A 55,516-nucleotide genomic window follows, 5' to 3' on the forward strand; every position below is an offset into this window, starting at 1 on the left:
GATCTGGGTCGTCGTCAGGCCCTTCACGACCGTCGTCGTCAAGGCCCCGAACTGGGTCGTCGTCAGCTCGGACAGCGTCGTCGTCGTCAGCGCCGCGATCTGGGTCGAGGTGAACCCGCCGAGCTGGGTCGAGGTCAACTCGCCCACGTCGGTCGTCGTCAGGGCCGCGACCTGCGTGGTCGTCAGGCCCTTCAGCTGCGTCGTCGTCAGCGCCTGCGCCTGCGTCGTGTCGAGCTCGGACAGATTCGTGGTGGTCAACGCGCCGAGCTGCGTCGAGCTCAGCCCGCCGAGCTGCGTCGTCGTCAGCTCGCCGACCTGCGTGCTCGTGAGATTGGCGATCTGCGAGGTCTTCATCCCCGAGATCTGGGTCGACGACATCCCGCTGATCTGCGTCGTCGTCAGCTCCGCCGTCGCCGTCGTCGTCAGCGCGCCGACCTGGGTCGAGGTCAGGCCGCCGACCTGCGTCGACGTCAGCTCGCCCACGTCGGTCGACGTCAGCGCCGCGACCTGCGTCGTCGTCAGCCCCTTGAGCTGCGTCGTCGTCAGCGCCTGCGCCTGCGTCGTGTCGAGCTCGGAGATGTTCGTCGTCGTCAGCGCGCCGAGCTGGGTCGAGCTCAGCCCGCCGAGCTGCGTCGTCGTCAGCTCGCCGACCTGCGTCGAGGTCAGCACGGCGACCTGCGTCGTGGTCAGGCCGCCCAGCTGCGTCGAGGTCAGCTCGCCGATGTCGGTCGTCGTCAGCGCCGCGACCTGCGTCGTGGTCAGGCCCTTGAGCTGCGTCGTCGTCAGCGCCTGCGCCTGCGTCGTGTCGAGCTCGGACAGATTCGTGGTGCTCAGCGAGCCGAGCTGGGTCGAGCTCAGGCCGCCGAGCTGCGTCGTCGTCAGCTCGCCGACCTGTGTCGAGGTCAGGTTGGCGACCTGCGACGTCTTCAGACCCGAGATCTGGGTCGACGACATCGCGCTGATCTGCGTCGTCGTCAGCTCCGCCGTCGCGGTGGTCGTCAGCGCGCCGACCTGCGTCGAGGTCAGCCCACCGACCTGGGTCGAGGTCAGCTCGCCGACGTCCGTCGATGTCAGGGCCGCGACCTGCGTCGTCGTCAGGCCCTTGATCTGCGTCGTCGTCAGCGCCTGCGCCTGGGTCGTATCCAGCTCGGAGATGTTGGTCGTGCTGAACGCTCCGACCTGCGTCGAGGTCAGGCCGCCGAGCTGCGTCGTCGTGAGTTCCGCGACCTGGGTCGAGGTCAGCGCCGCGATCTGCTGCGTCGTGAAGGCGCCGAGCTGGGTCGACGTGAACTCGCCGATGTCCGTCGTGGTCAGCGCCGCGACTTGCGTCGTCGTCAGGCCCTTGACCTGGGTCGTGCTCATCGCGCCGACCTGCGTGGTATCCAGGGCCGAGAGCGCCGTCGTCGTGAGCGCGCCGACCTGGGCCGAAGTCAGGCCGCCGATCTGGGTCGAGGTCAGCTCGCCGATGTCGGTCGAGGTCAGCGACGCGGCCTGGGTCGTCGTCAGGCCCTTGAGCTGCGTCGTCGTCAGCGCACTCGCCTGGGTCGTGTCGAGTTCGGACAGATTGGTCGTGCTCAGCGATCCGAGCTGCGTCGAGGTCAGGCCGCCAAGCTGCGTCGTGGTCAGCTCGCCGACCTGGGTCGAGGTCAGGTTGGCGATCTGCGAGGTCTTCATGCCCGAGACCTGGGTGGAGCTCAGCGCGCTGATCTGCGTCGTCGTGAGCTCGGCCGTGGCCGAGGTCGTCAGGGCGGAAATCTGGGTGGAGGTGAAGCCGCCGATCTGCGTCGAGGTCAACTCGCCGACGTCCGTCGTCGTCAGCGCCGCGACCTGCGTCGTCGTCAGGCCCTTCAGCTGCGTCGTGGTCAGCGACGCGGCCTGCGTCGTGTCGAGCGAGGAGATGTTCGTGGTGGTCAGCGAGGCGAGCTGCGTGGAGCTCATGCCGCCGAGCTGGGTCGTCGTGAGCGCGCCGACCTGCGTCGAGGTCAGAACCGCTACCTGCGTCGTCAGCAGGGCGCCGAGCTGGGTCGAGGTCAGCTCGCCGATATCAGTCGTCGTCAGCGCCGAGACCTGCGTGGTCTTCAGGCCCTTCACCTGCGTCGTCGTCAGCGCTTGCGCCTGCGTCGTGTCGAGTTCGGACAGATTCGTGGTGCTGAGCGCCCCGAGCTGCGTCGAGGTCAGGCCGCCCAGCTGCGTGGTGGTGAGCTCGGCCACCTGCGTCGAGGTGAGGGCGGCGATCTGCGAGGTCTTCAGGCCGGAGATCTGCGTCGAGGACAGAGCGCCGATCTGCGTCGTGGTCAGCTCGGCCGTCGCCGTCGTCGACAGCGCGCCCAACTGCGTCGAAGTCAGGCCGCCGATCTGCGTCGAGGTCAGCTCGCCGACATCCGTCGAGGTGAGGGCCCCGACCTGCGTCGTCGTCAGGCCCTTGAGCTGCGTCGTGGTCAGGGACGACGCTTGCGTCGTGTCGAGCTCGGAGAGGCTGGTGGTTGTGAGCGCACCGACCTGCGTCGAGCTGAGGCCGCCGAGCTGCGTGGTGGTGAGCTCCGCCACCTGCGTCGAGGTCAGCGCCGCGACCTGCGTCGTCGTGAAGGCGCCGAGCTGCGTCGAGCTGAATTCGCCGATGTCCGTGGTCGTCAGCGCCGCGACCTGGGTCGTGGTCAGGCCCTTCACCTGGGTCGTCGTCAGCGCACCGACCTGGGTCGACGTGAGCGTCGAGAGGTTCGTCGTCGTGAGCGAGCCGAGCTGCGACGACGTCAGCGACCCGAGCTGCGTCGTCTCGAGGGTGCCCACCTGGGTCGACGTCAGCGATTGGATCTGCTGGCCGTTCAGCACCGACAATGCGGCACCGCTGAACGACGAGACGGGCGTGAGGCTCGGGATCTGGGTGGTCGTGAGCCCCCGCACCTGCGTGCCGGAGAGGACGCTCACCTGCGTCGAACTCAGGACCCCGATGTTGGTGGTGGTCAGCGCGCCGATCTGGCTCGACGTCAGCGCCGAGACCTGCGTCGTGGTCAGGTCGGCGACCGCGGTCGAGGTCAACGCAGCGATCTGCGCCAGCGAAAGGTAGGAAATCGGGGAGACCATGGCACTTCCTCTTCTTCACGCCGGACGCTGCGGCTTTCCGCGGGGCACCCCTCGCGATCGCCTGCCGGGACCCGGCATGTGTCGCAAGCGGTTCGCTCCGGCGCCGCGCATCGGTCACGCGTCGTCGAAACGGTCCGGCCACCCCAGAGGGAGGGCCTGACGGTAAAAGTGTCGTCGTGATCCATAAAAATCGGATTAATTCCCCAGAGATAATCCGTCGAATTCCGGCCACCGGCGGGAAACCAATGAACGGAAATCATGGGGGAAACGGCCGCAGGCCGGCGGCAGCGGCGGGCGAGCGCGGATCGGCCGGAGCCGGGACGCCGGTCGCCCGGCTCAGGCGAGCGCGGGTCTACGAATGTCGGGTGTCGAGCGGGAAAGTGGTGCCCAGGGCCGGAATTGAACCAGCGACACTGCGATTTTCAGTCGCATGCTCTACCAACTGAGCTACCTGGGCACACGGGCTCGGTCGAGCGGAGGGCGGCTTATAGACAATGCGCCCGAGGCTGTCCAGGCGCGGCGACCGCTCACAACACGGCCAACGGGGTCGGTCCGGTCGGCGGCGGAAAGGCGGCATCGAGATCGCGAAGGTCCTCCGGCGACAGCTCGAGATCGGCGGCCTTGCGATTTTCGCGCACATGGCTCGGATTGCCGGCCTTCGGGATCGCGATCACCCCGTCCCGCTGGAGCAACCACGCCAGCGCCGCCTGAGCCGGCGTGATTCCGTGCCGGGCGGCGACCCGGGCGAGCCCGCGATTCCCGAGGATCTCGCCCTGCCCGAGCGGCGTATACGCCATCAGCGGAAGGGAATGCTTGCGGCACCAGGGAAGCAGGTCCCATTCGATGCCGCGCTCCGACAGATTGTAGAGGACCTGGTTGGTCACCAGGCCGGCGCCGCCCGGCCGCGACCACACCCGCTGCAGCCCGCGGGCATCGAAATTGCTGATCCCGTAGTCGAGGATCTTCCCCTCGTCCTTCAGCCGCATGAAGGTCTCGAGCGTTTCGTCGATCGGCACCGACCCCGGCCAGTGCAGAAGGTACAGGTCCACGCGATCGGTGCGCAGGCGCTTCAGGCTCCGGGCGCAAGCGGCGACCATGCGCTCGCGCGAGGCGTTGTGCGGATAGACCTTGCTGACCAGGAAGACCTGGTCGCGCCGTCCCACGATCGCCTCGCCGACGAGTTCCTCGACCGCACCTTCGCCGTACATCTCGGCGGTGTCGACCAGGGTCATGCCGAGGTCGACGCCGAGTTGCAGCGCCGTGATCGCCTGCTGGCGCCCGGCGCCGTTCTCGGCCATCTGCCAGGTCCCCTGCCCCAGCGCGGGAACCTGCTTGTGCGACGGCAAAACGACCGACTTCATCCTTGGTCCTCCTCGCGGGCGCGATCCTCGTCCTCGGGCGGCTCTCCCGGCGACGCCGGAATGCGATAGGCGCCGACCAGCCAGCGTCGCAGATCCTCGTCCTTGCAGCGCACCGAGCAGAAGGGCCGGAACGCCGCCTGGGCGGGCTTCGCGCAGATCGGGCAGACCGCCCGGGTCGAACGGCGGCTCATTCCGCCACCTCTTCGCTGCGGCGCAACTCGAACAGCCCGCCGCGCGTCCACCCCAGCAGGTCGACATGGCGCCGGTCCAGTGCCACCGCGGCCTCGATCTCGCGCTCGAGACGGCGCTGCTGGGCCGCCGGCCCGCGCAGGAAATCCACGAGCACCGTGCCCAGCGCATCACGCAACCGCAACTGGCGCGCGATCACCGGCACCGCGCGGAGATTGACGCTGGCCGCGTCGCCACCGCTGCTGTCGATGTCGACCGCGAGCAGCGCGCGGGTCCGCTCGAGGGCGATCGACCCGCCGAGGGGCAGATCGACGACCACGGCTTCCGCGGCGGACAGTGCCTCGCCGACGCCCGCCTGGTCGAACAGGTCGCCGCCTTCGGCCAGGGTCGCGACGACGCCGAAGGCGGCGAACTCGCGCACGAGGTGCCGCTCCGCCACCAGCAGCCGTGCCGGCTCGGCGCGCAGCAGCGGCAAGGCCGCCCGCCAGGCCGGTGGATCCGCGTAGAGGAAGCTCGGCACGGCCGCGCCGGCGACGCGCGCGTCGACCGCCCGCCAGAGTCGCGACAGGCGGTCGAGCTCGGCCACCACCGCGTCCTCCGGCGCACGCGCCGCCGCCGATCGGATCGTGAGGCCGCAGCCCGCCGGGGCGCGCTCGTGGAGGGCCGTCGCCATCGCACGGGAAGCGAGCGCGCGCTGGGCGCGGCGCGCGACGCGCAGAGCGCGGCCGCCCGGGTTCAGCACGACGAGCTGGCCGGGAAGCGAGAGCCGGCGGCGCACGCGGACGGGCTTGCCGTCGCGCGCCGGCGCCGCGACCTGGACCAGCAGCCGCTCGCCTGGGGTCGGAACCTCGCGGCCGGTCTCCAGCGACGCCGGCACATCGCCCTCGAGCATCACGAAGGTCAGGCCGAGATCGGCGCGGCTCTGGTCGACGCGGGCCACGTGCAGCGCGCCGGCGGCGGTCGCGCCGAGTGCCGGCGCCAGCACGACGTCCTCCACCTCGCCGTCCTCGACGAGGGCCGCGGCGTAGCCGTCGGCCCAGCGCTGGACGAGCAGCTCGCGCGTCACGCGCAGAGGCCGCGCAGCATCTGGGCGACCACATGGAGATCGAGGCCGACGACGTTGCTGTACGAGCCGCCGATGAACGGGATGAACGCGGCCGCCCGACCTTGGATCGCGTAGCCGCCGGCCTTGCCGCGCCACTCGCCGCTCGCGAGATAGGCGTCGAGCTCGACGGCGTCGAGGCGCTTGAAGGTCACGATCGTCGTCGACACGCGGGCCACCTGCCGGCCGCCCGGCGCCCGGATGCAGATCGCGCCGAGCACGCGGTGGCGACGGCCCGACAGCAGCTCGAGGCAGCGCCGCGCCGTCGCCGGATCCTCGGCCTTCGGCAGGATGCGCCGGCCGCAGGCGACGACGGTGTCGGCGGCGAGCACGAGCGCGGCAGGATGTCGGACGGCCACGACCGCCGCCTTGGCGGCCGCGAGGCGCTGGGCGTGGGGACGCGGGAGCTCGCGCGGCAGCGGCGTCTCGTCGATCTCGGCGGGATCCACGGCGGCGGGAACGATCCCCACCTGCGCCAGGAGATCCAACCGCCGCGGCGATGCCGAGGCGAGAACCAGCTGCGGTGCCGACATCGACGCCGACGCGTCGACCGCGCGGTCCGTCACCGGATGCCGCCGATGGCGCGAGCGCCGCTCATCGCCGAACCAGACGCGGCGTTGCGGCGACGCGGGCGGACGCGTGGCGCGAGCCGGTCGTCACTTGAACCGGAATGTGATGCGGCCCTTGGACAGGTCGTAGGGCGTCATCTCGACATTGACGCGATCACCGGCCAGTACGCGGATCCGGTTCTTGCGCATCTTGCCCGAGGTGATGGCGAGGAGCTCATGGCCGTTGTCGAGTTTCACACGGAACATCGCATTGGGAAGCAGCTCGGTGACGACGCCAGCGAACTCGATCAAGTCTTCCTTCGGCATTGGCTCTCCATCGACGCACGGCAGGGCCGGACCAACGCCGCGACGTTGGGTCAGCGCGCCGCACGCGGTCAAGAGGGAAGCGCCGCTGAAGGCGGCTGCGCGACGTTGGCGGCCGTCAAAGCTCCGGCACAGGTGGCACCGGAAAGCGCTGTCGGATGCGGCGCAGCAATTGATCGCGCACCTCGCGATAGGCCGCGAGCGTCGCTTCGCGGCTGCCCTCGACCCAGGTCGGGTCGAGCGTCGCCCAGTACTCGACCTCGCAGGCCATGGTGCGCGTCATCTCGACGGCCTTGTGTTGCGCCTCCGGCGACAGCGTGACGACCACGTCGAACGACGTGTCCGCGAGGTCGTCGAAGGTCTTGCCGCGATGGCGCGACAGGTCGATTCCGAGCTCCTGCATCACCGTGGCCACGAAGGGATCTGGATCGCCGGCCCGCACGCCGACCGAGGCGACGTAGATCCGCCGGCCGTGGACATGGCGGAACAACGCCTCGGCCATCGGCGACCGGATCGCATTGTAGGTGCAGGCGAACAGCACGCTGCCCGGGAGCGAGGCCGGCATCGTCCCTCCCCGGTCAGGTGCCGTCGCCCCGGGTCGGGCGAATATGAAGTACGCAGATCAACGTGAACAGCCGCCGGGCCGTCTCGAAATCGACCTCCACCCGGTCCGCCAGCCGCGCCTGCAGCGCGTTCGACCCCTCGTTGTGGAGCGCACGGCGGCCCATGTCGATCGCCTCGATGCGGCTCGGGCTCGCGTGCTTGATGGCGTCGTAATAGGTCTCGCAGACCATGAAGTAGTCGCGGACGATCCGGCGGAACGGCAGCAGGGGCAGCTGCAGCCGGTCGACCTCGCTGCCGTCCGCTCGTGCGATGTCCAGCACGAGCCGGTTGTCCGCGATCGACAGCAGAAGCTTGTAGGGACCGCCGCGGTCGCCGACCGGGACGAAGCGGTTGTCGTCGAGCAGGTCGACGATCGCGACCGCGCGCTCCTGCTCGATGTCCGGGCTGCGGCGGACGACCGTCCGCTCGTCGAGCTCGATATGGACGATGCGGAAGTCGCCGTCCGTCATCGCCGCGCGGCGCGACGCACCGCGATCGAACGCGCATGCGCGTCGAGCCCCTCGGCACGCGCCAGGGCGACGGCCGCGGGCGCGAGGGCATCGAGGCCCGCGGAATCGGCGCCGATCAGGGTCGTGCGCTTCATGAAGTCGAGGACGCCCAGGCCGGAGGCGAAGCGCGCCGTTCGCGACGTCGGCAGGACGTGGCTCGGCCCCGCGACGTAGTCGCCCAGCGCCTCCGGCGTGTGCCGGCCGAGGAAGATCGCCCCGGCGTGCCGGATCCTGCCTGCCAGCCTGTCCGGCTCGGCCACCGCCAGTTGCAGATGCTCCGGGGCGAGCCGATCGACGAGCGCGGGCGCATCGGCGAGGCGCCGCACGACGATGACGGCACCGTGGTCGCGCCACGACGCGGCGGCGATCGCCTTGCGCTTGAGCTTCCCGATCAGCGCATCGACCGCCGCCCCGACCCGTGCGGCGAAGCGCGCGTCGTCCGTGATCAGGATCGATTGGGCGACCGGATCATGCTCGGCCTGCGCCATCAGGTCGGCGGCGATCCAGTCGGGATCGTTCGCGGCATCGGCGACGACGACGACCTCCGAGGGGCCGGCGATCGAATCGATGCCCACGGTGCCGAAGACCAGCCGTTTGGCCGCGGCGACATAGGCGTTGCCCGGGCCGACGATCTTGTCGACGGCCTTGATCGTCGCCGTGCCGAAGGCGAGCGCGGCCACCGCCTGGGCGCCGCCGACGCGATAGATCTCGGTGACGCCGGCGATCCGCGCGGCCGCCAGGACCAGCGGATTGAGCACCCCGGACGGCGTCGGCACGACCATGACCAGGCGCTCGACGCCGGCCACCCGCGCCGGGACGGCGTTCATCAGCACCGACGAGGGATAGGCCGCGCGTCCGCCGGGCACGTAGAGGCCGACGGAATCGACGGCGGTCCAGCGCCAGCCCAGGCGCAAACCGAGCCCGTCGGTCCATCCGACATCGCCGGGCAGCTGGCGGCGGTGGAACGCGTCAATGCGCTGCGCCGCCGTCTGGAGCGCCCGCCGGGCGGCAGCCGGAGTCTTGCGCCACGCGGCATCGATCTCCCGCGATCCGATCGCCAGCCGGTCGGCCGTGACCTCGAGCTTGTCGAAACGCGCCGTGTAGTCGAGCAGCGCCTGGTCGCGACGGCGACGCACGTCCTCCACGATCGCCGCGGCGACGGAATCGACCTGCTCGACCGTCTCGCGCGCCGAGGCGACGAGGCGGTTGAACCCAGCGGCGAAGCCCGGCGTGCCGGCGATCAGCTCAAGCGGCACGGGCCACCTCCTCCAGTCGTCCGATCCAGGGCGCGATCCGCGCGTGACGTGTCTTGAAGGCGGCCCGGTTGACGATCAGCCGCGACGTGATGTCGGCGATGCGCTCGATCTCGACCAGTCCGTTGGCGCGCATCGTGGCGCCGGTCGAGACGAGGTCGACGATGCGCGGGCACAGCCCGAGCGCCGGGGCCAGCTCGATGCCGCCGGACAGCTTGATGCACTCCGCCTGCACGCCGCGCGCGGCGAAATGGCGCCGCGTGATCCGCGGGTACTTCGTCGCCACGACGACGTGGCTCCAGCGCGACGGATCGTCGCGCCCGACGAGCTCGGCCGGCGCGGCGACGGCGATGTGGCACTTGCCGATGCCGAGATCGAGCGGGGCGTAGATCTCGTCGTAGTCGAACTCCATCAGCACGTCGTTGCCCGCGATGCCGATATGCGCCGCACCGAAGGCGACATAGGTCGCGACGTCGAAGCTGCGGGTGCGCACGATGTCGAGATCGGGGACGTTCGTCGCGAAGCGCAGCTGGCGTGCGGCGGGATCGCCGAAAGCGGGCTCGGGCTCGATCCCGGTGCGGGCCAGCAGCGGCAGCACCTCTTTCAGGATGCGGCCCTGCGGCAGGGCGAGAACGAGCTTGTCGTTCGCGGGCGTGGCGGTCGCTGGCACGGATCGAACTCGGGCGGGCTGGACGGGACGACGCGCCGACTGACCGGCGCGGGCGGCGGGCTTATAGCGTGTCGCCCGCCGGATGTCGCGGCCGCCACTGGGTCTGCCAGGGCTCGCCGATGTCGCTCAGATGGCACCAGATCCGCGCCCCTTCGAGGCGGATCGCCGCCTCGCCGGAGAAGGCGAGGACGACCGCCCCCTCCTCGAACCGCAGTGCCAGCAGCTCGAGCACCCGGCCGCGGTCCCGGAGGTCGATGCCGCGCCGGCGCACATGCTCCACGCCCTCGAAGCAGACCCCGCAATTGACCCGCTCGTAGGTGGCGCAGCCCGCCGCGAACGCGACATCGGCGACCGGCTCGACCGGCGGATCGACGACCGGCATGTCCGCGCTCTCGCGGCAGTTCTCCCAGCGGAAACGGTTCGCGACGAAGACGAAGCGCTTCTCCTCCGGCAGGAACTGGATCTCGGCCATCGGCACGATCGCATCCTGAAGGCAAGCCGAGACGACGCCGAGATCGTCGGCGTCGTTCGCTCGCAGCTTCAGGGGTCCGCTCATGCCGCTTCCTTCAGCCTCTCGATGTCCGCCCCGCAGGCGGCCAGCTTGGCCTCGACCCGCTCGTAGCCGCGATCGAGGTGATAGACGCGATTGACCACGGTCTCGCCCTCGGCCGCAAGCCCGGCGATGACGAGGCTGACGGAGGCGCGCAGGTCCGTGGCCATGACCGGGGCGCCGGTCAGGCGGCGCACGCCGCGGACCATGGCCGAAGCGCCATGGAGATTGATGTTGGCACCCATCCGACGCAGCTCCGGCACGTGCATGAACCGGTTCTCGAAAATCGTCTCCGTGACCATCGAGGCGCCTTCGGCGGTCGTGAGCAGCGACATCATCTGGGCCTGGAGGTCGGTCGGGAAGCCCGGATAGGGCTCGGTCATGACGTCCACGCCGACGAGTGGCGCATTGGTCCGCTGGACCCGGATCCCGCGCGCCGTCGGCTCGATCGAAACCCCCGCACCGCGCAGCGACACCACCGCAGCGTCGAGCAGGTCGAGGCGCGTCCCGGTCAGCTCGATGTCGCCGCCGGTGATCGCGGCGGCCATCGCATAGGTCCCGGTCTCGATGCGGTCCGGCAGGATCGAATGCGTCGCGGGCGCGAGGCGGTCGACGCCGCGGACGACCAGCCGGTCCGTGCCGATGCCCTCGATCTGGGCCCCCATGGCGACGAGGCAGTTGGCAAGGTCCTGGACCTCGGGCTCGCGCGCCGCGTTCTTCAGCACCGTCTCGCCGCGGGCCAGCGAGGCCGCCATCAGCAGGTTCTCGGTGGCGCCGACCGAGACGAACGGGAAGATGATCTCGGCGCCTCGCAGCCCCTCGGGCGCCCGCGCCTCGACGTAACCCTCGCTGAGCTCGATCTCGGCCCCCATGGCCTGGAGGCCCTTGAGATGGAGGTCGATCGGGCGGGCGCCGATCGCGCAGCCGCCCGGCAGCGACACGCGGGCGCGGCGCTCGCGCGCCACCAGCGGTCCGAGCACCAGCACCGAGGCGCGCATCTTGCGCACCAGGTCGTACGGAGCGGTGGTGCTGACGATACGGCTCGCCGTCAGCCGCGCCACGCGGCCGTCCACCGAGACATGGACGCCGAGCTGCTCGAGCAGCGTGCCCAGGGTCTGGATATCCGCGAGATGCGGGAGATTGGTGAGGGTCAGCGTCCCGTCGATGAGGATGCTTGCCGCCATCAGCGGCAACGCCGCGTTCTTGGCGCCGCCCACGGCGATCGTGCCGTTGAGCGCGCGGCCGCCGCGGATTCTGATCTTGTCCATGCCCGTCCAGTGGTTCGGGTTGCGAGGAACGCCAGCAGAGCGCAGGACTGCGGCAGCCATGAGGCCGAATCGCGAGGGGCTCCGCGCCGGCCTCCTTCTAGCGCCACGGCCCGCTTCGGCTCAATCGATGGTCGAAGGCATCGCGTTGCGACGGGCCGCGCCGCGGCCGAGGCGCGCTCAGAACGACGACATCGGCTCGCGCAGGAAGGCCGCTTCCTCGGGGGTCGTCGCCCGTCCCAGCGCGGCATTGCGGTGGGGAAAGCGGCCGAAGCGCGCGACGATCTCGTGGTGGCGTCGCGCATAGGCCACGATCATGTCCCGCAATCCCCGGGGCATCGCCGGCGGCGCCTCGATCATCGCCTCGAACAGCGCCACGGACCGCTCCTGGTCGGCCAGGTCCTCGCTGTGCTCCAGCGGCAGCAGCATGAAGACGCGCTCTACCGGACCCAGGAGCCGGTCGTCGCCGCGCGCGAGCATCCTGCCGGTGACTGCGCGGGCCGCCGGATCGCTCGCGAACGCCGTGGCCTGGCCGCGACAGAGATTGCGCGGCAGCTGGTCGAGGAGCAGCAGCAGCGCGATCGCCCCGGCCGGGGTGGCCGCCCAGTCGTCGAGCGCGCCGGTACGTGCCAGCGCCACGTCCGCGGCGAAGCGCGACCGCAACTCCGCATCGAAGGCGGCGGAGCGGCGGAACCACAAGCCGCGGAAGCGCGTCGGCACGTCCCCGGCGAACCAGAACCGCCGCAGGGCCCGCGCGCGCGCCGGCAGCGCGGCATCGATCGCACCGCTCACGACGGCACCGCCTCCTGGCCCTCGCGCCGCGGCAACGCGCGGGCCAGGACCCGGCTCGCCGGCAGGACGACGGTCGCCGTCGTCCCCTCGTCGAGCTTGCTCGCGATGTCGAGCCGGCCGCCGTGAAGCTCGATCAGGTGGCGCACGATCGCCAGCCCAAGGCCGGAGCCGTCGCCGCGCGTCCGCCCCGCCTGGAGCTGGACGAAGGGCGCAGTGAGCCTCGGGATGTCCGGTGCCGCGATGCCGATGCCGAAGTCGCGAACGCCGATGCGAAGGGCGCCGCCCTCCTCCGGCACGAAGGCGGTGTCGATCACCACCCGCCCCGCCGGACGCGAGAACTTGATGGCGTTGCCGAGCAGATTGACCAGGATCTGCCGGATGGCGCGCGGATCGGCGCGCAGCCGCGGCCACGCCTCGAGCTTGAGCTCGATGCCGTGCTGACCGGCCTCCGCCTGGAGCCGCACCAGCGCGACCGCCTCGGCGATGGTCGTCTCGAGGTCGAACTCGCTCTCCTCCAGGATCTGCTGGCCGGATTCCAGCCGCGCCATGCCGAGGATGTCGCCGACCAGCGCCAGCATGTGCTGCCCCGCCGTGCTGATGTCGCGCGCATAGGTCAGGTAGCGCTGCGAGCCCATCGGACCGAGCACCTCGCGGCTCATGACCTCCGCGAAGCCGACGACGGCATTGAGCGGCGAGCGCAGCTCGTGGCTCATGGTCGCGATGTAGGCGGTCTTCGCGGCGCTCGCCTCCTCGGCCTCGCGGCGGGCCTTTCGCAGCGACTCCTCGCGCGCGAACACGGCGCTGACGTCGCGCACGACGCCGGCATAGCCGACGAGCTTGCCGCCCGGCTTCGTGCGCGGCGCGCCCGAGATCGCGAAATAGCGCATGCCCTCGACGCCGTCGTCGCGCGCGACGATCACGTCGCGAAAGACCTCGTGGCGCGCGCAGCGCGAGGCGATGTCGTCGAGCCCCGATTGCGAGGCGGTCCCGAGACGCAGTTCGGCCCAGGTCCGGCCGCGGTCGCCGTCGACGATCAGTGGGCGGCCGCCGGTTGCCCCGGGCGGCGCAACGACGAGGCGCGAGAAGCGCAGCTTGTGGTCCAGCTCCCACGCCGTCTCGGCCCCGACCACATGCGGGTCCGGCACCGGGCCCGCGGCCACGGTGCCCGAGCGCAGGCCGCGCAGGGCGAAACCGATCACCGAGCCGCCCACCGCCGCAAGCCCGAGGGCTGCGAAGAGGATCGTGGGCGCATCGCGCTTGAAGTCGCCGACGACGGCGAGCGCAGGCGTCGTGGCCGTCGCCGACCCGACAAGCGCGGCGATCGCGGCGACGACCTCGCCGATGGCCGGCCGGCGGCCCCGGTACCGATCGAGGGCGACGCGCCACCGGCTCGCCGACCTCGTCATGTACCGTCCTCGTCGGTCGGCGGCTCGGCCGCCCGCGCGCGTGCCTGATCCTTGCGACGATGCAGATTGGCGCGCAGCGCGGCGGCGAGGCGCTCGCGTCGGCGTTGCGCGGCCGCCGCGCCGGCGTCGTTCGTCTCGGGTTGCTCGGGCTCGCGACGCGGCCGCTCGGTCATGGTTATTTTTATCGCAGCTACCTCGACCGTGTCGTGGCCGTCCTTGGCATCTTGAGGTAGCGCTGAGGTCATCGCCGCAAGCCCAAGGCCGCCATGCGTTCGCGCCCGCTCCGTCGTCCGTCGCTCGTGCCCGCCGTCGCGCTGCTGCTCGTCGCGCTGGCCGGCCTCGTGCCCGCCGCCGCCGAGCAGACCATCCGCTTCGCCGGTCATCCGCTCGACGCCGAAACGCTGGACCAAGGTGCTTTGACCGCGGCCCTGTGGCTCCCGGCCGGCGCCGGGCCGCATCCGGCGATCGTGATGATGCATGGCTGCGGCGGCCTGCGGCGGCGCGACGGCGCGCTGACCGCCCGGCATCGCGACTGGGCCGAGCGCTTCGTCGGCCTCGGCCATGTCGTGCTCCATGTCGACAGCTTCACGCCGCGCGGCCTGTCGTCGATCTGCGAACAGACGCGGCGCAGCATCGAGCCGGAGCGCGAGCGCGCACGCGACGCCTACGCGGCGCTCGCCTATCTCCAGTCGCGGCCCGACGTGCGGCCCGACGCGGTGAGCCTGCTGGGCTGGTCGCATGGCGGCGCGTCGGCGCTCAACGCGGTCGGCACCGACGCTCCGGCGCGGCCAACGGGGCTGGCGCGGGACTTCGCCGCCGCGATCGCCTTCTATCCGGGCTGCCGTGCGGTCGCCGAGCGGCGGCAGGGCTGGACCACCGGCATTCCGCTCCTGATCCTGGTCGGCGATGCGGACGACTGGACGCCCGTCGCGCCCTGCCGGACGCTGGTGGACCGCGCGGCGTCGTACGGCGCGCCGGTCGCGCTGGTCGTCTATCCCGGCGCCGTCCATGACTTCGACGCGCCCGACATGGCGTTGCACGTGCGCCGGAATGTCGGCTCGACGCGCTCGGGCACGGCCACGCTCGGCACCGATCCGGCTGCGCGCGACGACGCGATCCGGCGCGTCCGGGACTTCGTCACGGCGCGGACCCCGCCGCCCTGACCCGTGTCAGCCCAGCGGCGGGTTGGCGTAGAGATGCCAGAGGAAATGGGCGCCGGCGCCGCGATGCGGCCGCCACGGCTCGACCAGCCGGCGCAGCCGCTCCGACGACGGCCGCTGGCGCAGTCCCTTCAAGCGCTGGTACGCGACCTGCAGCGCCAGGTCGCCGGCCGGAAAGATGTCGGCGCGCCGCATCGCGAACAGCAGATAGACCTCCGCGCTCCAGGTGCCGATACCCTTGAGCGCGACGAGCTCGGCGATCGCCGCCTCGTCGCGCAGCCGCGCGAGCCGATCGAAATCGAAGGCGCCGTCGGCCACGCGTCGCGCGAGATCGAGAGCATAGGCGGCCTTCTGGCGCGAGAACCCGAGGCCGCGAAGCTCCTCGGCCGACAGCACCGCGATCCGGGGCGCGGCGACCGCCCCGTCCAGCGCCGTCTCCAACCGCGCCCACATCGACGCCGCCGCTTTGGTCGACACCTGCTGGCCCACGATGATCCGCAGCAGCGCGGCGAATCCCGGCGGCCGCGTCCGGTCGGGCGGCACGCCGATCCGCTCGTATTCCGCCGCGATATGGGGATCGCGGTCGGCGAGCGCGCGCAGGTCGTCGGCCAGGCGCAGGCGAGGCATGGCGCCGCGATAGCAGAGACCGGTTGCGCGGGCCACCACGCTTGACGCGCGCCCGGCGCGGAGGATTATGCGCCCATGAACGAAACGTCCGATGTCGTCATCATCGGCGGCGGCGTCATGGGCAGCGCCACCGCCTTCTTCCTGCGCAGCGCGCCGGGATTCACCGGCACCGTCACGGTGGTCGAGCGCGACCCGACCTACACCTATGCCAGCTCGGCGCGATCGGCGAGCTCGATCCGCCAGCAGTTCTCGACGCCGCTCAACATCCAGCTGTCGCTGTTCGGCATCGGCTTCCTGCGGCGGATCCAGGACCATCTCGCCGTCGACGGCGAGGCGCTGTCGATCGGCCTGCGCGAGCCCGGCTACCTGATCCTGTCCGGACCCGAGACGCTCGACATCCTGCATCGCAACGTCGCCACGCAACGCGCCCACGGCGCGAACACGACCGTGCTCACGCCCGACGACATCGCCGCGCGCTTCCCCTGGATCCGGACCGACGGGATCGCCGGCGGCGGCTTCGGCCTGACCGGCGAGGGGACCTTCGACGGCCCCGCCCTGATGCAGGCGTTCCGGCGCAAGGCGGCCGCGCTGGGCACGCGTTACGTGCACGGCGAAGTCGTCGGCATCGAGCACGACGGCCGCCGCGCCGCGGCAGTCCGGCTCGCCGACGGGACGCGGATCGCCGGCGGCACGATCGTGCTCGCGGCGGGCCCGCAGTCGGGCGACGTCGCAGCGCTGGCGGGGATTCCGCTGCCGGTGCGGCCGCGCAAGCGGACCGTCTTCTTCTTCAAGTCGCCCGCGAAGCTGCCCGGGCTGCCGCTGCTGATCGACATCAATGGCGTCTGGGTCCGGCACGAGGGCGACGGCTTCGTCTGCGGTGTGGCACCGGCCGAGCACGACGACTTCGACGCCGCGCCCGGCGACTTCGAGATGGACCATCACTTCTTCGACGATCCGGTCTGGCCGACCATCGCGGCGCGCGTCCCTGCGTTCGAGACGCTCAAGGTCCAGGGAGGCTGGGCCGGGTACTACGAGGTCAACACGCTCGACCACAACGCGATCATCGGACCGCATCCCGACATCGCGAACCTCCTCTTCGTCACCGGCTTCTCCGGGCACGGCATCCAGCAGTCGCCCGCCGCGGGCCGCGCGATCTCGGAGCTGATCCTGCACGGCCGCTACACGACGATCGACTGCAGCCTGTTCGGTTACGAGCGCGTTCGCGACAACAGGCCGGTGCGCGAGCTCAACGTGATCTGACCGCGACGCCGGATCGTCGCAGTTCGCGTAAAATCCGAACGATGCTTAAGCGCGCCGCAATGCGGCGCTGACATCCTGCCGGTGCCGGCCATCGCCGCGCGACAGAATCGTCGCCCGGCCGGGCCGCATCATGCCGGAGAAGTCCCTTGAAGAAGATCCTCGCGCTTTCGCTCGCCGTCCTGCTTTCCGCCTGCGCCATCGACTTCCATGGCGACGACGGCCGCCCGGTGACCGACGTCGTCGACATGAACGTCGGCGAGTAGGCGCGCCACCCGGCGCCCCGCGCGACCGGGGTGATCGACGGCACGAGGGGCCCCGCGCGGCGCCCCTCGTGCCGTCGCCGTTTGCGGGCCCGTCCGGCTCAGAATCTTTGACCTGCTGGCGCCGTCGAGCGAAAGTCCGGGCGCCCAGAGGAGCACCCCCCGAATGCCGCCTTTCGAGGGCGAGATGCCGATCGAGCTCTCGCCGATGGTCGCCGACGACGTCAAGACGACCACCTGCTACATGTGCGCCTGCCGTTGCGGCATCAAGGTCCATCTGAAGAACGGCCGCGTCCGCTACATCGAGGGCAACAAGAGCCATCCCGTGAACAAGGGCGTCCTGTGCGGCAAGGGCTCCGCCGGGATCATGCAGCAGTATTCGCCGGCCAAGCTGACGGCGCCGCTGTTGCGCGTCGGCGAGCGCGGATCCGGCGAGTTCAAGGAGATCTCCTGGGACGAGGCCCTCGCGCTGGCGACGGGTTGGCTCGGCGAGATCCGCGGCCGCGACCCGCGCAAGCTCGCGTTCTTCACGGGTCGCGACCAGAGCCAATCGCTCACCGGCTGGTGGGCGGCGCAGTTCGGCACGCCCAACTTCGCCGCGCATGGCGGGTTCTGCTCGGTCAACATGGCCGCCGCCGGCCTCTACTCGATCGGCGGCAGCTTCTGGGAGTTCGGCGAGCCCGACTGGGACCACGCGCGCTACCTGCTGATGTTCGGCGTCGCCGAGGATCACGACTCCAACCCGATCAAGACCGGCATCGCCAAGCTCAAGGCGCGCGGCGCCAAGTTCGTCTCGGTCAATCCGGTGCGCACGGGCTACTCCGCTGTCGCCGACGAATGGATCGGGATCCGGCCCGGAACCGACGGCCTGCTGGTGATGGCCCTGATCCACGAGGTGCTGAAGGCCGACCGTCTCGATCTCGACTTCCTCGGCCGCTACACGAATGCCACCTGGCTCGTCGTGCGCCAGCCCGGCGGCAACGAGGGCCTGTTCGCGCGCGACGCCGCCGGCCAGCCAATGTGCTGGGACGGCCGGCGCAACGCGGCGGTCTCGGCGCTCGGCACCGGCATCAGCCCCAAGCTGGTCGGCGAGGTCGAGTTGCCCGAGTGGGGAAGGTGCGTTCCCGTCTTCCAGCTGATCGCCGAGCGCTACCTCGACGCGCGCTATGCCGCCGAGGCCGTTGCCACGGAATGCGGCGTCGACGCCGCGACGATCAAGCGCCTCGCCGCCGAGCTCGTGCACGCGGCCTTCGAGCAGAAGGTGACCATCGACCGCCCCTGGACCGACTGGACCGGCAAGCGGCACGAGCGCATGGAGGGCAGGCCGGTCTCGTTCCACGCGATGCGCGGGATCTCGGCACACTCGAACGGCTTCCAGACCTGCCGCGCGATCCACGTACTGCAGATGCTGCTCGGCGCCATCGATCGTCCCGGCAGCTGGCGCTACAAGGCGCCCTACCCCAAGCCGATGCCCGGCGGGCCCAAGCCGGCCGGCAAGACGGTGGCGCCGAACACGCCGCTGGGCGGCATGCCGCTCGGCTTCCCGCTCGGTCCCGAGGACCTGCTCGTCGACGCCGAGGGCAAGGCGACGCGCATCGACAAGGCCTACAGCTGGGAAGCGCCCGTCTCCGCGCACGGCCTCATGCATCTCGTGATCGCCAATGCGCATGCCGGCGATCCGTACCCGATCGACCTGCTGTTCATGTACATGGCGAACATGTCGTGGAACTCGGCGATGAACAGCGCCGGCACGATCGCCATGCTGACCGACAAGCGTGCCGACGGCGAATACAAGATCCCCAAGATCATCTACTCGGACGCGTTCTATTCGGAGATGGTCGCCTATGCCGACCTGATCCTGCCGGACACGACCTATCTCGAGCGTTGGGACTGCATCTCGATCCTCGATCGCCCGATCGGCTCGCCCGAGGGCCCGGGCGACGCGATCCGCCAGCCGATCCTCACGCCCGACCGCGACGTGCGCCCGTTCCAGGACGTGATCATCGAGCTCGGCGCCCGGCTCAAGCTGCCCGGCTTCACGCGCGAGGACGGCGGCGCAAAGTTTCCCGGCGGCTATCCCGACTACATCGCCAATCACGAGCGCCGGCCCGGCATCGGGCCGCTCGCCGGCTGGCGCGGCGCCGATGGCGGCTCGCCGGGCAAGGGCGCGCCGAACCCCGGCCAGCTCGCGCGCTATGTCGAGAACGGCTGCTTCTGGCGCCACCACCTTCCCGAGGAGGCGCTGTACTTCAAGTACGCGAACAGGACCTATCTCGAGGAGGCGGTGAAGCTCGGCCTGCTCGACAAGGCGGAGCCCATCGTCCTGCAGCTCTATGTCGAGCCGCTGCAGCGTTTCCGGCTCGCGGCGCGCGGCCACGGCACCATCCATCCGCCCGAGAACCTGCGCGACCGCCTCGAGCGCCATCTCGATCCGCTGCCGATCTGGTATCGCCCCTTCGAGGAGGCGGCCGTCGACACCGCGGCCTTCCCGATGCACGCGGTGACGCAGCGGCCGATGCCGATGTATCACGCATGGCACTCGCAGAACGCGTGGCTTCGCCAGGTCCTCGGCGAGAACCGGCTCTACGTCAATCGCGGCCGCGCGACCACGCTCGGGATCGCCGACGACGACTGGGTCTGGATCGTCTCCCACCACGGCCGCGTCAAGGCGCAGGTCCGGCTGATGGAAGGCTGCAATGCCGACACGGTCTGGACCTGGAACGCGATCGGCAAGCGCTCCGGCGCCTGGAACCTGGCGGCCGACGCGCGCGAGGCGACCAACGGTTTCCTGCTCAACCACGCGATCTCGGAGTTCCTGCCCGGCCCGGCGCGCACGCCCAATGCCGACCCCGTCACCGGCCAGGCCGCATGGTACGACCTGCGCATCCGGCTCGAGAAATGCGCTCCCCACGAGGCCGGCGAGCCGAGCCCGCGTTTCGACACGCTTCCGCGGCCCCCCGGCCTGAAGGTGCCGCCCTCCATCCTCCGCTACAACGCGAGCGTCCCGGAATGACCTCGTATCAGGCGCCGGCGCCCGGCCAGAAGAAGCTCGGCCTCGTCATCGATCTCGACACCTGCGTCGGCTGTCACGCCTGCGCGGTGAACTGCAAGGAGTGGAATGCGTCGGGCCATTCGGCGCCGATGACCGACCTGCAGCCCTATTCGCGCGACGCCTCGGGAGTGTGGTTCAACCGCGTCCACTCGTTCGAGGCGGGCGACGGGGCCGCGGGGCGCACGGTCCATTTCCCCAAGTCCTGCCTGCATTGCGAGAAGCCGGCCTGTGTCGAGGTCTGCCCGACAGGCGCCTCGTTCAAGCGCCAGGAGGACGGCATCGTCCTCGTCAATCCGGACACCTGCATCGGCTGCAAGCTGTGCTCCTGGGCCTGCCCCTATGGTGCCCGCGAGTTCGACGAGGATGCCGGCGTGATGAAGAAGTGCACGCTGTGCATCGACAAGATCTACAACCAGAACCTCGCTGCCGAGGACCGCGTGCCGGCCTGCGTCTCGACCTGTCCGGCCAACGCGCGGCACTTCGGCGATCTCGGCGACCCCGGCTCCGACGTCTCGAAGCTCGTCGCCGCGCGCGGCGGCGTGGCGCTGATGCCCGAGCTCGACTATGCGCCGGTCAACCGCTATCTGCCGCCGCGCCCGGCGAAGACCAGCGGGTGCAGCGGCACGGCCAAGGAGGCGCTCGAGCCCGCCTTCGACGCCAAGGCGTTGCATCCGGCGCTGCGCTGGCTCGATCGCATCCTGTCCCGCTGAGCCGACCTTCGAGCGATCCATGCATCCCGCCTTCTCGGTCATCCTCTTCACGACGGCCTCGGGCGCCGGCTACGGCCTGATCGCCCTGACGGCGATCTGGTACGCGCTCGGCCGCGTGCCCGTGACGCCGGCCTTCGGGCTCTGTGCGCTGGGCCTGGGCGCGAGCCTGGTCACGCTGGGCCTGCTCGCTTCGACCTTCCATCTCGGCCATCCCGGCCGCGCCTGGCGCGCGCTCGGCCAGGTGCGCAGCTCGTGGCTCAGCCGCGAGGGGGTCGCCGCGGTCGCGACATACCTGCCGCTGGCGGCCTTCGGGCTGGGTTGGGTCTTCGCCCTGCTGTCGCCGGGTGCGGTCGTCGCCGCCGCGCTGCTGGCCGCAGTGCTCTGCGCCGTCACCGTGTATTGCACGGCGATGATCTACCGCTCGCTGAAGCCGATCCACCAGTGGTGCAACGCGCATGTCGTCCCGGTCTATCTCGCGCTGGCGCTCATGACGGGCGCCCTCGCGCTCGACGCGCTGCTGCAGATCTGGGGCCGGCCGGACCGCCTGCTCACAGCGCTGGCGGTGCTCGCGACCGTCCTCGCGGTGATCCTCAAGGAGCGCTACTGGCGCTTCATCGACGCGACATCGGGCGCCTCGACGGCGGGCAGCGCCACGGGGCTCGCGGGGCTCGGCACCGTGCGCCTGCTCGACCCGCCGCACACCGGCAGCAACTACCTGATGCGCGAGATGGGCTTCCAGGTCGCGCGCAAGCATGCCGCGAAGCTGCGCCGCATCGCCCTCGCCCTCGCCTTCGCGCTGCCGCTGGCGCTGACGCTGCTGGCGGCCCTGCTCGCGAGCCCGCTCGCCGTGATCGCGGCCGTGCTCGCGGTCGTGTCGGCGCTGGTCGGCGTGCTGGTCGAGCGCTGGCTGTTCTTCGCCGAGGCGAAGCACAGCGTGACGCTCTACTACGGCGCCGCGTCGGTCTGATCGTCGCGGAAGGGCTGCGTGAGCATGCGGTCGAGCCGCTGCTCGCCCGGGTCGCGGAACGCCGTCAGGCCGATGGTCATGCCGAGCTGGCCCGCCGCGGGCGCCGCGCGATAGGTGCCGAACATCCGGTCCCACCACGCGAGGCAGAAGCCGAAATTCGAGTCCGTCTCGTCCCGCCGCACGCTGTGGTGGACGCGATGCATGTCCGGCGTGACCAGCACGGCGCGCAGCAACGCGTCGAGCGGCGCCGGCAGGCGGACGTTGGCGTGGTTGAACATCGCGCAGGCGTTCAGGAGCACCTCGAACAGCAGCACCGCGAGCGGCGGCGCGCCGAGCAGGGCGATCACCGCGAACTTGATCGCCATCGACAGCAGGATCTCGATCGGGTGGAACCGCGCGCCCGACGTCACGTCGAGATCGAGATCGGCATGATGCATGCGGTGGAGCCGCCACAGCACCGGCACGTGGTGGAACACGACGTGCTGGGCCCATATGGCGAGATCGAGCAGGACCGCGGCGACGGCGACCAGCCATGGCCCCGACAGCCCCGCGAGCGGAAGCAGCCCGATCCCCTTCGCCTCGATCGCGGCCGCCCAGGCGACGGCCGTGACGGGGAAGATCACCCGCAACGCCAGGGTGTCGAGGACCACGATCCCGAGATTGCCGGGCCAGCGGCCCCGGCGCGGCAGCGGCCGCGGCCGTCGGGGCGCCAGCACCTCCCATGCCGCCATCGCCGCGAAGACACCGGCGAAGGCGCCCAGCCGCAGGACCGTCTGGTTGGCGAGGAGGTCGTTCATGACCTCCCCAATTAGACGTATCCCCTCGCGGTGTCAGCGCCTTGAGACCGGTAACTTCCCCGTCTCACGTCGAGTTGCGCGTCTGCGGGGCCTGTGGCATATCCCGCGCCCGCCGTGGGCTCTCGCGCCCCGGCGCATCGCGTCAGGCGCCGCCGTAGCTCAGTGGTAGAGCACGTCCTTGGTAAGGACGGGGTCGAGTGTTCAATTCACTTCGGCGGCACCATGACTCTTCCCGTCCCGGGCGCCGGCGCCAGGCGCGTCCTCCCCCTCGGGATGGTTGATCCTTAACCGATTTGGGTCAGATGATCGGGGCGTACCCCGGAGCCCCGAGCCCTCGATCCCGATGATCCGACGCCGGAATTTCCTCGCGGCGGGCCTGTCGGCCCTGATCGCGACGCCGGTCGGTGCCGCCATACCGGACGGCGAGCCGCGTCGGCTCGCGCTCGTGCGGAGCGACAACGGCGAGCGGTTCGCGGGGCCGTACCGCGGCGCGCAGGGCTACGATCCGGTCGCGCTCGGCGAGTTCGCGCATTTCATGCGCGACCGCCATGTCGAGCGGATGATCGCCGTCGACCCCGCCCTGCTCGACCTGCTTTCGGAGGTGCTCGCCGCCGCGCGCGCGCCCGAGGCCACGCTGCTTTCCGGCTACCGGTCGCCGGAGACCAACGCCAAGCTCGCGAAGACCCAGTTCGGCGTCGCCGAGAGGAGCCATCACATCGAGGGGCGCGCGATCGACTTCTGGATCCCGCAGCGTCTCGTCGATGCCGTGCAGGCCGCCCGCCGCCTGCAGCGCGGCGGTGTCGGGTGGTACCCCGGCTCCAACTTCATCCATCTCGACACCGGCCCCACGCGCTACTGGGTGCTGCAGGGCGCCGGCCTGCGCGGCCTGCTCGGCGTGCGCGCGAAGAAGCATCGCAATCTCGCCCTGGAGCAGTGCCTGAAGGATCCTGCCCGACGGGCGCGGTGCGGGCAGCGCGCCGCAATCCGGCCGGCGCCGCGCGGCTGAGCGCCGTCAACGGTCGTCGCGCGCGGAGCGGAGCGCCGCGTCGCCGAAGCCGCGGCCGTAATGCGCCTCGATGCGGCGCTGCACGAGCTCCCACGCGGTCGTCATGCCGAGATACAGCACGGCCACGACGATGAAGATCTCGAGCACCTGGAAGCGCTCCTGCATCAGGATCTGGCCGCGGCGCATCAGCTCCTCCATCGAGATGACGGAGACGATGGACGTCGCCTTCAGCAGGCCGTTCACCGAATTGCCCAGGGGCGGGATGATGATGCGCATCGCCTGCGGCCACACGACGAGCCGGAAGGCGCGCCAGCGCGACAGGCCGAGCGACAGCGCCGCCTCGCGCTGGCCCTTCGACACCGCCGAGATCCCGGCGCGGACGATCTCCGACAGGTAGGCGGACTCGTTGAGGACGAGACCGAGGACCGCCGACTGCGTCACGTCGAGGCGCAGGCTGTCGCTGATCTGCGGCAGGCCCGTGTAGATGATCACCAGCTGGACAAGCAGCGGCGTGCCCCGGAAGACCCAGATATAGACCTGCGCGAACTGCGCCAGGGCCGTGTTGAGCCAGCGCCGCGCGACGGTCCGCCCCGAGCCGGCGGACATGCGCATCACCGCGAGCAGGAGCCCGACGACGAGTCCGAGCACGAGCGCCGTCGCCGTCAGCGCGATCGTCACGATCGCGCCCTCGAGCAGGTAGGGGTTGATGAAGTAGCCCCAGAACCCGTCCCAGTTCCAACCCTTCATGATCGCACCCCGACTCCCCTCGCCGACCGCGCCTGCGCGTCGCCGGCCTCGCCCCGACTGCGGCGGGACGAGGCCGATGCCCCGGCCGGACCGGGGCGGAACGCGCGGCGCGCCGGCGCCGCCGGGACGGAGACCCCGTTCAGGCCGGGCCCGTGCCCATGATCGAGAAGGTCGCGCCCTCGCTCTTCAGGACGCCGTACTGGTCGAAGAGCTTGTCGTAGTAGCCGCCCTTCTTCAGGTCGTTGAGCGTGCCGACCACCGCGTCGGCCAGCGTCTTGTTGGCGAAGGCGATGCACACGATCTGCGGGAACAGCCCGGCGATGGCGCGGGTGAAGTCGCCGTTGTCCTGCAGCGCCTGCGCGGTCGCATCCAGCGTCACCGACGCGTCGACCTGGCCCGCGCGCAGCGCCTGGAATGCCTCCGCGAAGTTGTTGAAGGTGCGGATGTCGAGCGGCTTGAGGTTCTGCGACTGCAGCGTCTGGCTCACCTCGCGCGTGCGCCGCTCCTCGATGCCGCCGAGCTCGACGGACACGCGCTTGCCGGCAAGGTCCTTGACGTCCTTGATCCCCTGCGGATTGTTGCGCGCGACCATGAAGCTGAGCGCCGCCCGCTCGTAGGGCACCATGTACATCAGCTTCGAGCGCTCCTCGGTCCAGAAGATCCCGGTGTTGATCATGTCCCAGCGCTTGGCCGCGAGGCCGGGCACCTGGGCCGAGAACTCGATGCGGACGTATTCCGGGGTCAGGCCGAGCTGCTTCGCGATCTCGTTGCCGAGCTCGATGCGCATGCCCTGCAGCTCGCCCTTGTCGTTCACCCACTGCAGCGGCCGCAGGGTCGGATTGGTCGACATCACGAGCATGCCGGGCTTGATGATGCTGGGCGGCGCGATCTTCGCCTGGGCGCGGGCGCGCCCGGCGACGACGGCGACACCGGCAGCGCCGGCCGCGGCGATGATGCCGCGGCGAGTCGTCGTGAAACTGGTCTTCATGTCGGTGATCTCCCCTCTGCGGAACGGAAGCGAAGCCCCCTGGCGCCGCGGATGGCGGGGCCCGGGACCGGACGGAATGCGATTCAAGCCGCGGCCGGCTTGACGAGGCCGAGCGCTGCCAGGTCTCGCCGCAGCGCATCGCGCTCGCCGGCGGGCAGCGGCAGGCGCGGCGGCCGCGGCTCGCCGACCGGGCGGCCCATCATCCCGAACCCGACCTTGGTGGCGGACACGTAGCGATGGCCGCCGACCCAGCGCACGATCGGCAGGATGCGCCTGTACAGCGCCAGCGCCGCCGGCTGGTCGTGGCGATCGGCGACGAGCGTGAAGAGTTCGGCGGATTCCCTGGGCAGCAGGTTCGAGCACACCGCGACCCAGCCCTGTGCGCCGAGCCAGAAGCTCTCGTAGCCGAGGATTCCGGCGAACACGGTCATCCGGTCGCCGCACAGCTCGATGATGTCGCGCACGCGCGTCACCTCGAGGGTCGATTCCTTGATGTAGTCGACGTTGTCGATGCGGCTGAGCCGCGCCACCGTCTCGGGACGCATGTCGACATTCGCGGTCGCCGGGTTGTTGTAGATCATGATCGGGATCGAGATCGCCTCGCCGATCGTCTTGTAGTGATGGAAGAGCTCGTCCTCGGTCGGCGTCGAGTAGAAGGGAGGAATGATCATCACGCCGTCGGCGCCGAGACGCTCGGCCTCCTTCGACAGACGCACGACCTCGCGCGTGTCCTCGTGCCCGGTGCCGATCAGCACCGGCACGCGGCCTGCGGCCGTCTTGATCACGCACTCCGCGACCGCGGTCTTCTCCTCGTTCGACAGCGACATGAATTCGCCGGTCGAGCCCAGCGGGATCAGGCCGTGGATGCCCTGCCGGATCTGCCAGTCGACGAGGTCGCGCATCGCCGCGAGGTCGACGCGCGATCCGTCGGGCGTGAACGGCGTGATCAGAACGGTATAGGTCCCACGAAACGTCTTGGTCATGTCTCCCTCGGGCCGGACGAGGCGCGACTATACCCGCCGATCCGAGCCCGCCGCCATCGCCCGCGCCGCGCGGCCCGGCCGGCTGCCGCATGATCGGGCATCGGCCGAGCGTGGACCCCATCGCGGCGACGGGCTACTGATCGAGTCGTCAGATCACCATGCGCCTCGTCCACCCCGCCTTCGAGCCGGCCAGGCCCGCCGTCACCTTCACCTATGACGGTCGGCCGATCACAGCCTATGAGGGCGAAAGCATCGCCGCCGCCCTGTCCGCCGCCGGCGTCCTGGCCTTGCGCCACACCCGAAACGGCGCGCGGCGCGGCCTGTGGTGCGGCATGGGCGCCTGCTTCGAGTGCCTCGTGACGATCGATGGCCGGGCGAGCCAGCGCGCCTGCCTGGCGAAGGCGAGCGAAGGGCTCGTCGTCACCTCGGCGCCGCCTGCCGGCCAGTTCGCGGCACTCGCCCCGCCCGCCGGCGAGACGCCCGCCGAGCACGAGGTCGACGTCCTCGTCGTCGGCGCCGGACCCGCGGGCCTGGCCGCGGCGACGGAGGCCGCGCGCCACCTGCCCGCCCCGGCGGGCGCCCCGCGCGTGGTCGTGCTCGACGAGCGCCCGGCGCCCGGCGGGCAGTACTTCAAGCAGCTTGCGGACACGCATCGCTTCACGGGCGAGCGCTTCGCCGATCGCCAGTTCCGCGACGGCGCCGACCTGATCCGCGCCGCGCGCGCCGCCGGCGCGGGGATCGTCAGCGAGGCGGGCGTGTGGGCCGCCTTCGCCCCCGACGAGATCGGCGTTCTGGTCGCGGGGCGGGCGACGATCTTCAAGCCGCGCCAGCTGATCCTTGCCGCCGGCGCCTATGAGCGGCCAGTGCCCATCCCGGGCTGGACGCTGCCGGGCGTGATGACCACGGGCGCGGTGCAGACCCTCGCCCGCGCCTATCGCGTCGCGCCCGGCCGGCGCCTGATCATCGCAGGCAACGGGCCGCTCAACCTGCAGACCGCGGTCGAGCTGATCGCCGGCGGCGCGCAGGTCGTGGCCGTCGCCGAGGAGGCCCCGGCGCCGGGGCCCTCCCGGCTGCGCGCCCTGGGCGCGATGGCCGCGGCCGCCCCCGACCTCGCCTTCGACGGCGCGCGACTGCTGGCGACGCTGCGCAGCCGCGGCGTGCCGGTGCTGTGGGGGCATCGCGTCGTCGCCGCCGAGGGCGACGGCGGCTTTGCGCGCGCGCGGATGCGCGGCCCCGACGGCCGGGAGCGCACCCTTGATGCCGACATTCTTGCACTCGGCCACGGCTTCGTGCCGGCGACCGAGCTCGCGCGCATGCTCGGGCTGCGGCATCGCTTCGTGGATCGTCATGTCGGCTACATGGCGCCGGTGGTCGATGCCGACGGGCGCGCGTCGATCGCCTCGGTCTACGTGGTCGGCGACGGCGCCGAGATGGGCGGCGCGCGCGTCGCGCGCGCGCGCGGCACGCTGGCCGGCCACGCCGCCGCAACCGCCATTCTCGGCAGCGCCCCCGACGACGCGGCGCGGCGCGCGCGGCGCGACCTCGCGCGCGCCGAGGCGTTCCAGCGCGCGCTGTGGACCGTGTTCGCCGTGCCGGATTTCGACGTCGCCGCCCTCGCGGACGACGTGACCGTCTGCCGCTGCGAGGATCTGACTGCGGGCCGGATCCGCGCCGAGATCCGCACCGGCGCCACGGCGATGGGCGCGATCAAGAAGCTCGCGCGTGCCGGCATGGGCCGCTGCCAGGGGCGCAATTGCGCGGCCGCCATCGCGCGTCTGCTGCATGCCGAGACCGGCGCCCCGCTCGACGAGTTCGCCTTCTTCGCACCGCGCGCGCCGGCACGTCCCGTACCGGTCGGCGCCCTCGCCTTCGAGAAGCCCGAATGGGGCGGGCACAAGGCGCTCACGCCGCCGCCGCCGGTCGCCGCGCGCGCCGCACGCACCCGCAGCGAGACGGCGCATCGCACGGACGTCCTGGTGATCGGCGGCGGCGTGCTCGGCTCCTGCACCGCCTACTACCTCGCCCGAGAGGGCGCCGACGTGCTGGTCGCGGAGCGCGACGAGATCAACCTGCAGGCCTCGGGCGCCAACGCCGGAAGCCTGCATGTCCAGCTGCTGTCCTTCGATTTCGGCAGCAAGGCCGAGGCCGGCGGCGGGCCGGCGGCGCAGACCCTCGCGCTCGGCCCCGACAGCGTGCGGCTATGGCAGGCGATCGAACGCGACACCGGCGTCGATTGCGAGATCCGGGTCACCGGCGGCCTGATGGTCGCCGAGACCGATCGCCAGCTCGGCTTCCTGCGCGAGAAGGTCGCCCTCGAGAACCGCCACGGCATCGACGCGCAGGTTATCGACGCCGCCGAGCTCCGCCGGCTGTCGCCGAACCTGTCGCCGCGCTTCGTCGGCGCCGAGCTTTGTCCCATGGAGGGCAAGATCAACCCCCTCACCGCGACCTATGCCGCGGCGCGCGGCGCGATGGCCGCGGGGGCGCGCTTCCTCGCCGGCGCCGAGGTGCGAGCGATCGCGCGCGACGGATCCGGATTCGTCGCCACGACCAGCGCCGGTACCATCCGCGCGGGCCGCATCGTCGTGGCGGCCGGCGCCTGGTCGCCGCGCGTCTCGGCGATGCTGGGGATCGAGCTGCCCGTGCGCGGCGCGCCGCTGCAGATGATCGTGACCGAGCCGGCCCCGAAGCTGATCGACCATCTCGTCGCCCACGCCGACCGGCACCTGACCATGAAGCAGCTCGACGCCGGCGGGCTGCTGATCGGCGGCGGCTGGACCGCGGCCGCCGACATGACCACCGGCGTGTCGCGCACGCTGCGCGCGAGCATCGAAGGGAATCTCTGGGTCGCGCAGCGGGTCCTGCCGGCGCTCGAGGGGCTGCACGTGCTGCGGAGCTGGGCGGCGATGAACGTCAACATCGACGGCGCCCCGATCATCGGCGAGGCGCCGGGCGTGCCCGGCCTGTTCCACGCCGTGACGAGCACCGGTTACACGCTGGCGCCGATCGTCGGCCGGATCACCGCCGACCTGATCCGCACCGGCCGGACCGGGCGCGACATCTCCGCCTTCACGCTCGACCGCTTCGGCTGAGGCCGGTTGCGGCGAGTCAGGCCGCGCGCGTCATCCGGCGCGCTTCACGAGATCCGCATGCAGGGCGTCGGGGATCTCGATGCCGTCGGCCTGCGCCTTGGCGCGCAGCTTGAGGCGCCGTTCGCCCGGGAGCCGTGTCCCGGATTCGGTGAGGATCGCCTGCGCGAGGACCTCGACACGCGCGCCGAAGCCATCGCCCGCGAACTTGCCCGGATCGATGAGCAGGAAGAACTGGCCGACGCGCGGCGGCCCGCCCTTGTCGTCGAAGAACGAGCTCGCCTCGTAGCCGAAATTAGCACCGGTCAGCGCCGCCGCGAGGATCTCGACCATCAGCACGAGGGCAGCACCCTTGGCGTCGCCCATCGGGATCATCGTGCCCTTGAGCGCCGACTTGGCGTCCGTCGTCGGCCTGCCCTCGGCATCGAGCGCCCAGCCCTCGGGGATCGCCTCGCCCTTCTGCGCGGCGACCATGATCCTGCCGCGCGCCACCTTGCTGAGGCTGAGATCGATGACGAGAGGCGGCCGCCCGCGCTCGCGCGGGCAGGCGAAGGCGATCGGGTTGGTGCCAAAAAGCCCGCGCTTGCCGCCCCAGGGCGCGATCGCCGCCGGCGAGTTGCCGAAGGCGAGCGCGATCAGGCCGCGGCTCGCGGGCCCCTCGACGTGATAGCCGGCCATCCCGAAATGATGCGAGTTCGTCACGGCCATGCCGGCGACGCCGCAATTGCGCGCCATGCCGCCCGCGCGCGGCAGGCCCTGCGCGATCGCCGGAAAGGCGAAGCCGTCGCAGGCGTCGACGAGGAGCGCGGCGTGGCCGCGCTCGCTCAGCTTCGGCACCGCATGGCCGGCGACCTTGCCGGCGCGGGCCTGGTCGGCATAGGCCGCGACGCGACTGAGCCCGTGGCCGGCCTGGCCGTCGGCCTCGGCCGCGACCAGCGCCCGCGCGACGTCGCGGGCATTGTCCGCGCCGGTATTCCCGGCGATCAGCGCGCGGGCAGCCAGCGCCTCGGCATCGGCGAGCGTCAGTCTCATCGGTTCCCCCGGAGGGCGTTGCGAACGTGGTGCGCGGTGACGGTCGAGACGCGGGAATTTGCCTCCCGGGTGACGCCGGCGATATGCGGCGTCACGCGCAGCCGCGGCGCGCCCACCAGCGGCGAGCCGGCGGCCAGCGGCTCCCTGTCGAACACGTCGAGCACCGCCCCGCCGAGCCGTCCGGCCTTCAGCGCGGCGGCGAGCGCCGCCTCGTCGACGATGCCGCCGCGCGCCGTATTGATCACGACGGCCCCCGGCTTCATCACCGCCAGCCGCGCCGCGTCGAGCAGGTTGCGGGTCGAGTCCACGAGCGGCGCGTGGATCGACACGAAGTCCGAGGTGCGCAGCAGCGCATCGAGCTCGACCCGCGCGGCTCCGTGGCGCGACCAGGCCGGATCGTCCGCGGCGACGACCGGATCGCTCGCGACGATGTCCACGTCGAGCGCGCGCGCCCGGTCCGCCACCGCGCGCGCGATCGCCCCGAAGCCGATCAGGCCGAGCCGCTTGCCGGCGACCTCGCCGAGCATCAGGTCGTTGCGCGGCCAGGCTCCCTCCAGGACCGCCTCGCTGGCCCGCCAGACGTCGCGCGCGGCGACAAGCATCGCGGCGATGACGTACTCGGCAACCGAGACCGTGTTTGCACCGGTGGCCGGGAAGACCTTGATCCCGCGCCGTGCGCACTCCTCGACGTCGATGTTGTCGAGGCCGACGCCGAGCCGCCCGACGACCTTGAGATTCGGCAGGGCGGCGAGCAGCGCGCCGCGCACCTGGGTCACGTTGCGGACGACGAGCGCCGGCGCATCGGCGGCGATCTCCATGATCGCCTCGGGCCGCTTGGCCAGATCGCGGTCGTAGTGGACGGTGAAGTCGCGCCGCAGATCCTCGATCGCGGACTCGTCCATGAACTCGGTGATGACGATGTCGACCATGACGGTGGGCTCTCGGTGTTGACGGGACACGACAGTCTATCGCGCGCCGCGCGCTTGTCCCGATCCTTCCCCTGCTGCGCCGATCGGCCGCGCGCGCCGGCCCCGCTGCTCAGGCCGGCACCGGCGCGGCCGGGTCGATCAGCTTCTCGTGGCGCAGCTCCTGCCACAGCGCCGCCGGGATGGCGCGGCGCAGATGCGCCACGTTCTGCTCGATCTCCTGGGGATTGAGCGCGCCAGGGATCACCGCGGCGACGGCCGGATGGGCGAGCGGGAACTGGATCGCCGCAGCCGCCAGCGGCACGTCGTGGCGCCGGCAGACCGCCTCGAGCCGTCGCGCGCGCTCCAGGATCGCCTCCGGGGCGTCGGCATAGTCGTACTTGGCGCCCGGCTTCACGTTGCCCGTGAGGATCCCGGAATTGTAGGGCCCGCCGATCACGACCGAGATGTCCTTCTTCTCGGCCAGCGGCATGAACTCGTCGAGCGCCGCCTGCTCCAGCAACGTGTAGCGACCGGCGAGGAGCATGCAGTCGAAGTCCCCCGCGCGGGCGAAGCGCGCGCACATTCCGGCGTCGTTCAACCCGCAGCCGATCGCCGAGATCGTGCCGGCCCGCCGCAGCTCGTCGAGTGCGCGATAGCCGCCGTCCATCGCCTGCTTGAAGTGCTTCTCGAGCAGGTCCCGGTCGTTGAGGCTCCAGAAGTCGACGTCGTGGATGAACAGGATGTCCACGCGCGCAAGCCCCAGCCGCAGCAGCGAGTGCTCCAGGGAGCGCATCACGCCGTCGTAGGAGTAGTCGAAGGTGGGCGCGAAGGGCAGCCCGTTCGGGCGCAGGTTGGCGATCACCTCCCCCGGCTTCATCGGCCGCATCCAGCGCCCGATCTTGGTCGAGAGCACGAAGCTGTCGCGCGGCAGCTGGCGCAGCACCGAGCCCAGCCGCAGCTCGCTGCGGCCGTACCCGTAGAACGGCGAGGTGTCGTAGAAATTCGTGCCCGCCTTGTGCGCGGCCCACACCGTGGCGCTGGCCTGGTCCTCCGGGATCGTCGCGCGGAATCCGCCGATCGGCGCCGCACCGAAACCGAAGGCGGTGACCTCGAGCTTCGTGCGGCCGATGCGCCGCCTGGTCGTCGGATCCATGGCTCGTTCCCTCCGTTGTCAGCCCTTGAGCGCGCCGCCGGTCAGGCCGTGCACGAGATACTTGCGTACGACCAGCGAGAAGACGAGGACGGGCAGCATGATGAGCGTGCCGCCGGCCGCGATCCGGCCCCATTCCCAGCCCTCGTAGTTCATGAAGTTGACGACCGCGACCGGCGCGGTCATCGCCTCCGTGCGCGTCAGGATCAGCGCGAAGAAGAAGTCGTTCCAGGCGAACAGGAAGCAGAGGATCGCGGTCGCCGCCAGTCCCGGCCCGGTCAGCGGCAGGATGATGCGGACGAAGGCCTGCGCCAGCGTCGCGCCGTCGATCCAGGCCGCCTCCTCCAGCGAGCGCGGCAACTGGTCGAAGAACGGCCGCATCATCCAGATCACCAGCGACAGGTTGAAGGTGAGGTAGATGACGACCAGTCCGGTCAGCGTATCGAGCAGCTCGAGATGCCGATAGGCGAGGAAATACGGGATCGTGAAGGCGATCGGCGGCGCCATCCGGCTCGCCAGGATCCACAGGCTGATCGTGCCGCCGCCGCGGCCGACCCAGCGCGACAGCGCATAGGCCGCCGGCACCCCGATGATCATCGACACCACCGTCGAGGAGGTGCCGACCACGAGGCTGTTGACGAAGGACTGCCGGAACCCCGTGCTCCACAGCGCGGCATAGTTGTCCCAGGTCGGCGTGAACCACAGCGGCGGCGGGAACTGGAATATCTGCGCGTTCGTCTTCACCGACATGTGCAGCAGCCACAGGAACGGCGCCATCACCATCACCGCGAGCACGACGACGAGGAGATTCAGCAGCCGGCGCTCGCGCCGCAGGCTCGCGACATGGTCAGTCAACGCGCGCCCCCCATCCGACCATCCGCACGATCAGCCAGCTCAGCGCCACGGTCGCCGCCAGCAGGACGACGGTGATCGCGCTGGAATAGCCGAGAAAGGAGAAATTGAAGGCCTGCAGGAACGAATAGTAGTTCGTCACCTCGGTGACGCTGCCCGGGCCGCCCTCGGTCAGGATGAAGATCAGCGGGAACGCCTTGAGGCTGTCGATCAGCCGGAACAGCCCGGCGACCAGCAGCACGCCCCTGAGGAAGGGCAGGGTCACATGGATCGTCGACTGCCAGGGCGTGGCGCCGTCGACCTTCGCAGCATCGACCAGCTCCTGCGGCAGCATCTGCAGCGCCGCCAGGGTCATCAGCATCGTGAACGGGAACCACTCCCAGGTGTCCGCCACGATGATTGCGATCAGGGCCAGGCTCGGATCCGTGATCAGCGCCGGAACGCGCCAGCCGACCTCGCGGAAGAACCAGTGCATCGGCGAGATGTCCGGGGTGTAGATCACCTTCCAGATGATCGCCACCACGATCGGCGGCAGCACCATCGGGATCAGGAACACGGTGCGCAGCGCCTCGAGGAAGCGCGAGCGCGCGTTCAGCAGCAGCGCGAATCCGAGGCCGATCAGGATCTGCAAGGTGACGGTCCAGAACGAGAGCTTGGCCTGGACCCAGACGGAGTTGTGCAGGCGGCCGTCCTCGGCGAGCAGGACGAAGTTGCGCAGCGGATCGCCGAAGTTCCAAGCCGTCTCGGGCCGCGTCAGGTCGAGCGGCGTCAGGCTCGTGAGCAGCAGGTAGACAGCCGGCGCCAACGTGATGACGCAGAGCACCGCCAGCGACGGCGCGACGCAGAGCGAGAAGAAGCGCCGCCGCTGGCGCTCGAAGTCCAAAGCGGTCATGGGCCGCGCGCGACCACGACGGCCGCCTCCGGGACGGCGCGCCGCGGCCGATGCGCCGCGCCCGCCCGGCGACGGCCCGCCCCGCGGGCGGCGGGACGCCGCGAGCGCCCCGCGGCCGCGGCCATCGTCTTCGTCACGTCGGACGTCACGCTCAGAGGTCGAGCTTGTATCCCGCGCGCTGCAGGTCCTGGATCGCCTCGGCCTGCGCCTGCTTCATCGCCGCCGGCGCGTCCTGCTGCTTGGTCGCGATGCGCTCGATGCCCTTGTTGATCTTGTCGCCGACCTGCGGGAACACCGGAACGGTGCGGTACTTCATGTAGCCGGACTTCCCGCCGAGCTCGAGCACCTGGAGGTACATCGACGCGACGTCCTGGCCGTTGAGCGTCAGCGCCTCCTTGAACTCGGGGCTGTTGATCACCGAGCGCCGGCAGACGCTCGGATAGCCGTGCTGCTTGACGATGCGGGTGAGCATCTCCTTGCTCATCGCCCACTTGATGAACTCCCACGCCGCCTCCTTCTTGCGCGAGCCGGCGGGGATGCCGAGGCCGTGGCTGTTCGAGCCGGGAAAGTTGCCCTGCGGCCCGGGCGGCATCAGCGCGTAGCGCACCGTATTCTTGACCGTGGACTCCGCGTGCTTGGCGAGCGGCACGTGCCAGGTGATCGCCTGGGTGCGGATGTTGGCGCGACCCGACATCTGCGAGCGCATCGACTGGTCGTCGGAGTACGACAGCACGCCCTCGGGGCCGTACTTCACGAGCAGGTTCGCGTACCACTCCGCCGACTTCGCCGCCTCCGGCGTGTCCAGCAGCGGCGTGAGGTTCTCGGGCGGGTCCTTGAACACGCGGCCGCCCATGCCCATGAGATAGGGGATCCAGTTCCAGTGATGCAGACGGTCGGCCGTGAAGGCGGCGACGCCGTCCTTGCCATGGATCGCGTCGCACAACTTCACCAGCTCGTCGAAGGTCGTCGGCATCTTCAGGCCGGCCTTCTCGATCAGGTCGTAGCGCGATGCGCTGAGGATCATCGCGCCGGCCTCCCACGCGAAGCCGAAAGTGTCGCCCTTGGCGTTCTGCATCGCCGACTGCGCGCCGGCCACGAAGTCCGCGGCGTCCCAGTCGGGCGGCGTCATGTTCGGGTTGTTGACGAACTCGGAGAGATTCGTCACCCAGTTCGCCCCGATCCAGCGCCCCGAGTAGATGAAGGTGACGTTGATCAGGTCGAGCGCGCTGCCCCGCGTCGAAAGCTCGAGATCGGTGCGCTGGTTGTAGACCGGGAAGGCCTGCATGTTGAAATTGACCTTGATCCCGGTCTTCTCCTCGAATTCCGGGAAGTAGTTCTTCAGGTACTCGAAGAACGTGGTCTGGAACGCGGCCCCGTTGAGGGTCGTGCCCGCATAGGGCCCCTTGGTCTGGCCGATGATCGCCGGCGCATGCAGCGCCACGGCGCCGAAGCCGGCGCCCGCCGCGGCACCGCGCAGCATCGCGCGACGACCGCGCGCCCCCGTCGTCCTGAACATCGCATTCCCTCCCCGTCGCGGATCCGCTCGTGCCGCGCTTCCCGGCGCGGCATCGAGGGCCACGATGATGCGAGACCGGTCGGGGCAAAGCAATCGCGCTCGACGGACGGCCGGTGCGGCGCATGGCCGTCGTCTGCCCGCCGAACCAGCCGAAGGTGCCGCTACTCGGCCGCGCGCAGCAGGCTCTCGCCGGGCCGCACCCGCGTGAAGCGCACCGGCGCGCTGTCGACGTGCCAGCCGTCGCCCTCGAAGCGGACGCGCGTGAACGCGGACTCATCGTGCGCCCCGGAGTGCGGATTGTCGCGGCGGAAATGCGCGCCGCGGCTGTCGTCGCGCCGCATTGCCGCCAGCGCGATCGCGCGGCTCACGAACACGAGGTTCCGCAGGTTGAGCCAGTCGTGCCAGGTGAGATTGAAGCGCCGATCGCCGCCGACGCCGATCGCCTCCAGCGCCGCCTCGAGCTCGTCGAGCGCGGCGAGGCCGCGCGCGAGGCCCTCGGCATCGCGCACGATGCCGACGTCGTCCCACATCACCGCATGCAGGCGCTCGCGGATCGCCTCGAGATCGCCGGTCGGCCGCGCGAAGGGCGCCAGCGCCGCCGCGGCGCCCGCGTCCAAGGCGGTGGCGTCCGGCGTCCGAAGCCCCGCCCCCGCCCGCACGTATCGCGCCATCGCGGCCCCGGCCACGCCGCCGAACACGGTCGAGTTCGCGACCCCGTTGCCGCCCAGCCGGTTCGCGCCGTGCACGCCGCCGGTGTCCTCGCCCGCCGCGAAAAGGCCGTCCAGCGTCGTGCGGCAGTCCGCCGCGAACTCGACGCCGCCCATCATGTAGTGGGCCGTCGGCACGACCTCGACGCGGCCGCCGGCGAGATCGAAGCCGCAATCGGCGCAGCGCTCCACCATGCCCTTGAACTGGCGGCGGACGGTCTCGGGGCCGAGATGGTTCATCTGCAGCCACACGCCGCCGAGCGGCGTGCCGCGGCCGCTGCGGATCACGTCGTCGATGGCGCGGCTGACGATGTCGCGCGTCGCGCGCTCGCCGCGCGGGTCGTAGGCCTGCATGAAGCGCTCGCCCCTGCCGTCGAGCAGCCAGCCGCCCGCCCCGCGCAGTCCCTCCTCCAGCACCGTGCCGGTCATCCGCGTGTCCGGCCCCGCCAGCAGGCCGGTGGGATGGAATTGAACCATCTCCATGTCGCGCAGCGCGAGGCCGGCGCGCAGCGCCATCGCCATGCCGTCGCACGACTTGTCGCCCGACGGCGTGTGGTAGCGGTACATCGTCGGGCCGCCGCCCGTGGCGAGCAGCGTCGCCTTCGCGCGCACCAGCACGAACTCGCCGTCGCGCATGTCGACGAGCAGCACGCCGGCGAGGCCGCCACCGTCCGCCGAAGGGATCAGTTCGAGCGCGCGATGCTCCTCGAGCCGCTTCACGCCTTTCGCCCAGACCTGTTCGGCGAGACGGTTGACGATCTCGATCCCGGTCAGGTCGCCCTTGTGCACCGTGCGGTCGAAGGTCTGGCCGGCGAACGCCTTCTGGTGGACGGTACCGTCGGGATTGCGGTCGAAGAAGCAGCCGTAGTCGAGCTCGAGCTCGCGGATGCGCCGCTGCGCCTCGGTGACCAGGATCCAGGCGAGCTCCTGGTCGTTGAGCCACTGGCCGCCCTCGATCGTGTCCATGAAATGACGTTCGACGGAGTCGCCCGGCGCCAGCGCGACGTTGTAGCCGCCCTGGACCATGCGCGTGCAGCCGCACTTGCCGAGCAGGCCCTTGACCGCGATCGTGACGTCGAGCCCGGGGTCGACTGCCAGCGCGTGCAGCGCGGCGAACAGCCCGGCGCCGCCGGAACCGAGGATCAGGATGTCGGTGTCGATCCGCCTCATGCGCCGACGCCGAGCCGGGCGAGCGCCGCGGCGCGGCGCGCCTGCGCCGTGGCCTCGACCGCCGTGTAGAGCGAGCCCCCATGGCTGTCCATCGCCACCAGCAGCGGGCCGAAGCCGCGAACGCGGAACTTCCACAGGGACTCCGGATTGAGGTCGTCGAGATCGACGTCCTCGATCTGCTCGATCCACGTCGTCTCGAGCGCGGCCGTGCCGCCGATGATCGCGAGATAGGCGCCGCCCATCGCCGCGAAGGCCGCGGACGTGGCGGGTCCCATCCCGCCCTTGCCGATGACGATGCGGACCCCCTCGCGCCGCATGAGCGGTTCGGTGAAGCGCTCCATGCGCGACGAGGTCGTGGTGCCGATGCAGACGGGCGCGTAGCCGGCGGGATGCTCGTTCGAGCCGGCGGGCACCTTGCGCACGTTGGGCGCGGTGTGGATGACGGCATGGCCGCGCAGATCGAAACGCGTCCGGCGGCCGCGGTCGAACATGTGGATCAGCGTCGCGTCGCGGATCCCGAACAGCGTGCCGTCGAGCGTCACGTGATCGCCGACGCGCAGGCTGCGCGCCTGCGCCTCGTCGATCGGCATGGTGAATCGATGCTCGGTCATGATCCGGGATCAGCCTCGCTGCGGTCGCAGGATCAGGATCTCGCGCGCCGCGGGCAGCGTGCCGCGCGAGAAGACGGTCGATGGCCCCTCGTTGAGGCGCACCTGATAGCCGAGCCGCGGGTGGCTCACGACCCGCTCGGTAAATCCCAAGAGCGTCATCTCGCCGAAATAGTGCATCGGGACGATCACCTGCGGCCCGACCTGCTCGATGACCTCGACCATCTCCTGCGCGCCGAGCGTCCAGGTGCCGTCGACCGGGACGAACATGATGTCGATATGGCCGAGCTGCTTGAGGTGCTCGGGCGTGAGCCGGTGGTGGAGATGGCCGAGATGGGCGATGCACAGCCCGGCGGTCTCGAACACGAAGATGGAGTTGCCGTTGTAGGCGGTGCCCATTCCTTCGCGGATGTTCGTGGGCACGTTGCGGACCTGGACGTCGCCGTAGACGAGGTCGTGCTCGGCAGGCTTCTGCGGCGAGCCCCAGCCCTCGAGCACGTGCACCACACCCGGCTCGATGCTCCGGCTGTAATGCGTCGAGTGCGCGATGTTCATGGTCACGATGTGCGGCGTGACCCGGGCGCGGACATAGTCGTTGTAGTCGGTGGCGACGCGCACCCCCTCGGCGGACTCGATCAGGAACGTCGAGTGGCCGACATAGGTGACCTGGACCTCGCCGCGCTCGAGCGCCACCGGCGCCAGGCTCGCCAGGCGCTCGGCCCCCGGCACCCCTGCCACGTTGCGCAGGCAGACGGCGGCGGCCCGGTCGGCCAGCGCCGACAGCAGGATCGCGACGAGGAGGAGGACGGGTCGAAGCGTCATGGGCCGCTCCTCAGAATCCGATCTCGATTCCCGCCGGCGTGAACACCGCGGTGGCGCGGCGCGCCGAGTGGCACTGGATGTTCACGGCGACCGGATTCATCGTGATGTGCGTCGCCGCGGTCTCGACATGTACCGCGAAGGCGGTCGAATCGCCGCCGAGGCCCTGCGGCCCGATCCCGAGCATGTTGACCGCCGCCGAAAGCTCCGCCTCGAGCGCCGCACCCTCCGGGTCGCCGCAGCGGCTGCCCAGCGGACGCGTCGCCGCGACCTTGGCCAGGTGCATGCAGAGATCCGACGTGCCGCCGACCCCGACGCCGACGATGGTCGGCGGGCAGACCTTGCCGCCGGCCTCGATGACGCGGTCGACGACGAAGGCCTTGATGCCGTCGACGCCGTCCGCCGGGATCAACATGCGCAGGAACGAGCCGTTCTCGGAGCCCGAGCCCTTGGGGATCATCTCGATGGACAACCGCTCGGGCCCCTCGTCGAAGTCGATGTTGACGACCGGCACATGGCGGCCCGACGAGCTGTGCTCGTTGCGCCGCGTGATCGGATGCACGACCGAGGAGCGCAGCGGGTGCTCGCGCGTCGCGCGGGCCGTGCCGCGCGCGATCGCCTGCTTGAGCGCCCAGCCGTCGACCGCGACGTTTCGGCCGATGACGACGTTGTAGATCGGGATGCCGGTGTCCTGGCACAGGAGGTTCTCGGTCCGCTCGGCGACCGCGATGTTCTCGATCATCGTCGCCAGCACCGAGCGCGCCGTGGCGTCGGTCTCGGCCGCATCCAGTCGCCGGAAGCCCTGCTTGACGTCGTCGGGCAGGATCTTCAGGGCGCGGATGTAGAGGAGCTTGGCGGCCTCCTCGACCGCGTCGATGTCGACGTGGAGGGTCATCGCTGCATGCCCCATTTGCGTACGGTGTGCCGCTCGATCCAGCGGAAGATCACGCTCTCGACGAACAGCCCGATCAGGATCACCGCGAGCAGCCCGGCGAAGACGTTGGTCGTCTCCATCTGGTTCTTGTTCTCGAAGATGTACCAGCCGAGCCCGCCCGAGCGCGACGACGTCCCGAAGACGAGCTCGGCGGCGATCAGCGTGCGCCAGGCGAAGGCCCAGCCGATCTTCAGCCCCGCCAGGATCGACGGGAACGCCGCGGGGATCAGGATCCGTGTCACGTAGCCGAGGCCGCTCAGCCCGACATTTCGACCGGCCATGCGGAGGGTCTCGGGCACCGCGAGAAACCCGGTGTGGGTGTTGAGCGCCACGGCCCACAGAACGGAATGCACGATCACGAACACGAAGCTCGGGATGCCGAGGCCGAACCAAAGCAGCGCGAGGGGCAGCAGCGCGATGGCCGGCAACGGGTTGAACATCGCCGTGAGCGTCGACAACAGGTCGGTGCCGATGCGCGTCGAGACGGCGAGGGTCGTGAACACCGCGGCGAGCGCGATCCCGGCTCCGTATCCCATCGACAGGATCTTGAGCGAGGTCGCGATGCGATCGAGCAGTGCGCCGCGCGTCGTCGCGTCCCAGAACGCCACCAGCGTGTCGCTCAGCGTGGGAAACAGCAGGTCGTTGCCCACCCAGCGCGCGTAGCCCTCCCACGCGAGCGCCAGCACCGCGAGGATGAAGGCCTTGCGGGCGATCTCGTTGTTCCGCAGCCGGTCGGTCAGCGACAGCGGCCGCTCGGCGACGCCGAGATCCCCGCCCGTGACCTCGCGATGGACGAATTCCGGCCGCACCGGCGGGGCGGCCTTCTGCATCGCGGCCTCAGCCATGGGCCGCCGCCGGCGCCGCGCGCTCCGCGAAGAGCATGTCGTGGATCGTGCGGTCGAGCGCCTGGAATTCGGGCGACCCCTGCGTGCCGAGCCCGAACTCGTGCGCATTGAGCTCCGCCTTCACGCGCCCCGGATGCGGGCTCAGGACCAGGATGCGCGACCCGACGAGGATCGCCTCCTCGATCGAGTGGGTCACGAAGATGACCGTGAAGCGCGCCTCGTCCCAGAGTTGCAGCAGCTCCTCCTGCATCTCGCGCCGCGTGAGCGCGTCGAGCGCGGCGAACGGCTCGTCCATCAGCAGCACGTCGGGCTCGAGCGCCAGCGCGCGCGCGATCGCGACGCGCTGCTTCATGCCGCCGGACAGCATGTGGGGATGGACATCCGCGAACTTCGACAGCTTGACCTTGGCGATGAACCGGTCGGCGCGCTCGCGCGCCTCGGCGCGGCTGAAGCGCCCGCTGCGCAGCATCGCGAACATCACGTTCTGCCGGACGGTCTTCCACGGCAGGAGCTGGTCGAACTCCTGGAACACCATCATGCGGTCGGGCCCGGGCCGGTCGACCCGGCGGCCGTTGAGTCGGATCTCGCCCTCGACCGGGTGCATGAATCCGGCGATGCCCTTGAGCAGCGTGGACTTGCCGCAGCCCGAGGGGCCGAGGAGGACGAAGCGGTCGGCGGCATAGACGTCGAAGCTGACGCGGTAGGTTGCGGTGACGAGGTGATCGCGCGTCTTGTACTGCAGCGTCACCCCGTCGACCTCGAGGCGCTTGCCCGATGCGGGGTCACGGTCCATGCGGCGCTCAACTGCCGGCGACGCCGTGCACGTCGGGGAAGAACATGTCCTGCCACGACGCCGGCTTCTCGCGGATCGAGCCGACCTTGTGCATGAACTCGGCATATCTCATGACGTTCTGCGGCACGGTCGTGAAGACGTTCTCGGGGTCCCGGATCATCTTCTCGATGAAGGCCGGGGCGAGCTTCGACTTCTCCGCCTCGATCCACAGCGCCGCCATGCCTGCCGGATCGGCCTTGATCATCGCCATCGCCTCGGCGAGGGCCGCGAGCAGGGCACGATAGGCGCGCGGATTGGCCTCGCGCCACTTGGCCGTGCACCACACCGTGTTGAACGTCGCCGGTCCGCCGAGCACTTCGTACGACGACAGCACGCGGCGGACGCGCGGATCCTCGAGCTGCTGGTACATGAAGGGTGCCGAGGTGAAGTGCGCGTTGATCTCGCTGCGGCCCGACATCATCGCCGCGTGGCCGTCGGGATGCGACATCGACACGGTGAGCCGGTCGAGCGCGTCGAACTTGCCGAGTTCGCGCTCGGCCGCCATCTGCAGCGTGACTGCCTGGATCGAGACCTTCACCGCCGGCATCGCGATGCGATCCTTGTCGCCGAAGTCCTTCAGCGACTTCACCGCCGGGTTGATGGTGTTGAGGTAGAGCGGCATCGAATTGAGCGAGGCGATGCCGCGCACGCCGAGATTGGCCTTGGTCCGCGCCCAGATCGTCACCAGCGGCCCGACGCCGCCACCCGCGACGTCGAGCGAGCCGGCGACGAGCGCGTCGTTCATCGGCGCCCCCGCGGAGAGCTGCGACCAGGAGACCTTGAGGTCGGCAAGGCCGGCGGCGGCGGCATGCTTCTCGATCAGGCCGCGGATCTCGAGGATCGTCAGCGGCAGGTAGGAGATGCCGAACTGCTTGGCGATGCGCAGCTCCTTGGCCTCCTGCGCGCGCGCCGACCAGACGCCCAGCGACGGGGCTGCCGCCATGCCCGCGAGCACGGCGCGACGTGTGGTCCTCATGCATTCCTCCCTAGGGCGATCGTTTTCGAGTCAGCCTACCACAGCACCAGCATCAGTCCGGAAGCCATCAGCAGCAGCAGGACCACGCGCCGGAACCCCTGCTCGTCGATGCGCTGGTACAGCGTCATGCCCGTCCACACCCCGAGCAGCATCGCGGGCAGAAGCTGCAGGAAGAGCCACAGCGTCGCGACCGTGACGCCGCCGGCCAGTGCCAGCGCCGCGAAGCCCAGCAGCTGCACCAGCACGACGAAGGGCTGGTAGACCGCACGCTGCTCGTCGCGCGGCCAGCCGCGGAAGCCGCACCAGATCGTCGGCAGCGAGCCCGAAAGTCCGGCGAGGCCGCCGAGGAACCCGCCCGCGACGCCGACGGCCCCGTCCGCGGCCCGGCCGCCCCAGGCGAGCACGCGCGGCACGCCGCGCCACAGGCTGTAGGACGAGTAGGCGATGAGGAAGCTGCCGATGGCGTCGCGGAAGCGGCCGACCGAGACGTGCTGGAGCGCCCAGGTGCCGAACGGCACCCCGACGATGCCGCCGATCAGGAAAGGCGCAAGTCGGCGCGCGTCCATCGCATGGCGCAGGCGCCAGATGGTGAAGAACTGGGCGACGATCGAGCCGAGCAGGACGAGCGTAGTGGAGTCCGTCGGAGGCAGCACGTGGAGGAACGTGGCCGAGGCGATCAGCGCGAAGGCGAAGCCCGACAGGCCCGAGGCGAAACCGCCGGCGAAGCTTCCGAGCAGGAGCAGGACGAAGTCGATCGACAAGGACTCTCCCGGGCGGCCTCAGCCGGCGTGGATCGTGACGGTGCCGGCCGCCGGGTCGACGGTGACGCGCGCCCCGTTCGGGATCGCCGCCGTGACGTCGATGTCGAAGCGGTCCATGAACGCGAGGTCCGCGAAGGCCGCCCCCTGCGCCATGATCGGGTTCGAGGTATTGAGCAGCAGGGCCGCCGGGGCCATGCGCCGGGCGGCCATCTCGCGCAGCATCCAGGCGGTCGCGACGCCGCCCTTGGCGCCGAGCAACACGAGCACGCGGCCGACATAGCCCTGCCCGTACAGCCTGTGGGCGGGCCGCGAGAACACGCCGTTGATGCGGTCGAGGTCGTAGCGGGCGCTGAAATAGTCCGACGCGACGAGCGCGGCGGCGGTGACGCGCGGCCCGATCCCGGGATGGGCGCGAAGGATCCTGTCACCGCTCAAAGCACGCTCCTTCACAGCACCCTGCCCGCCACGGCGGACTCGATGCAGCGCTCCATCGTCGCAAGTGTCGGCTTGTAGCCGTAGCCACCGATGATGTTCACGAGCTTGGCCGAGTTGCTCATCAGCCGCGTCCAGCCGTTGGCCTCGCCGATCTCGCGCGCGTGCATCTGGTAGAAGCACACGCCGCCGAGCACGATCGCCCCGCTCGCCTCGATCCGCTGCACGAGCCCGTGGCGGACGGCCGAGGCGCGGATCTCGGGCGCGGTGATCGCCAGCATCGTCGTCGCGGGATGCACGCGCTTGCCGTCGAGCAGTGCCGCCAGCGTCTCGAGCTCGAACAGCGACAGCTGCGGTGCCGAGAACACGACGACGTCGAGCTTGTCGCCCGGCGCGTCGAAACCCTTGTAGAACGCCGCGAGGTCGTCGGCGGCGACCCGCACCGGCGACGGCCCGGCACCGTCGACGACGGCGGCGCGCGTCGGCGCCTCCGGCGTGATCCCCGGCATGTGGAACAGCGCGACGGTGCCGTAGCTCGCGAGCGCGGCGCCGAAATGCTTGAGCTGGTCCGAGGTCGGCCGCGCTTCGAAGCCTTCGATCAGCGGCACCGACCAGTAGCTCTGCAGCTTCCTGCCGATCAGCCCGCCGAGCGCGCCCCAATCGGCCCAGTTGTGCGGCTGGACCTCGATGCGGAAGGCGTGCGTCGCCCGCCGCCGCTCGGGCAGGTGGTAGCCGTAGCGCGGCGTACGGCCCGTGAGCGCGGCGGCGAGCGCCGAGGGCCCGCCCTCGAAGTTCGTCCGCGCGCCCTGCACCGAGTTGGCGTAGATCGTCGAGCCGGTGTCGCCGAAGGCGAGATGCTGGCCGAGCACCGGCGGCATGACGATCTGGTAGTTGATGCAGGTGTCGGTCATCAGCACGCCGAGCGCGCGGAAGGCGTCGATCGCGCGCCGCTCGAGATCGGCCATCCACTCCGTCTGCCGCAGCCGCCGATAGGCGTCGAAGTCGATCCCGCGCGGATCGGTGATCGTCGGCACGCGCACCCGGCGCTCGGCCTCGGGTGCGCGCGCGACTTCCTCGAGGAACTCGACGCCGCTCGCGCCGAGCGACTCGGTGTCGGCCATGATGTGCACCTGGGCGACCTCGACGAAGTCCTGCGCGTCGAAGAACCGGCCGACGCGCAGCTGCTGCTCGATCGCCCACTGGCGCGTCCGGCCCAGCTCGCCGGCCTGCATCGCCTTCTCGATCTCGCCGAGACGCATGTCAAAGCCCCGCGTTGAAGAGGAAGAGGAGACCGGCAGCGAGCGCGAAGCCGCCGCCGGCAGCGACGATCGACTGCGTGCGCGGGCGCCAGCCGAAGAACTCGAGGCCGAGCAGGCGCACGCCGCCCGCGAGGTGCGCCGCGAGCAGCACCACGAGCCCGAACTCGGCGAGCTTGACCAGCGGATGTTCGGCCCAGTGCAGGAATCCGTCGAGCCGCGCCGCGCCCTCGATCGCGGTGCCGAGCGCCCAGAAGTGCAGCGGCAGGAACAGCGTCAGCAGCAGCCCGGAGATGCGGTGCACGAGGAAGGCGCCGTAGCTTGCGTGCGCGCGATGCCTCATCGGAACAGCCCTCCCACCGCGCGCCAGCCGGCGACGACCAGGAGGACCGCGAACGCGGCGACCCCGGCGTCGAGCGGGCGGCCGCGCAGCGGCGTCCACTCGCGCAGGATCGCGCGCAGGCCCAGCGGTGCGTGCACCGCCACCGCCGCGACGAACAGGCCGTAGAAGCAGAGCCAGCCCATCGACTCGCGGGTGCGGCCGAGGATCTCGGCCGCCGTCAGGCCGCCGCGCACGGCGTAGAGCATGGTCGCGAGATGCACGACGACGCACAGCGCGAGCACCGCCGCCGAGGCGCGCTGCGCCAGCCACAGGCGCGCCTCCAGCGGGGCGCGGCGCATCAGATGTCGCCCCGGATCATCGCCCAGGCGGCGAGGCGCTTGAGGCCCGCGATCGAGCCCGTGGCGTCGATCGACTTCGGGCAATGCGCGCGGCAGCTCTCGTGGCTGTGGCAGCTGTGGCAGCCGGCGTCGCCGGATATCGCCGCGAGGCGCTCGAGCTGGGCGCCGTCGCGCACGTCGTTGACCAGCGTCCAGGCGCGGTTGAGCGCCGCGGGCCCGAGGTAATCGGCGTTCCATCGCACGCTGTCGCAGGCCGCGTAGCACACCGCGCAGCCGATGCACTCGATGGCCGCATCGGCCTCGCGACGCTCGGGCGAGGACGGCGGCACGACCGCGAACTCCGCGCCGCTCTCGGCCGGCGGCACGAAGCGGCCCATCGCGCGAGCCCACTTGTCGAAGAACGGGGCGAGGTCGACCGCGAGGTCGCGCAGGCGCGGCAGGTTCTCGAGCGGCCCCACCACGAGCCGGCCGTCCTCGGCGACCCGCTCGACATGGGTCCGGCAGGTCCAGCGCGGCCGGCCGTTGACCGTCATCGCGCAGGACCCGCACATGCCCACCCGGCAGGCGAAGCGGTAGGCGAGCGAGGGATCGAGCTTGCGCTGGATCCACGTGACGACGTCGAGGACCGTCTGGTTGGCGCGCCGCGGCACCGAGAAGCGCTCGTAGCGCCCCTCGGTGCCGCCGCGCCAGACCTCCACCTGCAGCTCGCCGGCTCGCGGGTCGGACATGGCGAGGCGCGGGCGACGGCCCGCGTGCTTCAGGCGCTCTGGTAGAGCTTGGTCATCACGAACTCGCGATGACCGAGCGCCTCGGCGCAGGTGTTCCGGCCGTTGCAGGTGCGGATCATGATGTCGATGAGCCGGTCGCCCGCCTCGTCGAGATCCATCTCGCGCCGCAGGATCCCCGAGACGTCGAGGTCGATGTGCTCGGGCATCTCGCGCGCCGTCTTCGGATTGGCCGTCAGCTTGATCACCGGTTCGATCGGATTGCCGATGACGTTGCCCTGCCCCGTCGGGAACAGGTGGACGACGAAGCCGGCGGCGGCCTGCAGCGTCACGCATTCGGCGGCGGCGGACGACGTGTCCATGAAGTAGAGGCCCGGGCCCTTCACCGGCTCCTCGGCCGGCTTCAGGACGTCGATGTACTTCGTCTTGTGGCCGATCTTCTGGAAGTTGCCGAAGGCCTTCTCCTCGATCGTCGACAGGCCGCCCGCGATGTTGCCCTTGGTGGGCTGGCTCTCGGACAGGTCGCTCGTCTTGTAGCGGTTGATCATGTCCTGGTAGGCGCCGAAGGTCGCCATGAATTTCGCGGCGACGTCCTTGTTGAGCGCGCGCTTGGCGCACTCGACCTCGGCCCCCGTCAGCTCGGACGTCTCGCCGAAGCAGGTCCACGCCCCCATCGGGTCGATCTTGTCGACGAGATTCCCGACCGTCGGGCAGGACGCGAGGCCCGACGTCGTGTCGGACTCGCCGCACTTCGTCGACACCCAGAGCTCCTCGATCGAGCACTCCTCGCGCTGCTTCTCGGTGGCGTCCATCAGGAACTGCTGCGCCTTGCGGCTGGCCATCTCGATGACCTTGAGGTCGCCGTTGCCCTCGATGGCGAAGCCGGCGACCGGCTTGCCCGTCTTGGCGATGCCCTCGACGACGCGACCGGTCCATCCCGGCTCGATGCCGATGACGATGACCGCGGCCACGTTCGGGTTCGTGCCGGTGCCGATCAGGGTGCGGAAATGAAGCTGCAGGTCCTCGCCGAACTGCAGCCGCCCGTAGGCGTGCGGCAGGGCCAGCGTCCCCTTGATGTTGTTCGCCACCGCCTCGCAGGCGGCATTCGACAGGTCGTCCAGCGGCAGGATGATGACATGGTTGCGGATGCCGACGCGGCCGTTCTCGCGGCGGTAGCCCATGAACTTGAGCTTGCCGACGCTCCGGGAGCGCTTCTTGATCAGGGCTGGGGCCTTGGCCATGGTCACCACCTCTTCGTCTTGATGTTGTGCACGTGGACGTGGCGACCCTTGGCGATCGCGCCCACGACGCGGCCGATGTCGTGCCCGTACTTGAGCACCGTGTCACCCTTCTTGAGATCGGACAGCGCGATCTTGTGGCCGAGCGGCACCGGATCGAGCGCCTTGACGGTGATCGTCCCGTCGCCCTCGATGACCCAGCCGGTCAAGGTCTGCCCGGCCTTGACGTCCTCCACGACAATGACGCCGACGTTGTCGGTCTTGTCGTGCACGATGAAATGGGTGGTCGGCATGTCGCTCCCTTGTGCGCGAGCACCGCTTGGTGCGGCGAGGTCGCGACCCTAGGAGCGCGGACAGGACGCGTCAACGCGCCCGCGCCGGCGACGGCGCTGGCGCCGGTTCCCCGGGGCGCGCGACGCGACGCCCCGGGGCGGCCTGCGGGCTGCCTCAGAAGACGAAGTCGCTCGCCTTCATCGCGAAGTTGCCGATCACGTCGATCTGCAGGTCCGCGACCCGGTCTCCGTTCACGTCGCCCTCGAGGAGCATGATGTTGTTCTGCCCGACCGTGTAGCGCAGCTCGCCCGCGACGCCCGTGAACGCCGCGGTGCCGATCAGCGTGAAGGCCTGGTCGCCGGCGGCGGCGGCGTCGGCATCGAGGGCGGAAAGGTCGATGCGATCGCCTTGCGCCTGCGAGAAGTCGACGATCAGGTCGCGGTCCGAGCCCGCAGGCGTGTCGGACAGCAGGGTCATCCGGAACGTGTCCGCGCCGGCATCGCCGGTCAGGCGGTCGCGACGGGCGCCGCCCACGAGCACGTCGTCGCCCGTGCCGCCCGACAGGTAGTCGATGCCGCCGCCGCCCGACACCGTGTCGTTGCCGGCGCCGCCGCTGAGGACGTTCGTGAACCCGTCGCCGGTCAGGATGTCGTTGCCGTCGCCGCCCGTGATGTTCTCGATCGATGCCAGCAGATCGTTCCCGGCACCGCCGGTGTTCTGCATGCCCGCGATCGCGAGGCTGACGGTCACGCCCGCGGCGGTGCCGGCATAGCTCGCGGTGTCGACCCCCGCCCCGCCATCGAGGATGTCGTCGCCGGTGCCGCCGATCAGCGTGTCCTGGCCGGCATTGCCGATCAGCGTGTCGTTGCCCGCGCCGCCGGTGAGGACATTGGAGAGGCCGTTCCCGATCAGCATGTCGGATCCGCTGCCTCCGACCAGGTTCTCGATCGACAGCAACGTGTCGATTCCCGCGCTGCCGGTGTTCTGGGGGCCGATGACCGCCAGCGAAACGATGACCGGCGACGTGAAGCTGGCGTAGGTCGCCGTGTCGAGGCCGTCGCCGCCGTTGATGACGTCGTTGCCGCCGCCGCCGTTGATGAAGTCGTTGCCGGCGCCGCCGTCGATCGTGTCGTCGCCGAGATTGCCGTTGAGCACGTTGGCCTGGGCGTCGCCGGTGATGACGTCGTTGCCGGTCCCGCCGGTCACCGTCTCGATCGAGACGAGCGTGTCGATCCCCGCCCCGCCGGTGTTCTGCGCGCCGCTCAGCGCAAGATTGATCGTGACCGCGGCGGTCGCGCTCGCGTAGTTCGCGTGGTCCTGGCCAGCGCCGCCGTCCAGGATGTCGTTGCCCGCGCCGCCGATCAGCACGTCGTTGCCGGCGCCGCCGGTCAGCGTGTCGTTCAGCGTGCCGCCCGTCAGCGTGTCGTTGCCGTCGGTCCCCACGAGCACGAGGCCGGACGGCGGAGGAGGCGGCGGGGGCGGGGGCGGCGGCGAGGCCGGCACCCACGGGCTCGTCGTGTCGAGGGTGACGGGCGTCGAAAGGATGGAGTTCCCCGTCTGGGTCGATGCCCCGACCACGACCTGGGTCAGGCCGTAGAGCTTGTTGCCGAGGACGGTCGCGTTGACCGAGCCGATGTTGAGGATGCCGTAGCCCGTGCCGCCGAAGCTCTCGATCGTGTTGTTCTGCACGAGCAGCGACGAGGTCGGATAGCCGATCCCCTCCGTGCCGTAGGCGATGACCGAGCGGTTGGGGCTGTTCGGCCCTTGGACGATGATGTTGTCGGCGATCGTCGCCTTGCCGCCGTTGGAGATATCGATCGAGTAGCTGATCGCGCTGTTGTTGTCGTAGAGGCGCGATCCGGTGACGACGGTCTCCGCGGCGCGGCTCTTGATCAGGTGCCCGGCGGCGCCGTCGTGGAAGTAGCTGTTGACGACCTCGAGCTTGGCGATGTTGCCGGTGTACACCGCGTGCGCCTGGCCGGTGTTCATGGTGTGGTTCGCGAACTCGGAGTTCACCAGCCGGATCGTGCCGGTCGCCACGCTGTTGGCCAGGATGTGCGTCTGGTTGTGGTGGAAGTAGCTGTTCTCCACGACCATGTTTCCGCCCTGGTAGCGGATGCCGGCGCCGTTCTCGTCGGGCACGCGCGCGCCGGTGAACTCGAAGCCCCGGATCGTGACGTCGTTGTTGACGATCAGGATGCCCTTGCCGTTGCCCGGCATCACGGTCGCCTCGAGCTTGGCGAGGCCGCCGACGGATTCCATCGTGATCTTCGCGTTCACCGTGCCGAAGTCGTTGGTGTAGGTGCCGGCCTGGACGCGGACGATGTCGCCGTCATGCGCCGCCGACAGCGCGTCCGCAATTCGCGAATAGGTTTGACCGGAACCGACGTTGAGAATGGCCATGGACAGAGATCCTCCGGAATGATCGGCATTGCGCCCGAACGTCGGACGCTATGCGCTGCGGAGTTAATCTCTAGTTGCCCCTCGCCTCTTCTGACGCGTGACCTGCGTGTGATCTCACGACGATCAGGATAAACCCGCGTCAACTTTGAACGATTGCGCAGTGATCGCCCGGCTGTCGTCGGCCGCGAGGAACAGGGCCATGCGCGCGATATCCGGCGGCTCGACCAGCGTGTCGAGGCACTGTTCGCGCCGGAAGCGCGCGATCATCTCCTCGCTCCACCATTTCGTCACCTGACGCTCGGTCCTGGTGGCGCCCGGCATGATCGAGTTCACTCGGATATTCTGCGGACCGAGTTCCCGCGCCATCACCGTCGTCAGGCCCTGGATCGCCGCCTTGGCCGTGGTGTAGCCGACCATGCCGGTCGTCTTCCGCTGCCAGCTGATCGAGCCGAAATTCACGATCGAGCCCCCGCCCGCCGCGGCCATCCCCGGCGCGACCGCCTGCAGCGCGAAGAACTGGTGGCGCAGGTTCACGTCCTGCGTCTCGTCCCAGTACGCCGGCGTGACCGCCTTCCAGTCGTGGCGGTCGTCGCGCGCGGCATTGTTGATCAGCGCCCGCACGGGCCCCAGCTCGCGCTCGACGCGCGCGACGGCAGCGCGCAGCGACGCGATGTCGCGCAGGTCGCACTCGATGAACAGCGGCGCGGAATGGCCGCGCCCGCGGACCGCCTCGACGAGCGCCCGGCTCGCCTCGACCGCGATGTCGATGAAGGCGACCCGCGCGCCCTGGGCGCAGAAATGCTCCGTGATCGAAGCGCCGATGCCCGAGCCGCCGCCGGTGATCAGCACGACACGGTCCCGGAGACTCGGATAGGATGCGAACGCCATGAACGATACCTCTCACCCGATCATTGCCTTGAGCGCCGGCGCGCTCGTCCTCGAACTGGCGCCCAGCGCCGGCGGCATCATCGTCGGATTCCGCCGCGGCGACACGCTGATCATGCGGGCGCCCGACCGCGCGGCGATCGCCGCCGGCAGTCCGCGCGGCGGCGCGAGCTGGCCGCTCGTCCCCTACTCCAATCGCATCCGCAACGGCCGCTTCCCCTGGGCCGGGCGCATCATCACCCTCGCGCAGGACGAGCTCAGCAGGGGGCACGCGATCCACGGCCAGGGGTGGCGCGCGCCCTGGACCGCGCACGACGTGTCGCAGTCCGCGGCGACGCTGCGCCAGGTCCACGCCGCCGACGGCTTCTGGCCGTTCGACTACGAGGCGCGGCAGTCCTTCGCGCTCACCCCCGACGGGTTCACCCTGTGGATGGCGCTCACCAATACCGGCAAGGCGCCGATGCCGGCCGGGCTGGGCCATCATCCCTATTTCCATCGCACCGCCGACGTGCGGCTGCGGGTGGCGACGCGCGAGATCTGGGAAACCGACGCCGAGGTGCTGCCGGTGCGCCGCGTTCCCGTGCCCCCGGCGGCCGACCTCTCCGCCGGCCGCGCGGTGAACTCGATCGAGTCCGACCACGTCCATGTCGGATGGAAGCGGCCCGCGGTGATCGAGTGGCCTTCCGCTCGCCTCGCCCTCGATATCGACGCTACGCCGATCTACGACCGGCTCGTCGTCTTCGTGCCTCCCGGCGAGCCGTTCTTCGCGATCGAACCGGTGAGCCACGACACCGACGCGCTCAACCGCCCCCAGGACGACACCGGCATGCGCACGCTCGCGCCCGGCGAGACGCTGCAGGGCGACATGCGATTCACCGTGCGGAGCCTCTGACGACCATGCTGAAGACCTTGCGCTGCGCCCTCGACTGCCGTGCCTTTCTCGGCGAGGGGCCGACCTGGGATCCGCAAGGCCAGGCGCTGTGGTGGTGCGACATCTACGGCCCCACGCTCGAACGCTGGGTGCCGGAGTCCGGCGACCGGCGAAGCTGGACGCTGCCCGAGCCGGTCGGCAGCTTCGCGCTCTGCGAGAGCGGCGACCAGGCGGTCGTCGCGCTCGCCGACGGGTTCCACGTGCTGAATCTCGGCAGCGGGACCCTCACGCCCATCGTCGACCCCGATCCGGAGCGACCGGGCACGCGCTTCAACGACGGGCGTTGCGATCGCCAGGGCCGCTTCCTCGCCGGCACGATGAGCATCGGCCTCAAGCGTTCCAACGCCGCGCTCTATCGCCTCGACGCCGAGCTCGACACCACACGGCTGTTCGGCGACGCGACCGTCGCCAATGGCCTCGCCTTCTCGCCCGACGGGGCGACGATGTACTGGGCCGACAGCCCGGCGCAGACGATCTGGGCATTCGAGTACGACGCCGCGCGCGGCGTGCCGGGCGAGCGGCGCGTCCTCCGCAGCTTCGGACCGGGCGACGGCTATCCCGACGGCGCCGCGGTCGATGCCGAGGGCTGCTACTGGACCGCGATGTTCGCCGGCGGCCGGGTGCTGCGCCTTCACCCGCAGACCGGCGAGATCCTGCGCGAGATCGCCATCCCGGTGCGACGGCCGACGATGCCGGCCTTCGGCGGCGCCGACCTGCGCACGCTCTACGTCACCTCCGCGCGCGAGCACGCCTCGGCGGCGGAACTCGCTCACCATCCGCAGTCCGGATCGATCTTCGCGATCGAGGTCGACGTGCCCGGGCTCGTCGAACCGCGCTTCAAGGGCTGAGCCGGTCAGCGCGGGGCGCCCGGCGCCTCGAAGTCGACGGCTGCGGCCCGCAAGGCGGCGTCGGCCGCCAGCTTGAAGCGCAGCACGCGCTGCGTCGGGCCATAGGGCACCGCATCCACGACCGCGACGAAGCGCGGCAGCTTCGCCGCCGTCAGCCTGGTCGCGAGGAAGGCGCGCAGCGCGGTCGCGTCGACCCGGCAGCCGGCGCGCGGCACGACGGCGAGCAGGATGTCGTCCTCGCCGAGCTCGGAGGGGACCGCGACCGCCGCGGCCTCGCCGACATCGGGATGGCCGAGCGCGGCCTGGTCGATCTCGACCGCGGCGATGTTCTCGCCGCGCCGCCGGATCATGTCCTTGTCGCGCGCGACGAAGGCGTAGGTGCCCGGCGCCACCTCGCGCACCCGGTCGCCGGTGATGAAGAACCCGTCGTTCAGGCTCGCGGCGGTGCGCTCGGGCTCCTCGAAGTAGCCCTGCATCGCCAGCTCCGTCTTCACGAGCAAAGTGCCCGGCTCGCCGACCGGCACGTCGCGGCCGGCCTCGTCGACGACGCGGATCCGTCCCAGCGCACGGCCGTCGGGATGGCGGCAGACGCGCCCCATCGTGCCGACCGCCGGCGGCTCGCCGTAGGGCTGCGCCAGGATGCCGGGAACCTCCGACATGCCGTACCCCTCGGCGATCCAGCGCACGCCGAATTCCTCGCGAAAGACCCGCTGGACGTCGCCCGGCATCGGCACGCAGTAGACGCGATCGAGGCGGTGGCCCGGCACGTACTCCCCGCGCGGGCGCAGGCTCAGGATCTTGCCGATCGAGCCGAGCATGTTGACCTGCGTCGCCGCGCTCTCGCGGGCCAGCGGCCAGAAGCGTGACGCGCTGAACTTGCCTCCGAGCACCAGCGTCGCGCCCGCGGCGAGCGCGCCGCCCAGCGAGTAGAAAAGCGCGTTCACGTGGAACATGGGCAGGATGCACAGCATCCGGTCGTCGGGCTGCAGCCATTGGCGCTCGACGAAGCCTTCGCCGGCAACCACGAAGGTGCGCTGCGCCTGCATCACGCCTTTCGGCGTGCCGGTCGTTCCCGACGTGAACAGGACGATGCAGGTCGTCTCCGGCCGCGGTGGCGGCACGGCCGCATCGAGGGCCGGCAGTCGATCGAAGCCGCCGAAGTCCCGCCCGATCGCGAGCAGCGTCGGCGTCGTGGCGCCGTCGCCGGCGCAGTCCCGCGCGAGCCCTTCGAGCTCCGCGGCGTGGATCAGCACCCGCGGCCGCGCGCGCGCCACGATCGGCCGCGCCTCCTCTCGCTTCAGCTCGGCATTGAGCGGCACGAACATCGCGCCGAGGCGGGCGGCCGCGAAGAAGGCGATCACCGTCTCGGCGACGGTGGGGGCGAGCAGCGCGACGCGGTCTCCGGCGACCACGCCGCGATCGGCGAGCAGCCGTGCCGCGGCCGCGACGTCGGCGGCGAAGCGGCCGTAGGTCCAGGAGCGCGCGCCGTCGACGAGGAACGGCCGGTCCGGTCCGGCCTTCCGGCGCGACTCCAGCAGGCCCGGCATGGTCGCGTCGTGGGACGCGTAGCGCGACAGGGTCTCGATGGGTCGCAGCATCTCAGGTCCGTGCCGTCGCCTTGAAGCCGAGCAGGCGGATGATCTCGGTGTGGTTGGCGCCGGCGCCCAGCGCGCCCGCCGCCTCGGCCCAGCGGCGCGCCGTCTCCGCCGCGAGGCCGCCGCGCGTGGCGGTCCGATCGGCGAGGCCGGCGGCGATCGCGACGTCCTTTGCCATCAGCCGCAGCGCGAAGCCGTCGTCGTGCGTGCCGGACAGCACGAAGGGCTTCAGCTTGTTCTCGGTGGTGTTGTTGCGTCCCGTCGACGCGTTGAGGATGTCGACCAACCGCTCCGGCTCGATCCCGAAGCGCTGGGCGATGGTCAGCGCCTCGCCCGCAGCAAGCAGCCCCGCCGCGGAGACGAAGTTGTTGAGCGCCTTGACCGCCTGGCCCGCGCCGAGCCCGCCGCAGCGGAAGATGCGCGCGCCCATCGCCGCCAGGACCGGCTCGCATCGTGCGACGATCTCGTCGTCGCCGCCGACCATGATGGTGAGCGACTTCGCCCTGGCGCCCTTCACGCCGCCCGACACGGGCGCATCGATCATCGCGACCCCGTGCCGCGCCAGCGCGCGCCCGATCTCGATCGTCGCCGCCGGCTCGCCCGAGGTCATGTCGATCGCGACCGTGCCGCGGCGCCATGGCAGGCCGGGCGCGAGAAGCGCGGCACGAACGTCGGCGCTGGCCGGCAGGATCGTGATCGTCAGCTCCGCGTCCTCGGTCGCCTCGGCCACCCCGCGTGCGGCGGTGCCGCCGGCCGCGACGAAGGCCGCGACCGCCTCGGCGCGCAGATCGAAACCGCGCACGGCATGGCCGGCGGCGACGAGATGGCCCGCCATGGGCAGCCCCATGTTGCCCAGGCCGATGAAGCCGATGCGCATGGCGGCGACGGTCAGGCCTTGGCCGCGGGCAGCTTGCCGAGCTCGGTCAGCACCTCGCGTGCCGAGCGGAA

At 70.8% G+C, this 55,516-nt stretch carries 55 protein-coding genes and 2 tRNA genes (1 of these 57 cut by a window edge); 10 read left to right on the top strand and 47 right to left on the bottom strand.

Features of this window, described 5'->3' with window-relative positions:
- From JNK84_RS22290 to JNK84_RS22365, 16 genes are all read right to left on the bottom strand, one after another.
- Positions 1–3,081 (bottom strand): beta strand repeat-containing protein (locus JNK84_RS22290; protein WP_367272385.1); only part of this gene is annotated, 3,081 nt, incomplete at its 3' end.
- Between the two features lie 381 nt (positions 3,082–3,462).
- Positions 3,463–3,538 (bottom strand) — tRNA-Phe (locus tag JNK84_RS22295).
- 70 nt (positions 3,539–3,608) lie between these two features.
- On the bottom strand, positions 3,609–4,442 hold the full coding sequence (locus JNK84_RS22300) for an aldo/keto reductase (RefSeq protein ID WP_293428391.1): 834 nt from the start codon (positions 4,440–4,442) through the stop codon (positions 3,609–3,611).
- On the bottom strand, positions 4,439–4,633 hold the full coding sequence (gene yacG, locus JNK84_RS22305; RefSeq protein WP_293428393.1) for a DNA gyrase inhibitor YacG: 195 nt from the start codon (positions 4,631–4,633) through the stop codon (positions 4,439–4,441). Before yacG ends, JNK84_RS22300 begins: the two co-directional genes overlap by 4 nt.
- Positions 4,630–5,697 carry a ribonuclease E/G gene (locus JNK84_RS22310; protein ID WP_293428395.1) on the bottom strand — a complete coding sequence of 356 codons (1,068 nt, stop codon included), beginning with the start codon at positions 5,695–5,697 and terminating at the stop codon, positions 4,630–4,632. The genes yacG and JNK84_RS22310 overlap by 4 nt, the downstream gene beginning before the upstream one ends.
- Positions 5,694–6,266, bottom strand: a complete 573-nt coding sequence (locus JNK84_RS22315; RefSeq protein WP_293428639.1) for a Maf family protein — start codon at positions 6,264–6,266, stop codon at positions 5,694–5,696. The genes JNK84_RS22310 and JNK84_RS22315 overlap by 4 nt, the downstream gene beginning before the upstream one ends.
- Positions 6,267–6,389: 123 nt before the next feature.
- Positions 6,390–6,608 (bottom strand): translation initiation factor IF-1, encoded by a 219-nt coding sequence (gene infA, locus JNK84_RS22320; RefSeq protein WP_293428396.1) that lies wholly within the window; start codon positions 6,606–6,608, stop codon positions 6,390–6,392.
- A 115-nt stretch (positions 6,609–6,723) separates the two neighbouring features.
- Entirely contained in the window at positions 6,724–7,170 is a 447-nt protein-coding gene (locus JNK84_RS22325) for an arsenate-mycothiol transferase ArsC (protein WP_293428398.1), read from the bottom strand.
- Between the two features lie 13 nt (positions 7,171–7,183).
- On the bottom strand, positions 7,184–7,678 hold the full coding sequence (locus JNK84_RS22330; protein WP_293428400.1) for a UPF0262 family protein: 495 nt from the start codon (positions 7,676–7,678) through the stop codon (positions 7,184–7,186).
- Positions 7,675–8,973, bottom strand: coding sequence for a histidinol dehydrogenase (gene hisD / locus JNK84_RS22335; RefSeq protein WP_293428402.1), 1,299 nt, complete (start codon positions 8,971–8,973; stop codon positions 7,675–7,677). Before hisD ends, JNK84_RS22330 begins: the two co-directional genes overlap by 4 nt.
- Positions 8,963–9,640 carry an ATP phosphoribosyltransferase gene (gene hisG, locus JNK84_RS22340; RefSeq protein ID WP_293428404.1) on the bottom strand — a complete coding sequence of 226 codons (678 nt, stop codon included), beginning with the start codon at positions 9,638–9,640 and terminating at the stop codon, positions 8,963–8,965. Before hisG ends, hisD begins: the two co-directional genes overlap by 11 nt.
- Before the next feature lie 61 nt (positions 9,641–9,701).
- Positions 9,702–10,196, bottom strand: coding sequence for a DUF2948 family protein (locus tag JNK84_RS22345; protein WP_293428406.1), 495 nt, complete (start codon positions 10,194–10,196; stop codon positions 9,702–9,704).
- Positions 10,193–11,458 (bottom strand): UDP-N-acetylglucosamine 1-carboxyvinyltransferase, encoded by a 1,266-nt coding sequence (gene murA / locus JNK84_RS22350; protein WP_293428408.1) that lies wholly within the window; start codon positions 11,456–11,458, stop codon positions 10,193–10,195. The genes JNK84_RS22345 and murA overlap by 4 nt, the downstream gene beginning before the upstream one ends.
- A 177-nt stretch (positions 11,459–11,635) precedes the next feature.
- Positions 11,636–12,247, bottom strand: a complete 612-nt coding sequence (locus tag JNK84_RS22355; protein WP_293428410.1) for a DUF924 family protein — start codon at positions 12,245–12,247, stop codon at positions 11,636–11,638.
- Positions 12,244–13,653 (bottom strand): PAS domain-containing sensor histidine kinase, encoded by a 1,410-nt coding sequence (locus JNK84_RS22360; protein WP_293428412.1) that lies wholly within the window; start codon positions 13,651–13,653, stop codon positions 12,244–12,246. Before JNK84_RS22360 ends, JNK84_RS22355 begins: the two co-directional genes overlap by 4 nt.
- Positions 13,650–13,826 carry a hypothetical protein gene (locus JNK84_RS22365; RefSeq protein WP_293428414.1) on the bottom strand — a complete coding sequence of 59 codons (177 nt, stop codon included), beginning with the start codon at positions 13,824–13,826 and terminating at the stop codon, positions 13,650–13,652. Before JNK84_RS22365 ends, JNK84_RS22360 begins: the two co-directional genes overlap by 4 nt.
- Before the next feature lie 93 nt (positions 13,827–13,919).
- On the opposite strand from JNK84_RS22365, the gene JNK84_RS22370 reads away from it, so the two are divergent.
- Positions 13,920–14,816 carry a dienelactone hydrolase family protein gene (locus JNK84_RS22370; RefSeq protein WP_293428416.1) on the top strand — a complete coding sequence of 299 codons (897 nt, stop codon included), beginning with the start codon at positions 13,920–13,922 and terminating at the stop codon, positions 14,814–14,816.
- Between the two features lie 6 nt (positions 14,817–14,822).
- On the opposite strand, the gene JNK84_RS22375 is transcribed toward JNK84_RS22370, so the two are convergent.
- Positions 14,823–15,440, bottom strand: a complete 618-nt coding sequence (locus tag JNK84_RS22375) for a DNA-3-methyladenine glycosylase family protein (protein WP_293428418.1) — start codon at positions 15,438–15,440, stop codon at positions 14,823–14,825.
- Between the two features lie 75 nt (positions 15,441–15,515).
- Here JNK84_RS22375 and JNK84_RS22380 point away from each other — a divergent pair, with 75 nt between their 5' ends.
- The 4 genes from JNK84_RS22380 to JNK84_RS22395 all read left to right on the top strand — a co-directional run bounded on the left by JNK84_RS22380 (position 15,516) and on the right by JNK84_RS22395 (position 21,689).
- Positions 15,516–16,700: an NAD(P)/FAD-dependent oxidoreductase gene (locus tag JNK84_RS22380; RefSeq protein ID WP_293428420.1), complete on the top strand. Its 1,185-nt coding sequence runs from the start codon at positions 15,516–15,518 to the stop codon at positions 16,698–16,700.
- Positions 16,701–17,126: 426 nt separating this feature from the next.
- The gene (locus JNK84_RS22385) at positions 17,127–19,973 is read left to right on the top strand and encodes a molybdopterin oxidoreductase family protein (RefSeq protein WP_293428422.1); all 2,847 of its coding nucleotides are present in this window, start codon (positions 17,127–17,129) and stop codon (positions 19,971–19,973) included.
- Positions 19,970–20,722 carry a 4Fe-4S dicluster domain-containing protein gene (locus tag JNK84_RS22390; RefSeq protein WP_293428424.1) on the top strand — a complete coding sequence of 251 codons (753 nt, stop codon included), beginning with the start codon at positions 19,970–19,972 and terminating at the stop codon, positions 20,720–20,722. Before JNK84_RS22385 ends, JNK84_RS22390 begins: the two co-directional genes overlap by 4 nt.
- A 19-nt stretch (positions 20,723–20,741) precedes the next feature.
- A complete protein-coding gene (locus JNK84_RS22395; RefSeq protein ID WP_293428426.1) occupies positions 20,742–21,689 on the top strand; it encodes a dimethyl sulfoxide reductase anchor subunit family protein in 948 nt (315 codons plus the stop codon).
- On the opposite strand, the gene JNK84_RS22400 is transcribed toward JNK84_RS22395, so the two are convergent.
- Positions 21,668–22,486 carry a sterol desaturase family protein gene (locus JNK84_RS22400; RefSeq protein ID WP_293428428.1) on the bottom strand — a complete coding sequence of 273 codons (819 nt, stop codon included), beginning with the start codon at positions 22,484–22,486 and terminating at the stop codon, positions 21,668–21,670. The genes JNK84_RS22395 and JNK84_RS22400 overlap by 22 nt on opposite strands.
- 148 nt (positions 22,487–22,634) lie before the next feature.
- Here JNK84_RS22400 and JNK84_RS22405 point away from each other — a divergent pair.
- Positions 22,635–22,709, top strand: a tRNA-Thr gene (locus JNK84_RS22405).
- A 120-nt stretch (positions 22,710–22,829) separates the two neighbouring features.
- A complete protein-coding gene (locus tag JNK84_RS22410) occupies positions 22,830–23,492 on the top strand; it encodes a YcbK family protein (protein ID WP_293428430.1) in 663 nt (220 codons plus the stop codon).
- A 6-nt stretch (positions 23,493–23,498) separates the two neighbouring features.
- On the opposite strand, the gene JNK84_RS22415 is transcribed toward JNK84_RS22410, so the two are convergent.
- The 3 genes from JNK84_RS22415 to JNK84_RS22425 all read right to left on the bottom strand — a co-directional run bounded on the left by JNK84_RS22415 (position 23,499) and on the right by JNK84_RS22425 (position 26,210).
- Positions 23,499–24,239, bottom strand: a complete 741-nt coding sequence (locus JNK84_RS22415; RefSeq protein ID WP_293428432.1) for an amino acid ABC transporter permease — start codon at positions 24,237–24,239, stop codon at positions 23,499–23,501.
- A gap of 139 nt (positions 24,240–24,378) precedes the next feature.
- Positions 24,379–25,227 carry an ABC transporter substrate-binding protein gene (locus JNK84_RS22420; protein WP_293428434.1) on the bottom strand — a complete coding sequence of 283 codons (849 nt, stop codon included), beginning with the start codon at positions 25,225–25,227 and terminating at the stop codon, positions 24,379–24,381.
- A gap of 83 nt (positions 25,228–25,310) precedes the next feature.
- Positions 25,311–26,210 (bottom strand): dihydrodipicolinate synthase family protein, encoded by a 900-nt coding sequence (locus JNK84_RS22425; RefSeq protein WP_293428436.1) that lies wholly within the window; start codon positions 26,208–26,210, stop codon positions 25,311–25,313.
- A 158-nt stretch (positions 26,211–26,368) separates the two neighbouring features.
- Between JNK84_RS22425 and JNK84_RS22430 the strand changes: the two genes are divergently transcribed.
- Entirely contained in the window at positions 26,369–29,302 is a 2,934-nt protein-coding gene (locus tag JNK84_RS22430; protein ID WP_293428438.1) for an FAD-dependent oxidoreductase, read from the top strand.
- Positions 29,303–29,332: 30 nt separating this feature from the next.
- Here the strand turns inward: JNK84_RS22430 and JNK84_RS22435 are convergent, their stop codons facing one another.
- The 23 genes from JNK84_RS22435 to JNK84_RS22545 form a co-directional block, all read right to left on the bottom strand.
- Positions 29,333–30,331, bottom strand: coding sequence for an Ldh family oxidoreductase (locus JNK84_RS22435; RefSeq protein ID WP_293428439.1), 999 nt, complete (start codon positions 30,329–30,331; stop codon positions 29,333–29,335).
- Complete coding sequence (locus JNK84_RS22440; protein ID WP_293428440.1) at positions 30,328–31,260, bottom strand: hydroxyacid dehydrogenase; 933 nt, start codon at positions 31,258–31,260, stop codon at positions 30,328–30,330. The genes JNK84_RS22435 and JNK84_RS22440 overlap by 4 nt, the downstream gene beginning before the upstream one ends.
- A 109-nt stretch (positions 31,261–31,369) precedes the next feature.
- The gene (locus JNK84_RS22445) at positions 31,370–32,392 is read right to left on the bottom strand and encodes an aldo/keto reductase (RefSeq protein WP_293428441.1); all 1,023 of its coding nucleotides are present in this window, start codon (positions 32,390–32,392) and stop codon (positions 31,370–31,372) included.
- 18 nt (positions 32,393–32,410) lie between these two features.
- A complete protein-coding gene (locus JNK84_RS22450; protein WP_293428442.1) occupies positions 32,411–33,244 on the bottom strand; it encodes a carbohydrate ABC transporter permease in 834 nt (277 codons plus the stop codon).
- Entirely contained in the window at positions 33,237–34,133 is an 897-nt protein-coding gene (locus tag JNK84_RS22455) for a carbohydrate ABC transporter permease (protein WP_293428443.1), read from the bottom strand. Before JNK84_RS22455 ends, JNK84_RS22450 begins: the two co-directional genes overlap by 8 nt.
- Before the next feature lie 151 nt (positions 34,134–34,284).
- On the bottom strand, positions 34,285–35,649 hold the full coding sequence (locus JNK84_RS22460) for an ABC transporter substrate-binding protein (RefSeq protein WP_293428444.1): 1,365 nt from the start codon (positions 35,647–35,649) through the stop codon (positions 34,285–34,287).
- 161 nt (positions 35,650–35,810) lie between these two features.
- On the bottom strand, positions 35,811–37,526 hold the full coding sequence (locus tag JNK84_RS22465) for an L-aspartate oxidase (RefSeq protein ID WP_293428445.1): 1,716 nt from the start codon (positions 37,524–37,526) through the stop codon (positions 35,811–35,813).
- A complete protein-coding gene (locus JNK84_RS22470) occupies positions 37,523–38,137 on the bottom strand; it encodes a fumarate hydratase C-terminal domain-containing protein (protein ID WP_293428446.1) in 615 nt (204 codons plus the stop codon). The genes JNK84_RS22465 and JNK84_RS22470 overlap by 4 nt, the downstream gene beginning before the upstream one ends.
- Before the next feature lie 9 nt (positions 38,138–38,146).
- Positions 38,147–38,956, bottom strand: coding sequence for an MBL fold metallo-hydrolase (locus JNK84_RS22475; RefSeq protein WP_293428447.1), 810 nt, complete (start codon positions 38,954–38,956; stop codon positions 38,147–38,149).
- Positions 38,957–38,966: 10 nt separating this feature from the next.
- The gene (locus JNK84_RS22480; RefSeq protein WP_293428448.1) at positions 38,967–39,848 is read right to left on the bottom strand and encodes a fumarate hydratase; all 882 of its coding nucleotides are present in this window, start codon (positions 39,846–39,848) and stop codon (positions 38,967–38,969) included.
- Complete coding sequence (locus tag JNK84_RS22485; protein WP_441343290.1) at positions 39,845–40,717, bottom strand: ABC transporter permease; 873 nt, start codon at positions 40,715–40,717, stop codon at positions 39,845–39,847. The genes JNK84_RS22480 and JNK84_RS22485 overlap by 4 nt, the downstream gene beginning before the upstream one ends.
- Before the next feature lie 7 nt (positions 40,718–40,724).
- Positions 40,725–41,525 carry an ABC transporter ATP-binding protein gene (locus JNK84_RS22490; RefSeq protein WP_293428450.1) on the bottom strand — a complete coding sequence of 267 codons (801 nt, stop codon included), beginning with the start codon at positions 41,523–41,525 and terminating at the stop codon, positions 40,725–40,727.
- A 7-nt stretch (positions 41,526–41,532) separates the two neighbouring features.
- A complete protein-coding gene (locus JNK84_RS22495) occupies positions 41,533–42,540 on the bottom strand; it encodes an ABC transporter substrate-binding protein (protein WP_293428451.1) in 1,008 nt (335 codons plus the stop codon).
- Between the two features lie 35 nt (positions 42,541–42,575).
- Positions 42,576–43,301 (bottom strand): sulfite exporter TauE/SafE family protein, encoded by a 726-nt coding sequence (locus JNK84_RS22500; protein WP_293428452.1) that lies wholly within the window; start codon positions 43,299–43,301, stop codon positions 42,576–42,578.
- 18 nt (positions 43,302–43,319) lie between these two features.
- Positions 43,320–43,736, bottom strand: a complete 417-nt coding sequence (locus JNK84_RS22505; protein ID WP_293428453.1) for an aconitase X swivel domain-containing protein — start codon at positions 43,734–43,736, stop codon at positions 43,320–43,322.
- Between the two features lie 11 nt (positions 43,737–43,747).
- Positions 43,748–44,992, bottom strand: coding sequence for an aconitase X catalytic domain-containing protein (locus tag JNK84_RS22510; protein ID WP_293428454.1), 1,245 nt, complete (start codon positions 44,990–44,992; stop codon positions 43,748–43,750).
- A gap of 1 nt (position 44,993) precedes the next feature.
- Positions 44,994–45,332: a succinate dehydrogenase gene (locus JNK84_RS22515; protein ID WP_293428455.1), complete on the bottom strand. Its 339-nt coding sequence runs from the start codon at positions 45,330–45,332 to the stop codon at positions 44,994–44,996.
- A complete protein-coding gene (locus JNK84_RS22520) occupies positions 45,329–45,670 on the bottom strand; it encodes a succinate dehydrogenase (RefSeq protein WP_293428456.1) in 342 nt (113 codons plus the stop codon). The genes JNK84_RS22515 and JNK84_RS22520 overlap by 4 nt, the downstream gene beginning before the upstream one ends.
- Positions 45,670–46,398, bottom strand: coding sequence for a succinate dehydrogenase/fumarate reductase iron-sulfur subunit (locus tag JNK84_RS22525; RefSeq protein ID WP_293428457.1), 729 nt, complete (start codon positions 46,396–46,398; stop codon positions 45,670–45,672). Before JNK84_RS22525 ends, JNK84_RS22520 begins: the two co-directional genes overlap by 1 nt.
- A 29-nt stretch (positions 46,399–46,427) precedes the next feature.
- The gene (locus tag JNK84_RS22530) at positions 46,428–47,636 is read right to left on the bottom strand and encodes a UxaA family hydrolase (protein WP_441343289.1); all 1,209 of its coding nucleotides are present in this window, start codon (positions 47,634–47,636) and stop codon (positions 46,428–46,430) included.
- A 2-nt stretch (positions 47,637–47,638) separates the two neighbouring features.
- Positions 47,639–47,926, bottom strand: coding sequence for a UxaA family hydrolase (locus tag JNK84_RS22535; protein ID WP_293428458.1), 288 nt, complete (start codon positions 47,924–47,926; stop codon positions 47,639–47,641).
- Positions 47,927–48,080: 154 nt separating this feature from the next.
- Positions 48,081–50,309, bottom strand: a complete 2,229-nt coding sequence (locus JNK84_RS22540) for a calcium-binding protein (RefSeq protein WP_293428459.1) — start codon at positions 50,307–50,309, stop codon at positions 48,081–48,083.
- 123 nt (positions 50,310–50,432) lie between these two features.
- Positions 50,433–51,197, bottom strand: coding sequence for an SDR family NAD(P)-dependent oxidoreductase (locus JNK84_RS22545; RefSeq protein ID WP_293428460.1), 765 nt, complete (start codon positions 51,195–51,197; stop codon positions 50,433–50,435).
- On the opposite strand from JNK84_RS22545, the gene JNK84_RS22550 reads away from it, so the two are divergent.
- Both JNK84_RS22550 and JNK84_RS22555 read left to right on the top strand, forming a co-directional pair.
- Positions 51,196–52,086, top strand: coding sequence for an aldose 1-epimerase (locus JNK84_RS22550; protein ID WP_293428461.1), 891 nt, complete (start codon positions 51,196–51,198; stop codon positions 52,084–52,086). The genes JNK84_RS22545 and JNK84_RS22550 overlap by 2 nt on opposite strands.
- A gap of 5 nt (positions 52,087–52,091) precedes the next feature.
- Positions 52,092–52,973, top strand: coding sequence for an SMP-30/gluconolactonase/LRE family protein (locus tag JNK84_RS22555; protein ID WP_293428462.1), 882 nt, complete (start codon positions 52,092–52,094; stop codon positions 52,971–52,973).
- A 5-nt stretch (positions 52,974–52,978) separates the two neighbouring features.
- Here JNK84_RS22555 and JNK84_RS22560 read toward each other — a convergent pair whose 3' ends face one another.
- The 3 genes in view from JNK84_RS22560 to JNK84_RS22570 are tightly spaced (at most 11 nt apart) and all read right to left on the bottom strand, a layout consistent with a single transcriptional unit that may run on beyond the window.
- Complete coding sequence (locus JNK84_RS22560; RefSeq protein ID WP_293428463.1) at positions 52,979–54,571, bottom strand: AMP-binding protein; 1,593 nt, start codon at positions 54,569–54,571, stop codon at positions 52,979–52,981.
- A 1-nt stretch (position 54,572) separates the two neighbouring features.
- Complete coding sequence (locus JNK84_RS22565; RefSeq protein WP_293428465.1) at positions 54,573–55,445, bottom strand: NAD(P)-dependent oxidoreductase; 873 nt, start codon at positions 55,443–55,445, stop codon at positions 54,573–54,575.
- Positions 55,446–55,456: 11 nt separating this feature from the next.
- Positions 55,457–55,516: the 3' end of a carboxymuconolactone decarboxylase family protein gene (locus JNK84_RS22570; protein ID WP_293428467.1), read on the bottom strand. Its footprint extends 336 nt past the window's final position; the window shows 60 of its 396 coding nt (coding positions 337–396); its start codon lies beyond the right edge, outside the window; the stop codon is at positions 55,457–55,459.

Origin of the sequence: Phreatobacter sp. (assembly GCF_016793595.1) — a bacterium.
Taxonomy (GTDB): domain Bacteria; phylum Pseudomonadota; class Alphaproteobacteria; order Rhizobiales; family Phreatobacteraceae; genus Phreatobacter.

Excerpts from the sequence above, each read along its gene's own strand:
- JNK84_RS22300 (WP_293428391.1), bottom strand. The coding sequence starts at position 4,442 with ATGAAGTCGGTCGTTTTGCCGTCGCACAAGCAGGTTCCCGCGCTGGGG.
- JNK84_RS22425 (WP_293428436.1), bottom strand. The coding sequence starts at position 26,210 with ATGACCAAGACGTTTCGTGGGACCTATACCGTTCTGATCACGCCGTTC.
- JNK84_RS22440 (WP_293428440.1), bottom strand. The coding sequence starts at position 31,260 with ATGGTCGACATCGTCATCACCGAGTTCATGGACGAGTCCGCGATCGAG.
- JNK84_RS22325 (WP_293428398.1), bottom strand. The coding sequence starts at position 7,170 with ATGCCGGCCTCGCTCCCGGGCAGCGTGCTGTTCGCCTGCACCTACAAT.
- yacG (WP_293428393.1), bottom strand. The coding sequence starts at position 4,633 with ATGAGCCGCCGTTCGACCCGGGCGGTCTGCCCGATCTGCGCGAAGCCC.
- JNK84_RS22345 (WP_293428406.1), bottom strand. The coding sequence starts at position 10,196 with ATGAGCGGACCCCTGAAGCTGCGAGCGAACGACGCCGACGATCTCGGC.
- JNK84_RS22330 (WP_293428400.1), bottom strand. The coding sequence starts at position 7,678 with ATGACGGACGGCGACTTCCGCATCGTCCATATCGAGCTCGACGAGCGG.
- JNK84_RS22390 (WP_293428424.1), top strand. The coding sequence starts at position 19,970 with ATGACCTCGTATCAGGCGCCGGCGCCCGGCCAGAAGAAGCTCGGCCTC.
- JNK84_RS22565 (WP_293428465.1), bottom strand. The coding sequence starts at position 55,445 with ATGCGCATCGGCTTCATCGGCCTGGGCAACATGGGGCTGCCCATGGCG.
- JNK84_RS22465 (WP_293428445.1), bottom strand. The coding sequence starts at position 37,526 with ATGAGGCGGATCGACACCGACATCCTGATCCTCGGTTCCGGCGGCGCC.
- JNK84_RS22430 (WP_293428438.1), top strand. The coding sequence starts at position 26,369 with ATGCGCCTCGTCCACCCCGCCTTCGAGCCGGCCAGGCCCGCCGTCACC.
- JNK84_RS22470 (WP_293428446.1), bottom strand. The coding sequence starts at position 38,137 with ATGACCGAGCATCGATTCACCATGCCGATCGACGAGGCGCAGGCGCGC.
- infA (WP_293428396.1), bottom strand. The coding sequence starts at position 6,608 with ATGCCGAAGGAAGACTTGATCGAGTTCGCTGGCGTCGTCACCGAGCTG.
- JNK84_RS22410 (WP_293428430.1), top strand. The coding sequence starts at position 22,830 with ATGATCCGACGCCGGAATTTCCTCGCGGCGGGCCTGTCGGCCCTGATC.
- JNK84_RS22560 (WP_293428463.1), bottom strand. The coding sequence starts at position 54,571 with ATGCTGCGACCCATCGAGACCCTGTCGCGCTACGCGTCCCACGACGCG.
- JNK84_RS22555 (WP_293428462.1), top strand. The coding sequence starts at position 52,092 with ATGCTGAAGACCTTGCGCTGCGCCCTCGACTGCCGTGCCTTTCTCGGC.
- JNK84_RS22490 (WP_293428450.1), bottom strand. The coding sequence starts at position 41,525 with ATGGACCGTGACCCCGCATCGGGCAAGCGCCTCGAGGTCGACGGGGTG.
- JNK84_RS22520 (WP_293428456.1), bottom strand. The coding sequence starts at position 45,670 with ATGCGCCGCGCCCCGCTGGAGGCGCGCCTGTGGCTGGCGCAGCGCGCC.
- JNK84_RS22540 (WP_293428459.1), bottom strand. The coding sequence starts at position 50,309 with ATGGCCATTCTCAACGTCGGTTCCGGTCAAACCTATTCGCGAATTGCG.
- JNK84_RS22415 (WP_293428432.1), bottom strand. The coding sequence starts at position 24,239 with ATGAAGGGTTGGAACTGGGACGGGTTCTGGGGCTACTTCATCAACCCC.
- JNK84_RS22360 (WP_293428412.1), bottom strand. The coding sequence starts at position 13,653 with ATGACGAGGTCGGCGAGCCGGTGGCGCGTCGCCCTCGATCGGTACCGG.
- JNK84_RS22435 (WP_293428439.1), bottom strand. The coding sequence starts at position 30,331 with ATGAGACTGACGCTCGCCGATGCCGAGGCGCTGGCTGCCCGCGCGCTG.
- JNK84_RS22515 (WP_293428455.1), bottom strand. The coding sequence starts at position 45,332 with ATGAGGCATCGCGCGCACGCAAGCTACGGCGCCTTCCTCGTGCACCGC.
- JNK84_RS22525 (WP_293428457.1), bottom strand. The coding sequence starts at position 46,398 with ATGTCCGACCCGCGAGCCGGCGAGCTGCAGGTGGAGGTCTGGCGCGGC.
- JNK84_RS22400 (WP_293428428.1), bottom strand. The coding sequence starts at position 22,486 with ATGAACGACCTCCTCGCCAACCAGACGGTCCTGCGGCTGGGCGCCTTC.
- JNK84_RS22485 (WP_441343290.1), bottom strand. The coding sequence starts at position 40,717 with ATGCAGAAGGCCGCCCCGCCGGTGCGGCCGGAATTCGTCCATCGCGAG.
- JNK84_RS22455 (WP_293428443.1), bottom strand. The coding sequence starts at position 34,133 with ATGACCGCTTTGGACTTCGAGCGCCAGCGGCGGCGCTTCTTCTCGCTC.
- JNK84_RS22375 (WP_293428418.1), bottom strand. The coding sequence starts at position 15,440 with ATGCCTCGCCTGCGCCTGGCCGACGACCTGCGCGCGCTCGCCGACCGC.
- JNK84_RS22530 (WP_441343289.1), bottom strand. The coding sequence starts at position 47,636 with ATGGCCAAGGCCCCAGCCCTGATCAAGAAGCGCTCCCGGAGCGTCGGC.
- JNK84_RS22445 (WP_293428441.1), bottom strand. The coding sequence starts at position 32,392 with ATGGATCCGACGACCAGGCGGCGCATCGGCCGCACGAAGCTCGAGGTC.
- JNK84_RS22475 (WP_293428447.1), bottom strand. The coding sequence starts at position 38,956 with ATGACGCTTCGACCCGTCCTCCTCCTCGTCGCGATCCTGCTGTCGGCG.
- JNK84_RS22365 (WP_293428414.1), bottom strand. The coding sequence starts at position 13,826 with ATGACCGAGCGGCCGCGTCGCGAGCCCGAGCAACCCGAGACGAACGAC.
- JNK84_RS22315 (WP_293428639.1), bottom strand. The coding sequence starts at position 6,266 with ATGTCGGCACCGCAGCTGGTTCTCGCCTCGGCATCGCCGCGGCGGTTG.
- JNK84_RS22510 (WP_293428454.1), bottom strand. The coding sequence starts at position 44,992 with ATGCGTCTCGGCGAGATCGAGAAGGCGATGCAGGCCGGCGAGCTGGGC.
- JNK84_RS22385 (WP_293428422.1), top strand. The coding sequence starts at position 17,127 with ATGCCGCCTTTCGAGGGCGAGATGCCGATCGAGCTCTCGCCGATGGTC.
- murA (WP_293428408.1), bottom strand. The coding sequence starts at position 11,458 with ATGGACAAGATCAGAATCCGCGGCGGCCGCGCGCTCAACGGCACGATC.
- JNK84_RS22495 (WP_293428451.1), bottom strand. The coding sequence starts at position 42,540 with ATGAGGACCACACGTCGCGCCGTGCTCGCGGGCATGGCGGCAGCCCCG.
- JNK84_RS22550 (WP_293428461.1), top strand. The coding sequence starts at position 51,196 with ATGAACGATACCTCTCACCCGATCATTGCCTTGAGCGCCGGCGCGCTC.
- JNK84_RS22460 (WP_293428444.1), bottom strand. The coding sequence starts at position 35,649 with ATGTTCAGGACGACGGGGGCGCGCGGTCGTCGCGCGATGCTGCGCGGT.
- JNK84_RS22480 (WP_293428448.1), bottom strand. The coding sequence starts at position 39,848 with ATGACCCTCCACGTCGACATCGACGCGGTCGAGGAGGCCGCCAAGCTC.
- JNK84_RS22370 (WP_293428416.1), top strand. The coding sequence starts at position 13,920 with ATGCGTTCGCGCCCGCTCCGTCGTCCGTCGCTCGTGCCCGCCGTCGCG.
- JNK84_RS22535 (WP_293428458.1), bottom strand. The coding sequence starts at position 47,926 with ATGCCGACCACCCATTTCATCGTGCACGACAAGACCGACAACGTCGGC.
- JNK84_RS22395 (WP_293428426.1), top strand. The coding sequence starts at position 20,742 with ATGCATCCCGCCTTCTCGGTCATCCTCTTCACGACGGCCTCGGGCGCC.
- JNK84_RS22420 (WP_293428434.1), bottom strand. The coding sequence starts at position 25,227 with ATGAAGACCAGTTTCACGACGACTCGCCGCGGCATCATCGCCGCGGCC.
- JNK84_RS22545 (WP_293428460.1), bottom strand. The coding sequence starts at position 51,197 with ATGGCGTTCGCATCCTATCCGAGTCTCCGGGACCGTGTCGTGCTGATC.
- JNK84_RS22380 (WP_293428420.1), top strand. The coding sequence starts at position 15,516 with ATGAACGAAACGTCCGATGTCGTCATCATCGGCGGCGGCGTCATGGGC.